At 36.8% G+C, this 57,671-nt stretch carries 51 protein-coding genes and 2 tRNA genes (2 of these 53 only partly in view); 34 read left to right on the plus strand and 19 right to left on the minus strand.

The genetic code is table 11. The annotated features are described in order from the left end of the window. Window positions 1-99 carry the end of a DUF1361 domain-containing protein gene (locus ACQ33O_RS05595; protein ID WP_430996152.1) on the plus strand. 480 nt of this gene lie to the left of the window's left edge, so 99 of the gene's 579 nt are visible here — the last part of the coding sequence; its start codon lies off the left edge, out of view; it ends in the stop codon at window positions 97-99. Here ACQ33O_RS05595 and ACQ33O_RS05600 read toward each other — a convergent pair. Continuing rightward, on the minus strand, window positions 96-3,620 hold the full coding sequence (locus ACQ33O_RS05600) for a hypothetical protein (RefSeq protein ID WP_430994583.1): 3,525 nt from the start codon (window positions 3,618-3,620) through the stop codon (window positions 96-98). The genes ACQ33O_RS05595 and ACQ33O_RS05600 overlap by 4 nt on opposite strands. A gap of 65 nt (window positions 3,621-3,685) precedes the next feature. Here ACQ33O_RS05600 and ACQ33O_RS05605 point away from each other — a divergent pair, with 65 nt between their 5' ends. After that, complete coding sequence (locus tag ACQ33O_RS05605) at window positions 3,686-4,324, plus strand: MBL fold metallo-hydrolase (protein WP_430994584.1); 639 nt, start codon at window positions 3,686-3,688, stop codon at window positions 4,322-4,324. Here ACQ33O_RS05605 and mce read toward each other — a convergent pair. Further along, entirely contained in the window at window positions 4,316-4,714 is a 399-nt protein-coding gene (gene mce, locus ACQ33O_RS05610) for a methylmalonyl-CoA epimerase (RefSeq protein WP_430994585.1), read from the minus strand. The genes ACQ33O_RS05605 and mce overlap by 9 nt on opposite strands. A gap of 145 nt (window positions 4,715-4,859) precedes the next feature. Between mce and ACQ33O_RS05615 the strand changes: the two genes are divergently transcribed. The 3 genes from ACQ33O_RS05615 to ACQ33O_RS05625 all read left to right on the plus strand — a co-directional run bounded on the left by ACQ33O_RS05615 (window position 4,860) and on the right by ACQ33O_RS05625 (window position 7,066). Further along, complete coding sequence (locus ACQ33O_RS05615) at window positions 4,860-6,077, plus strand: IscS subfamily cysteine desulfurase (RefSeq protein ID WP_430994586.1); 1,218 nt, start codon at window positions 4,860-4,862, stop codon at window positions 6,075-6,077. A 131-nt stretch (window positions 6,078-6,208) separates the two neighbouring features. Continuing rightward, entirely contained in the window at window positions 6,209-6,625 is a 417-nt protein-coding gene (iscU, locus tag ACQ33O_RS05620) for a Fe-S cluster assembly scaffold IscU (protein ID WP_430994587.1), read from the plus strand. Between the two features lie 90 nt (window positions 6,626-6,715). Beyond that, window positions 6,716-7,066, plus strand: coding sequence for a HesB/IscA family protein (locus ACQ33O_RS05625; RefSeq protein ID WP_430994588.1), 351 nt, complete (start codon window positions 6,716-6,718; stop codon window positions 7,064-7,066). Window positions 7,067-7,300: 234 nt separating this feature from the next. On the opposite strand, the gene ACQ33O_RS05630 is transcribed toward ACQ33O_RS05625, so the two are convergent. Further along, entirely contained in the window at window positions 7,301-8,437 is a 1,137-nt protein-coding gene (locus ACQ33O_RS05630; RefSeq protein WP_430994589.1) for a hypothetical protein, read from the minus strand. A 119-nt stretch (window positions 8,438-8,556) separates the two neighbouring features. Here ACQ33O_RS05630 and gldF point away from each other — a divergent pair, with 119 nt between their 5' ends. From gldF to ACQ33O_RS05660, 6 genes are all read left to right on the plus strand, one after another. Then, window positions 8,557-9,279 carry a gliding motility-associated ABC transporter permease subunit GldF gene (gene gldF / locus ACQ33O_RS05635; RefSeq protein WP_430994590.1) on the plus strand — a complete coding sequence of 241 codons (723 nt, stop codon included), beginning with the start codon at window positions 8,557-8,559 and terminating at the stop codon, window positions 9,277-9,279. 28 nt (window positions 9,280-9,307) lie between these two features. After that, window positions 9,308-11,020, plus strand: a complete 1,713-nt coding sequence (gldG, locus tag ACQ33O_RS05640) for a gliding motility-associated ABC transporter substrate-binding protein GldG (protein ID WP_430994591.1) — start codon at window positions 9,308-9,310, stop codon at window positions 11,018-11,020. Next, window positions 11,020-11,964 (plus strand): TerC/Alx family metal homeostasis membrane protein, encoded by a 945-nt coding sequence (locus tag ACQ33O_RS05645; RefSeq protein ID WP_430994592.1) that lies wholly within the window; start codon window positions 11,020-11,022, stop codon window positions 11,962-11,964. The genes gldG and ACQ33O_RS05645 overlap by 1 nt, the downstream gene beginning before the upstream one ends. Window positions 11,965-11,970: 6 nt before the next feature. Continuing rightward, complete coding sequence (locus ACQ33O_RS05650; protein ID WP_430994593.1) at window positions 11,971-14,463, plus strand: bifunctional UDP-N-acetylmuramoyl-tripeptide:D-alanyl-D-alanine ligase/alanine racemase; 2,493 nt, start codon at window positions 11,971-11,973, stop codon at window positions 14,461-14,463. 89 nt (window positions 14,464-14,552) lie between these two features. Further along, window positions 14,553-15,260 carry a lipoprotein signal peptidase gene (locus tag ACQ33O_RS05655; RefSeq protein ID WP_430994594.1) on the plus strand — a complete coding sequence of 236 codons (708 nt, stop codon included), beginning with the start codon at window positions 14,553-14,555 and terminating at the stop codon, window positions 15,258-15,260. A gap of 26 nt (window positions 15,261-15,286) precedes the next feature. Beyond that, on the plus strand, window positions 15,287-16,339 hold the full coding sequence (locus tag ACQ33O_RS05660) for a hypothetical protein (RefSeq protein ID WP_430994595.1): 1,053 nt from the start codon (window positions 15,287-15,289) through the stop codon (window positions 16,337-16,339). A gap of 82 nt (window positions 16,340-16,421) precedes the next feature. On the opposite strand, the gene fumC is transcribed toward ACQ33O_RS05660, so the two are convergent. Beyond that, the gene (gene fumC / locus ACQ33O_RS05665; protein WP_430994596.1) at window positions 16,422-17,822 is read right to left on the minus strand and encodes a class II fumarate hydratase; all 1,401 of its coding nucleotides are present in this window, start codon (window positions 17,820-17,822) and stop codon (window positions 16,422-16,424) included. 104 nt (window positions 17,823-17,926) lie between these two features. Here fumC and ACQ33O_RS05670 point away from each other — a divergent pair, with 104 nt between their 5' ends. Together ACQ33O_RS05670 and galA are read left to right on the plus strand one after the other, a co-directional pair. Continuing rightward, window positions 17,927-19,048 carry a glycoside hydrolase family 53 protein gene (locus ACQ33O_RS05670; RefSeq protein ID WP_430994597.1) on the plus strand — a complete coding sequence of 374 codons (1,122 nt, stop codon included), beginning with the start codon at window positions 17,927-17,929 and terminating at the stop codon, window positions 19,046-19,048. 9 nt (window positions 19,049-19,057) lie between these two features. Continuing rightward, window positions 19,058-21,511, plus strand: a complete 2,454-nt coding sequence (galA, locus tag ACQ33O_RS05675; RefSeq protein WP_430994598.1) for a beta-galactosidase GalA — start codon at window positions 19,058-19,060, stop codon at window positions 21,509-21,511. Here galA and ACQ33O_RS05680 read toward each other — a convergent pair. The 4 genes from ACQ33O_RS05680 to ACQ33O_RS05695 form a co-directional block, all read right to left on the minus strand. Continuing rightward, a complete protein-coding gene (locus ACQ33O_RS05680) occupies window positions 21,508-22,290 on the minus strand; it encodes an enoyl-CoA hydratase/isomerase family protein (RefSeq protein ID WP_430994599.1) in 783 nt (260 codons plus the stop codon). The genes galA and ACQ33O_RS05680 overlap by 4 nt on opposite strands. 19 nt (window positions 22,291-22,309) lie before the next feature. Next, a complete protein-coding gene (locus tag ACQ33O_RS05685) occupies window positions 22,310-22,717 on the minus strand; it encodes a cobalamin B12-binding domain-containing protein (RefSeq protein ID WP_430994600.1) in 408 nt (135 codons plus the stop codon). Between the two features lie 9 nt (window positions 22,718-22,726). Then, a complete protein-coding gene (gltX, locus tag ACQ33O_RS05690) occupies window positions 22,727-24,253 on the minus strand; it encodes a glutamate--tRNA ligase (protein ID WP_430994601.1) in 1,527 nt (508 codons plus the stop codon). 178 nt (window positions 24,254-24,431) lie between these two features. Then, window positions 24,432-25,289 carry a hypothetical protein gene (locus ACQ33O_RS05695; RefSeq protein WP_430994602.1) on the minus strand — a complete coding sequence of 286 codons (858 nt, stop codon included), beginning with the start codon at window positions 25,287-25,289 and terminating at the stop codon, window positions 24,432-24,434. Window positions 25,290-25,380: 91 nt separating this feature from the next. On the opposite strand from ACQ33O_RS05695, the gene ACQ33O_RS05700 reads away from it, so the two are divergent. The 7 genes from ACQ33O_RS05700 (at window position 25,381) to ACQ33O_RS05730 (ending at window position 31,583) form a co-directional block, all read left to right on the plus strand. Then, on the plus strand, window positions 25,381-26,004 hold the full coding sequence (locus ACQ33O_RS05700) for a polysaccharide deacetylase family protein (RefSeq protein WP_430994603.1): 624 nt from the start codon (window positions 25,381-25,383) through the stop codon (window positions 26,002-26,004). 269 nt (window positions 26,005-26,273) lie between these two features. Then, complete coding sequence (locus tag ACQ33O_RS05705) at window positions 26,274-27,044, plus strand: TatD family hydrolase (protein WP_430994604.1); 771 nt, start codon at window positions 26,274-26,276, stop codon at window positions 27,042-27,044. A gap of 32 nt (window positions 27,045-27,076) precedes the next feature. Beyond that, window positions 27,077-27,163: transfer RNA gene (locus ACQ33O_RS05710), tRNA-Ser, on the plus strand. A gap of 21 nt (window positions 27,164-27,184) precedes the next feature. Continuing rightward, the gene (pth, locus tag ACQ33O_RS05715) at window positions 27,185-27,784 is read left to right on the plus strand and encodes an aminoacyl-tRNA hydrolase (RefSeq protein ID WP_430994605.1); all 600 of its coding nucleotides are present in this window, start codon (window positions 27,185-27,187) and stop codon (window positions 27,782-27,784) included. Between the two features lie 110 nt (window positions 27,785-27,894). Then, the gene (locus ACQ33O_RS05720) at window positions 27,895-28,506 is read left to right on the plus strand and encodes a fumarylacetoacetate hydrolase family protein (RefSeq protein ID WP_430994606.1); all 612 of its coding nucleotides are present in this window, start codon (window positions 27,895-27,897) and stop codon (window positions 28,504-28,506) included. Window positions 28,507-28,602: 96 nt separating this feature from the next. Further along, window positions 28,603-28,676: transfer RNA gene (locus ACQ33O_RS05725), tRNA-Met, on the plus strand. 114 nt (window positions 28,677-28,790) lie between these two features. Then, the gene (locus tag ACQ33O_RS05730) at window positions 28,791-31,583 is read left to right on the plus strand and encodes a TonB-dependent receptor (protein WP_430994607.1); all 2,793 of its coding nucleotides are present in this window, start codon (window positions 28,791-28,793) and stop codon (window positions 31,581-31,583) included. Between the two features lie 64 nt (window positions 31,584-31,647). Here the strand turns inward: ACQ33O_RS05730 and ACQ33O_RS05735 are convergent, their stop codons facing one another. The 7 genes from ACQ33O_RS05735 to ACQ33O_RS05765 all read right to left on the minus strand — a co-directional run bounded on the left by ACQ33O_RS05735 (window position 31,648) and on the right by ACQ33O_RS05765 (window position 37,344). Further along, entirely contained in the window at window positions 31,648-32,070 is a 423-nt protein-coding gene (locus ACQ33O_RS05735) for a small multi-drug export protein (protein WP_430994608.1), read from the minus strand. A 52-nt stretch (window positions 32,071-32,122) separates the two neighbouring features. Continuing rightward, window positions 32,123-33,316, minus strand: a complete 1,194-nt coding sequence (locus ACQ33O_RS05740; protein WP_430994609.1) for a pyridoxal phosphate-dependent aminotransferase — start codon at window positions 33,314-33,316, stop codon at window positions 32,123-32,125. Window positions 33,317-33,345: 29 nt separating this feature from the next. After that, a complete protein-coding gene (locus ACQ33O_RS05745) occupies window positions 33,346-33,570 on the minus strand; it encodes a VF530 family DNA-binding protein (protein ID WP_430994610.1) in 225 nt (74 codons plus the stop codon). Window positions 33,571-33,572: 2 nt separating this feature from the next. After that, window positions 33,573-34,451 (minus strand): hypothetical protein, encoded by an 879-nt coding sequence (locus ACQ33O_RS05750; RefSeq protein ID WP_430994611.1) that lies wholly within the window; start codon window positions 34,449-34,451, stop codon window positions 33,573-33,575. Window position 34,452: 1 nt separating this feature from the next. Further along, window positions 34,453-35,364 carry a hypothetical protein gene (locus ACQ33O_RS05755; protein WP_430994612.1) on the minus strand — a complete coding sequence of 304 codons (912 nt, stop codon included), beginning with the start codon at window positions 35,362-35,364 and terminating at the stop codon, window positions 34,453-34,455. Window positions 35,365-35,493: 129 nt separating this feature from the next. Continuing rightward, window positions 35,494-36,726 carry an isocitrate dehydrogenase (NADP(+)) gene (locus tag ACQ33O_RS05760; protein WP_430994613.1) on the minus strand — a complete coding sequence of 411 codons (1,233 nt, stop codon included), beginning with the start codon at window positions 36,724-36,726 and terminating at the stop codon, window positions 35,494-35,496. Window positions 36,727-36,888: 162 nt separating this feature from the next. Further along, window positions 36,889-37,344, minus strand: coding sequence for a GNAT family N-acetyltransferase (locus ACQ33O_RS05765; RefSeq protein WP_430994614.1), 456 nt, complete (start codon window positions 37,342-37,344; stop codon window positions 36,889-36,891). 124 nt (window positions 37,345-37,468) lie between these two features. Between ACQ33O_RS05765 and ACQ33O_RS05770 the strand changes: the two genes are divergently transcribed. From ACQ33O_RS05770 to ACQ33O_RS05835, 14 genes are all read left to right on the plus strand, one after another. Beyond that, entirely contained in the window at window positions 37,469-38,263 is a 795-nt protein-coding gene (locus ACQ33O_RS05770) for a thymidylate synthase (protein WP_430994615.1), read from the plus strand. Between the two features lie 10 nt (window positions 38,264-38,273). Continuing rightward, window positions 38,274-38,765: a dihydrofolate reductase gene (locus ACQ33O_RS05775; RefSeq protein ID WP_430994616.1), complete on the plus strand. Its 492-nt coding sequence runs from the start codon at window positions 38,274-38,276 to the stop codon at window positions 38,763-38,765. A gap of 28 nt (window positions 38,766-38,793) precedes the next feature. Then, on the plus strand, window positions 38,794-39,591 hold the full coding sequence (locus tag ACQ33O_RS05780; RefSeq protein ID WP_430994617.1) for an O-methyltransferase: 798 nt from the start codon (window positions 38,794-38,796) through the stop codon (window positions 39,589-39,591). Between the two features lie 34 nt (window positions 39,592-39,625). Next, window positions 39,626-40,741, plus strand: coding sequence for a Re/Si-specific NAD(P)(+) transhydrogenase subunit alpha (locus tag ACQ33O_RS05785; protein WP_430994618.1), 1,116 nt, complete (start codon window positions 39,626-39,628; stop codon window positions 40,739-40,741). A gap of 39 nt (window positions 40,742-40,780) precedes the next feature. Beyond that, window positions 40,781-41,089: an NAD(P) transhydrogenase subunit alpha gene (locus ACQ33O_RS05790; protein WP_430994619.1), complete on the plus strand. Its 309-nt coding sequence runs from the start codon at window positions 40,781-40,783 to the stop codon at window positions 41,087-41,089. Between the two features lie 110 nt (window positions 41,090-41,199). Then, window positions 41,200-42,615 carry an NAD(P)(+) transhydrogenase (Re/Si-specific) subunit beta gene (locus tag ACQ33O_RS05795; RefSeq protein WP_430994620.1) on the plus strand — a complete coding sequence of 472 codons (1,416 nt, stop codon included), beginning with the start codon at window positions 41,200-41,202 and terminating at the stop codon, window positions 42,613-42,615. 223 nt (window positions 42,616-42,838) lie between these two features. Then, entirely contained in the window at window positions 42,839-44,716 is a 1,878-nt protein-coding gene (locus ACQ33O_RS05800) for a PQQ-binding-like beta-propeller repeat protein (RefSeq protein WP_430994621.1), read from the plus strand. A 125-nt stretch (window positions 44,717-44,841) separates the two neighbouring features. After that, window positions 44,842-45,141, plus strand: coding sequence for a Dabb family protein (locus ACQ33O_RS05805; RefSeq protein ID WP_430994622.1), 300 nt, complete (start codon window positions 44,842-44,844; stop codon window positions 45,139-45,141). Window positions 45,142-45,220: 79 nt separating this feature from the next. Next, window positions 45,221-46,351: an efflux RND transporter periplasmic adaptor subunit gene (locus tag ACQ33O_RS05810; RefSeq protein ID WP_430994623.1), complete on the plus strand. Its 1,131-nt coding sequence runs from the start codon at window positions 45,221-45,223 to the stop codon at window positions 46,349-46,351. 103 nt (window positions 46,352-46,454) lie between these two features. After that, entirely contained in the window at window positions 46,455-49,535 is a 3,081-nt protein-coding gene (locus ACQ33O_RS05815; protein ID WP_430994624.1) for an efflux RND transporter permease subunit, read from the plus strand. 9 nt (window positions 49,536-49,544) lie between these two features. Beyond that, on the plus strand, window positions 49,545-50,837 hold the full coding sequence (locus ACQ33O_RS05820) for a TolC family protein (protein WP_430994625.1): 1,293 nt from the start codon (window positions 49,545-49,547) through the stop codon (window positions 50,835-50,837). 24 nt (window positions 50,838-50,861) lie between these two features. After that, complete coding sequence (locus tag ACQ33O_RS05825) at window positions 50,862-52,238, plus strand: methyltransferase RsmF C-terminal domain-like protein (RefSeq protein ID WP_430994626.1); 1,377 nt, start codon at window positions 50,862-50,864, stop codon at window positions 52,236-52,238. 52 nt (window positions 52,239-52,290) lie between these two features. Further along, window positions 52,291-53,259, plus strand: a complete 969-nt coding sequence (locus ACQ33O_RS05830; protein ID WP_430994627.1) for a LysM peptidoglycan-binding domain-containing protein — start codon at window positions 52,291-52,293, stop codon at window positions 53,257-53,259. Window positions 53,260-53,319: 60 nt separating this feature from the next. Next, entirely contained in the window at window positions 53,320-53,904 is a 585-nt protein-coding gene (locus ACQ33O_RS05835; protein WP_430994628.1) for a nitroreductase family protein, read from the plus strand. Window positions 53,905-53,915: 11 nt separating this feature from the next. Here ACQ33O_RS05835 and fmt read toward each other — a convergent pair whose 3' ends face one another. The 4 genes in view from fmt to ACQ33O_RS05855 are tightly spaced (at most 39 nt apart) and all read right to left on the minus strand, a layout consistent with a single transcriptional unit that may run on beyond the window. Next, complete coding sequence (gene fmt / locus ACQ33O_RS05840; RefSeq protein ID WP_430994629.1) at window positions 53,916-54,863, minus strand: methionyl-tRNA formyltransferase; 948 nt, start codon at window positions 54,861-54,863, stop codon at window positions 53,916-53,918. Between the two features lie 39 nt (window positions 54,864-54,902). Then, window positions 54,903-56,177: a hypothetical protein gene (locus ACQ33O_RS05845; RefSeq protein ID WP_430994630.1), complete on the minus strand. Its 1,275-nt coding sequence runs from the start codon at window positions 56,175-56,177 to the stop codon at window positions 54,903-54,905. Between the two features lie 9 nt (window positions 56,178-56,186). Then, window positions 56,187-57,416 carry a hypothetical protein gene (locus ACQ33O_RS05850; RefSeq protein ID WP_430994631.1) on the minus strand — a complete coding sequence of 410 codons (1,230 nt, stop codon included), beginning with the start codon at window positions 57,414-57,416 and terminating at the stop codon, window positions 56,187-56,189. A 3-nt stretch (window positions 57,417-57,419) separates the two neighbouring features. Continuing rightward, window positions 57,420-57,671 carry the 3' end of a hypothetical protein gene (locus tag ACQ33O_RS05855; protein ID WP_430994632.1) on the minus strand. It continues 1,005 nt past the right edge of the window, so 252 of the gene's 1,257 nt are visible here — the last part of the coding sequence; its start codon lies beyond the right edge, outside the window; the stop codon is at window positions 57,420-57,422.

Here is a 57,671-nt window from a genome sequence, read left to right on the forward strand (position 1 = left end):
GAACATTACAGAACATGGGCAGTAACAGTATTGCTTACTTGTTTGTTCAGTTTGTTATATTATGGATCAAGACAACTTAAAGCCACCTCGACTCATTAAAAATCCAATCCTAAACTTAAATATTTAACAGAAGGCCCTCTGAAAAAACCGGCCATTGGCCACCCTATATCGAATTTTACAAAATAACCGAATAAAACACTTCTTGCACCAAATCCATAGCCACCGGCAAATGGTCCAATACCGCCAACTTTTGTTCTTACTTGTACCGGAGGATTACCATAAATATTTACAGGTCTTTTTATTCCGTTGTACCCACCATTCCATGCCGAACCAATATCAAAAAATTGTATTATTTGGAAATTGCGTATAAATGCATTGTTGATCGGATTGTTGAAAAATGTTGTGAATACGGGTAATCTGAACTCACTATTGATAGTAACTGCATTATTACCGTTAGCAACATTTTGTGTAAAACCTCTAAGATTTAATGCCAATGATTGAAATGCGTATGTCTGATCCTGAGCAGGTTTGTTATTAGAGTTGAAAGATGGTTTAAACCACCCGTCGGCACCGCCAAGATAGTAAATAGTTTTTTGGCTACCCCAGCTAAAATCCCCTGCAGCTCTTCCTGCCCAAATGAAGTTTCTGTAAATAGGATAGTAATAACGAACATCAAAACCCCAGTTGAAATTGAATTTGCCCGAAGCAAATTTTTCTTTGCTGATATCGGTATTCCAGTCAATGAATGCCTTGTATCTTAAGCCATGCCAGATATTTTGTGCAGGGTTTAATGTATTGTCATAAACATATTGCAAGTTGGTAGTTTGGAACATACGGTGTTCATCTGGTATCACATTCGGTTTGCCGGAAAAAATGGAATCAACCGTAGAATATACTTTTCTGTCGCTGCGTATGCCAACGGTTAATTGCAGTCTTTTTGTTTCATCAAACGGATAACTAACATTTACCTGATACAGATTTGTAAGTGCTTTGGCAGGGTATAAATATCTGCTTTGTACCTGGTTTATATCGTCGGTAGGTTTATCATCTATTGTGGTTCCAAAAAGAAATTTTTCATTGTTTCTGTAATAGGTTGTCCCCCAGTCAATTCTTCTTTTAAAATTTTGATAACTTAACAACCATTCATGATCTTTAAGATTAGAAGATAACCTTACACCGCCAAGGATTTTTACATCTTCCATTAATTCAGAAACAGCAAATTTTATAAACCCGTTTACAACAGTATTCGGTTGTAGTGTAATAGGTCCTCTTCCGCCTTGGTATGGTTGGTATCTGTTTAATAAAATTGCATTGTTGAATAACTCAGCCCCACCATTATCTACATAAAATTTTACAGGTTTGTATTTGTAATTTTTTGCCTTTTGCAACACATTCTCATCGGCGTTTTCGCTTGTAGTAAATACTTGGCCAAGTGCCACGCTATCCTGCTTTTCATTACTGAATTCAGATTGGAAAATATCATTTTCTACTTTTGCCGAATCAACAATAATGTTACTATCTATTGCAGCAGCTTCCTGAACGATCTTGTCAGCCATTACAATGTTTCTCATATAGGTAGTAGGCGGCACCGTTATATTTCTGCGTTTAAGTGTATTCTCGTCTATTTTAAGTTTATATAATATTTTTTCATCACTTTGTCTGGTTACCTCACTTACCTGATTGTTTTCGCCGGCAATACGAGTTTCGGCAACACTGCTTTGATAATTAGTTAAGGGAAAAGTATAAGCAGAATCTTCAGAGATGGCAACTACTGCAATTGAGTCAACATCCATTTTATTGTTAGCTTTAAGTACACTGTCAACTTCTTTTTCAGAAGGGTTGTGTAAAATATCTTCCCCTATCAAAACCAATGTATCCAAGCCGGAACTTTTTGTATTGAAGAAACCTGCATAACGATTGCCAACACCATTCTCATCACTGATAAAAGTAAAATGATTGATGTTGTATTGCATCGGATATCGGGCATTGCCATATTTTAAATTTGACAATTGAGATATCTGATTTAATTCTGCTTTACCACCAAAATTGGTAACTAAAAAAACATTGTAACGATTATTGCTGGGCAATACGGTATCCCCGCTTTTTGCATCAGGTGAAGGACGATTGCTGCTGAAAATGATCCCGTTCTTATTTGAAAACTGCACAAACGATGCATCCAGATCATCATAAACATCATTAGTGATCTGTTGCACTTTTTCTTTGCCCATATCAAATGTGAAAATATCTGTGTGGCCATTTTTTACGGCACTTATCAAAAGCATTTCACTGTTATAAGGGCTGTAACTAACATCCTGTATGAGATCAAATTTATCGCTAAGTTCAAGTTTGTACCTCTTAATTCTGGCCTCTGTATCAAACTCAAACATTTTTACTTTTCCTTCATCTATATAAATAACTAAAAGCCTTGTTCCCGTTGGGTTCCATGCTAACAACGGATAGCCGGGGTTAACTGCATTTTTGTATGTTCTAACACCATATTTAAGCAAAGTGGTGTTTTCGTCATCTTCGTTCAATATTACTCTTGTTATCCCTTTTTTGTATTGTACAAATGCGTACGCATTGATCTTTTTATTCGGATTTACATTTATCCTGTAATAATCGAGTCTTTTATTGATATCGAAACTCTCAATATAATTCCCTTTTGGATAAGGCTTTCTTCTATTGATATCGTTATCATATTTTTCTTCCTGATATTCCATAAATTCTGCAAGCACCGCTTTGAACTTTTTTTTGCAAACCTGTTCGCAGGCTTTGTTCAGATTTTTATAGATACGTGCCAAGTAAAGCAGATAAGTAACATTTTCTTTTTTATATTTTTCCTGAATAAAGTACCAGAACGAGTGACCGGCTAATAATGGCTTTTCAAAAGCGAAGTCGTAAAAATTTTTGTAGTTGCCACTGAGTATTTCACTTTTTAGTTCATCATCTAATGCCGTGCTCCAGTTGTTTCCGGTAAATGCAATGTAACCATCTGTAAGCCATTGAGGCAGATCAAGTAATGCCTGGTTGCCTGCGATCTCTCCAAAATCATCGCCGAACAAAACATTTTCAGTAAGCACTTTGGCAATACCTTCTTTAATTTGTTTGCGAAGGTCTTCATGGTCTCCATTAAAGTACACTACCATTTTGTTGTTTACCAATTTGGTAAGTCCGCCTGTGTTTTGCCAATCGGAGCCCAAACCAATATTTGATTGTTTGAAATCTTTATAATCATTATAAACAACAATATTTGCCCTTCGTTGCAGGTTGTATTCAGTAAAAGTTTCTAATGCAGGTAATTCTTTCTCCGCTACCTGCGCAACAAATTTTCCAAGCTCCTGTCCGCTTTGGCTATAATAAACATTGAAGTTTTTTGTTTGATAATATTCCCATTTGAATTTTTTGTATTGAATACGGTTCTTTCCAAATTCAACGGCATTAACTTGCGCTTTTGTAATAAGCGGAAACAGGCAATATGAAAGCAGTAGTATAAAAATAATTTTGATACCGGCTTTAGTACCACTATTCACCATCGTTGTGTCACTCACTTGTGCTATTTGTTCATTATTGAGCTTTTTCCACATTCTATGATTATATTTAAAAGAGACATTACTTTGCATAAACTGAATTGTACCTTAAAATTAGTTGTTTTAAAATAAATGCTCAATATCAAATCTTTAATAAAGTGTTACAGATAAAATCCTTTGTTTTTAGCCCTATTCAGGAAAATACCTATGTACTCTATAATGAGTCGAAAGAGTGTATGATCATAGACCCCGGCTGTTATTTTGATGAGGAAAAAGCAACACTGCAATCATTCATTGAACAGATGCACTTGCAGCCTAAAATGTTGCTCAATACGCACTGCCATTTAGACCATGTATTTGGTAACAAATTTGTAGCCGAAACTTACGGGCTAACACTGCAGCTACACGAAATTGAGCAACAAGTGTTGGCATTTGCACCAACTTCCGGCCTGATGTATAATTTGCCTTTCGATAATTATGTCGGCGATTTTATTCTATTAAAAGAAAAAGATACTGTTTTGTTAGGTGAGGATGAATTAAAAGTGATTGAAGCACCCGGTCATTCTCCCGGGCATATTTGTTTCTATTCGGCAAAGCAGCATTTTTTAATCGGAGGTGATGTGTTGTTTCAAAGAGGTATCGGAAGAAGCGATCTGCCTGGAGGAAACCACGAAACATTATTAAAAAGTATCAGAGAAAAACTATTTGTACTACCCGATGAAACGATCGTCCATAGTGGTCATGGTCCTGCTACTACTATTGGCGAAGAGAAAATGTATAATCCATATTTAAATTGATTGGCACAATTCAATTAAAACTCCATTGGTAGTTTTGGGATGAAGAAAGCAAACTAATTTATTGTCGGCTCCTTTTTTGGGAGTTTCATTTAATAAAATAAATCCTTCATCTTTTAATCGTTGCATTTCAGCTTCAATATCTAATACTTCAAAAGCTATATGGTGTATGGCTTCACCCTTTTTCTCTATGTATTTGGCAATAACACCATCATTGGTAATACTTTCCAATAATTCAATTTTTGTGTCACCTGTTTGAAAGAATGCAGTATTTACATGCTCACTTTCAACCGATTCCGTCTTATAGCACTGACTATTTAACAGTTTTTCGAACAATGGAATAGATATTGCCAGTTCTTTAACAGCGATACCAATGTGTTCTACTTTTAGCATAATTGATGTGTTTGGTCAGAATAGGCGTTTGATAGCTGAAAACTTGTTACGAAATAGGTAAATTGACTGATTTGGAGTCGATTTATAAGCTAAAATAGAACAGTTTGTATTAATTTCGTGTTATAAAATTAAATTAGAAGATACTATGTTGAAATTGCCGATTTATCTGGACAATAATGCTACCACTCCAATGGACCCAAGGGTTTTGGAGGCGATGACACCTTACTTTTTACAGCATTTTGGAAATGCGGCAAGTCGTAACCACCCATTTGGCTGGGAAGCGGAAGAAGCAGTTGATTATGCCCGTGAGCAGGTTGCTAAATTAATAGGCGCAGATCCGAAAGAAATTATTTTTACCAGCGGTGCTACCGAAGGTGATAACCTTGGTATCAAAGGTGTGTATGAAATGTATGCAAGTAAAGGTAACCATATCATCACTGCTACTACAGAACACAAAGCGGTTTTAGATACTTGTAAGCACATTGAAAAACTTGGCGGTGAAGTAACTTATTTACAGGTTAAACCCGATGGCTTAATTGATTTGAAAGAATTAGAAGCAGCGATCAAACCAACTACTATTTTAATAGCTATCATGTATGCCAATAACGAAATTGGTACAGTAATGCCGATCAAAGAGATCAGTGCTATTGCTCGTAAGCATGGTGTTTTGGTTTTTACAGATGGTACACAAGCAGTAGGTAAAATACCGGTTGATGTAAATAAAGATGGTATTGACCTAATGGCTTTTACAGCTCATAAAATGTACGGACCAAAAGGTGTTGGTGCGTTGTATGTTCGTAGAAAAAATCCAAGAGTAAAAGTTACTGCTCAAATGGATGGCGGTGGTCATGAAAGAGGAATGAGAAGCGGTACTTTAAATGTTCCGGGGATTGTTGGTTTTGGTAAAGCGTGTGAATTGTGTATGTTGGATATGGAAGAAGATACAAAACGCATCAGTAAGATGAGAGATCATCTTGAAACAGAATTAATGAAATTAGAAGAAGCATACATTAACGGTAGTACAGAACATCGTTTACCGCATGTAACAAACATTTCTTTCAAACATGTTGAAGGAGAAGGGTTGTTGATGGGCTTTAATAAAAATATTGCTTTAAGTTCAGGCTCAGCTTGTACTTCGGCTTCTCTTGAACCATCGTATGTTTTAAAAGCATTAGGTTTGGGAGATGATCTGGCACATAGTTCTTTACGTTTTGGCTTAAGCCGTTTTACAACTCAAGAAGAGATTGATTATACCATTAAAGCCATCAGTGAAACGGTGTTGAAACTGAGAGAAATGAGTCCGCTTTGGGAAATGTATAAAGAAGGAATTGATTTAAGTACGATAGAGTGGGCACACCATTAATGCCCCATCCCCTAAAGGGGAGAAAAGGCAAAAAGTATAATTTTTTTTAAGAGTTCTTATTTTACAAAATATTAAAACCTGCGTCCTCCAGCAGAGTACAAACTCCCCTTTAGGGGATGGGGGCAAAAATCATGGCATATTCAGAAAAAGTAATCGACCACTACCAAAACCCTAAAAACGTTGGTACGCTTGATAAAGCAAGTAAGAACGTTGGTACAGGTTTGGTAGGAGCACCGGAATGTGGTGACGTAATGCGTTTGCAAATTGAAGTAAATGATGCAGGTTTAATTACCGATGCAAAGTTTAAAACTTTTGGTTGCGGATCAGCAATTGCTTCATCTTCTTTAGCTACAGAATGGTTGAAAGGTAAAAGCGTTGACGAGGCGTTGAAAGTTGATAACATGGATTTCGTAGAAGAATTAAATCTTCCTCCGGTAAAAATTCACTGTTCGGTTTTGGCAGAAGATGCTATCAAAGCAGCGATCAACGATTATCGTGTTAAAAACGGTATGGAAGCTATTAAGTTTGAAGAGAGTGTAGTTCATTAATGTGCAAATCTGCAAATTAGCAAATATGCCAATGGAGGTTTGTAGGCACTATTTGCACATTTGCACATTTGCTAAATTGCATATTAGATTATGACGGCAACAGATAACGCAATATTTATAAGCGATAAAGCAAAAGCAAAAGTGGTAGACCTGATGAAAGATGCAGGTTTAGGCGACGACCCTTCGTATTTTTTACGAGTCAGTGTAGTTGGTGGTGGCTGCAGTGGCTTAAGCTATAAAATGGATTTTGACAACGAACAAAAACCAATGGATCAGGCATTTGAGGATAAGGGCATCAAAATTGTAACAGACCTTAAAAGTTTCTTATACCTTGTAAACACAGAGCTTGAATTCAGTGATGGATTAAATGGTAAAGGGTTTTACTTTAATAATCCGAATGCTAGTAGGAGTTGTGGTTGTGGGGAAAGTTTTGCAGTATAAAAATCTAAATGAATAAAAAAGCCCTTCAATATTGAAGGGCTTTTTTGTGAAATATTTTATTGTTTTTCTTTTAAATAGAAAATCCCCCGATAAAGTCGGGGGATCACACAGTAGTTGGTTTTGGTAAACAGTTTTATAGTCTGATAAGGCTTTTGTAAAAGCCCATCATAGGGATTATTTTATTAAATGCTTACAATATGACAGCAACAGTTTTGAAATTGCTGCATAATAAAATTATTTTATTAAAAAAGCTTGTTTATAGAATCTTATACGATCTATCAAAAACAGTCGATATACACCCTTTGGTAAGGAGCCAGGCATGTTGATCTTCAATGTTTTATCAGTTCCATCATGCTCTACTGTTTGTGTAAGCAGGCGTCTGCCATCATTCGACAAAACACTCATCTGATAGCGTCCTTTTGTTACAGCTGCAAAGCGAACAGCTAATTCCGACCCCGAGGGATTGGGGTAAATAAAAATAGTATTGCCTACTTTACCGAAATATATTCTTACAATAGAAGAAACGTTGACCGCAGTATTCTTGTGATATACTTTCATTCTATAATAGTTAGTACCTACTATAGGGTTATTATCTATAAAAGCATAATTGCTGGAAGTAGCAACACTGTTAGCATTTACTGAACCAATAGGAGTAAATACAAGGCCTGTTGAAGATTTTTCGATCTCATACTTTACAATGTCCTGATCATTTTGAATAGACCATTTAAGTTTTACCGATTGGTCTGTACAAATAGCTCCAAAAGCGGAGAGATTAACTGAAAGTGGAGCACTGACGGTAAAATTAGCACGATAATTAACCCCGTTGGCATTGTCTACATGTTGTATTGAACAATTTACTCCGGAATTGTCACCCGACACATCATAATATAACTCTAAAGTATAGTCGCCGGCCTCAAGATCTGTCAGATCCACAGCTTTGCCAACAGTTTGTAGCTTTTGTTCATATACACTGGTACAAGCGCCACCACCACAACTGCTAAATGTTGTTCCGTTACAAGAGCAGGCAACCGCAAGGCTAATTGACTTGAAGGTTGGGGCATCTGGTCTTTGGTCTTCCGGATATACAGCATAATATAGATTACCGTTACAAATAGAGCCTACACCGTTTCTGATTACTCTTACCTCTGCTCCGTTCAATACCAGGTTGCCGCTTTTAAAACCGAAAACACCTAACTGGTTATTGAGATTATATGTGCTTATGGGAGATTGTGTGTTTGATTTTTGTGTATTGTAAAACGAAGCGGTACCATTAACTTCAAGATATACCGCTGAAGCAGAAATTCCAAAATCTGCCATCACGGCCAGGCCGGTAAACATCAAACAGATAAGTAAGAGTAAAATATGCTTCATCAATACTATTAAGAGGTACCTCAAATTGATTGCTCTCCAAATATATAAAAATTACCCATTATTCCCCAGCACAAAGTTTTATAACACCCGATGTAGTAAATTGCACCAATTTTAAAACAATGTGGAGTATTTGTAAAAAGGAATTACAGCAGTTTTTCGGGAATCTTACAGGCTATATTTCCATCATTTTATTTTTGGTGGTGAACGGCCTTTTTTTGTTTGTATTGAAAGACAGCAACTTATTCGATTTTGGCTATGCTACCTTAGATAAATTTTTTGAGCTAGCACCATGGATATTGGTCTTTTTGGTGCCTGCTATTACCATGCGTTCTCTATCGGAAGAATTTAAAACAGGAACTTTCGAGATATTAAAAACCAAGCCTCTTTCCCAATGGCAAATATTGTTGGGCAAATATTTCTCTGTTTTACTAGTGCTCATCTTTATTATCGTTCCAACATTCATTTATGTTTTTACCATCCAAAAATTAAGTGCAACCGGTACAATTGATGGAGGTGGAATTGTTGGAAGTTATATTGGTTTGTTTTTACTGGCTGCTGTATTTGCAGCTATAGGTTTGTGTTGTAGTGGATTCAGTAATAATGCTGTGATTGCATTTTTAATAAGTGTATTTGCATGTTTACTGTTATATTTCGGATTCAATGCTGTAAGTCGGTTGCCGATTTTTCAGGGTAGTGCCGATTATTATATAGAAATGGCCGGAATAGATTTTCACTATAGAAGTGTAAGCCGAGGATTGCTTGATAGCAGAGATGTTGTTTATTTTTTAAGTCTGATATTTTTATTCTTATTGATCACCGTTAAAAGAATAGCCCGACGTTAAGCGAAAAATGCAAATATTAAATAAGATATTGAAGACAAAATTCTGGTTGCCGTTGGTGATCATTTTGTTGATTGGGGTCAATTGGCTGGCATCAGAGTTTCATACAAGAATTGATTTTACCAACGAAAAAAGATTCACACTTTCAAAAAGTACTAAATCACTACTGCAAAGTTTGGATGCTCCGGTAGATATAACTGTGCTGCTTGCCGGAGATATTAAATCTGAATTTAAAAAATTATCGGGCAGTACAAAAGAACTGCTTGAAAATTTTAAAAACTATGCAGGTAATAATATTCAATTTCAATTTGAGATACCTGCTGAAGGAATGAATGATTCATTGAAGGCAATGGTTTTTGATTCGTTGGTTTCAATGGGATTAAGACCAACCAACCAACAGGTACAGGTAAAAGAGGGTGAGGGTTCTACGCAGCGTCAGATATTTCCCGGAGCAATTTTAAGGTATGGACATAAAACAGTAGCCATCGATCTCTTGCAAGGGCAGGTTCAAAAAAATGTTTTTAATTCAGACAATATCTTAGATAAAGAATCATTGAACAGTGCCGAAGCGTTGCTGGAATATAAGTTTGCAAATGCTATTCAAAAATTAACAGAAAAAGAAACTCCGGTTGTTGCCTATGCTTACGGTAACGGTGAGCCGCCGTATGGATTTCTTCCTGTGAACGATGTATTTAGAACATTGGGCACCAATTTTATTGTAGATACTGTAAATATCCGTACTCAGTCGTTTATCTCTCCCGAATATAGTGCAGTGGTAATCGTAAAGCCGATGGAACGCTTTACAGAAGATGATAAATTTAAGTTGGATCAATATGTAATGAATGGCGGCAGGCTACTTTTTTTTATTGATGCATTGTATGCTGAAAGAGATAGCTTACAAAATGGAGAAGTTACAGCTTATTCAAGAGACCTAAATTTAAATGACCTCTTATTCAGGTTTGGAGCAAGAATTAATCCCGACCTGATCGCCGACAAACATTGCGATGCGATAGCGGTTGAAGTTGGTAGTGTAGGAGGACAAAGCCAAAAACAATTGCTACCTTGGCCTTACTCTCCCCTGTTACAGCCAGGGTCAGATCATGCAATAGTAAAAAATCAGGCAGATGTTTTAGCGAATCTTGCTAACTCAATCGATATTGTAGAAGCTGAAGGGATAAATAAAACCGTGTTGCTGGCATCTTCTGTAAATTCTACAACTTTGCCAACACCAACAATTATAGATATCAATAGTTTACAAACAGTTGATGATGTTCGGGAGTATAACAAGAAAAATATTCCTGTTGCAGTTTTACTCGAAGGGAAATTTCAATCAATGTTTGCGAACAGAGCTACACAAGAACAGTTGACTAATTTTACGAATGATAGTCTGCCTTTTTTAAAGGAATCGATTGAGCCGGGTAAAGTAATTGTTGTAAGCGATGCTGATATAGTAATGAACCAAGTTTCAGAATCCATCGGGCCTTTACCGATGGGTACTAACAAATACACTAAGATCAGTTATGCTAACAAAGATTTCTTTTTGAATTGCACAGAATATCTTGCAAATAAAAAAAATATACTAGAAGCAAAGGCAAAAGACTATACTTTGCGTTTGCTTGATGTGAAGAAAACAGAAGAAGAACGTTCTTTATGGCAGGTGGTTAATATTGTTGCACCGGTTTTATTGGTGATGTTATTCGGATTTATTTATCAATGGTGGCGTAAACGCAAATATGTAATTTAATGAGTACAGAACTAATATATCTGGTTTTTGGTGGTGTAATTTTATTGGCACTTGTCCTCGATCTTGGATTGCTGAGTAAAAAGAATGCAACTATCAGTTTAAAAAAAGCATTGACTCAAACTGCATTTTGGGTCTTGTTGTCATTTGCTTTCTGTGCATTTCTTTGGTATGAAAAAGGTAAGGAAGATGCTGTTCAATATATCTCAGCTTATTTGTTAGAATGGTCTTTGTCCATCGATAATATTTTTGTCTTCATCATTATTTTTTCATTCTTTAAAGTGAAAGAAAATAATTATTCAAGAGTATTACTGATGGGGATACTCATGGCAATTATTTTTAGAATATTGTTTATCGCTTTGGGAAGTGAGTTGGTTGCTAGGTTCAGTTGGGTAATGTACATCTTCGGCGTATTTCTTGTGTACACCGGTATTAAAATGTTTAGTAGTAGCGACGAAGAAGAGTTTGATCCTGAAGAGAACTGGGCTTACCGTTTTATGCGGAAATTTATGCGTACAACGGATGAAGAACCTGACGGTCGCTTTATTATTGTAAAAAATAAGAAAGCTTATTTTACAAAACTGGCAATGGTGGTAGTGATGCTTGGATTGATCGATATCGTTTTTGCTGTAGATTCAATTCCTGCAGTATTCTCTATCATTCCTGATCCAAGTAAAAAGCTCCTGATCTATTCATCAAATATTTTTGCTGTTTTAGGTTTACGTAGTTTGTTCTTTTTATTAAGAGGAGCTGCCAGTAAGTTTGACTATCTTCAGCAAGGCATTGCTATTGTATTGACCTTTATCGGATTAAAAATGTTGGTTGTTGAATGGGTACACATTCCGGTATGGGTTTCTTTATTGATGATACTGGTTTGTATCTCGGGTTCTATACTATATTCCATTTACCATAAAAGGAAAGGAGTGCCGAAAGAAATTTCAGAATAATTGCATTTGCATACCATTTCAATCATATCAGATGTTGTAAAGGCAAATCTATTCCAGCAAAAAAATGATGCTGCAATAGAGCATTTGCTTTCAGATAGCCGTAAGTTATTGTTTCCGGCATCAACTTTATTTTTTGCGTTGGATGGCCCAAGAAGAAACGGCACTTCTTTTATAGGTGAGTTGTATAATAAAGGGGTTAAAAACTTTGTGGTAAATGAAAGTTTTTCTGTAACAGATGCAACTCAATATTCCGAAGCGAATTTCTTACAGGTAAAAGACGTATTGCATGCATTGCATTTACTGGCTGCGTTTCATCGTAGTCAGTTTGATATTCCGGTGATTGGTATTACGGGAAGCAATGGAAAGACCATTGTAAAAGAATGGCTTTATCAATTATTGCACGAAGATTTTACCATTGTACGTAGCCCTAAAAGTTATAATTCAAAAATTGGTGTGCCGCTAAGTGTTTGGCAGATCAATGAACAGCATACATTGGGCATTTTTGAAGCAGGTATATCTCAGCCCGATGAAATGCAGCAATTGCAAAAAATGATCGATCCTACAGTTGGCATTTTTACAAATATCGGTCAGGCTCATAACGAAGGTTTTCTGAACATTCGTCAGAAAGTAAATGAAAAACTGAAGCTTTTTGTGCATAGTGAATTACTCATCTACTGTGCTGATAACCCTGATGTGAATGAAGCTGTCGCCACATTTGCAAATAATGTAAGAACAGATAAAGGGCTTCAGCTTTTTTCGTGGAGTAAAAAATCCGCAGCTACATTGCAGGTTACATCTGTAGAACATACAGAAGAGAATACCACTATTCAGGCAAATTATGGGTCAGAAAATATTAGCTGTGTAATTCCTTTTACAGATGAAGCATCAATAGAAAATGCTATAACTTGCTGGTGCTATTTATTGCATCTGCAAGTTAATAATAATGTAATTGCAGAAAGAATGTTGCAATTACGCAACGTAGAAATGAGACTAGAACTAAAGCAGGGCATCAATAATTGTTCGGTTATCAATGATAGTTATAGTGCCGATATCAATTCGTTGACGATTGCATTGGATTTTTTATCTCAACAACAACAACACCCAACACGTACATTAATTCTTAGCGACATTTTACAATCTGGAAAAAACAGCGGAGAGTTGTATGCCGATGTTGCATCTGTTCTGCAACAAAAAGGTATAGGTCGGTTTATAGGTATTGGGCCAGAGATATCAAAACATGCAACTGCTTTCAAAAATATTCCGCAAACTGTTTTCTTTTCATCTACCAACGATTTTAAACAACAGTTTTATTCACTTCATTTTTTTAATGAGACAATATTGTTGAAAGGTGCAAGGGTTTTTGAGTTTGAGCAGATCAGTCATTTGCTTGAACAAAAAGTACATCAGACGGTGTTAGAAATTAACCTGAATGCAGTTACACACAACCTGAAATTTTATCAGCAGCAGTTAAACCCAGGTGTTAAGTTAATGGCCATGGTAAAGGCTTTCAGCTACGGAAGTGGTGGTTTTGAAATAGCCAATTTGCTTCAGTTTCATAAGGTAGATTATTTAGCTGTTGCTTATACAGATGAGGGTGTTGAATTGCGTAAGGCCGGTATTACATTGCCTATTATGGTAATGAATGCGGAGGAAAGCACATTCGATGTAATGGTACAATACAATTTGGAGCCGGAATTATTTTCTTTTAATATTTTAAATGGATTCAAAAAATATCTGGAGCAAAACGGCGTGAGCTATTATCCTGTGCATATTAAAATTGATACAGGTATGCATCGGTTGGGTTTTGAAAAAAATGAGATCGAGTTGTTGGGAGATCAACTACATCAATCAACAACATTTAAAGTGCAATCTGTTTTTTCTCATTTGGCGGCAAGTGATGCAGATGTTCATGATGGGTTTACAAAAATTCAGGCCCAATCTTTTTTAGAAAGCTGTGTTGTTTTGCAAGAGAAGTTAGGTTATATGTTCATCAGGCATATAGCTAATACATCTGCTATTCATCGTCATAAAGACCTGCAGTTAGACATGGTTCGTTTGGGGATTGGTTTATATGGTGTTGATAATAGTGAATCTGTACAGCCCAATTTGAAAAATGTAACCACTTTAAAAACTACCATCTCACAAATAAAAAAAGTAAAAGCTGGTGAAAGTGTAGGATATAGCCGAAAAGGAATTGCTGCCAAAGATTCTGTTATTGCAACAGTTCGTATAGGTTATGCAGATGGTTACCCAAGGGCACTAAGCAATGGAGGGGGTAAAATGTGGGTCAACCAACAACTGGTTCCTGTTATTGGAAATGTTTGTATGGATATGACCATGCTGGATGTAACCGGAGTACAGGTAGATGAGGGTGATGATGTGATAGTATTCGGAGAAGTCCTGCCGGTAAACGACCTGGCGCAATGGTCCGGTACCATCCCGTATGAGATATTGACTGGTATATCGCAAAGGGTAAAAAGGGTTTATTACGAAGAATAGTCCTAAACTTCCTAAACCCAATTTTAACACTAAACTTTCTTATCCTCTAACCTCCCAAACCCTCTAAAACATTATCTTCGCAAATAATTATGAAAGGAAGAAACGTTGCATTTATCATCATATTGATCGTTTTATTTGATCAGGCATTGAAGATCTATATCAAAACAAATTTTTTGTTGGAAGATTCTCGTCCGATTTTTGGCGAGTGGGCATATTTGAATTTCGTTGAAAATCCAGGGGCTGCCTGGGGTGCAAAGATTGCCGGTAGTGCTGGAAAATTATCATTAACGCTTTTTAGGATGATTGCAGTGATCTTCGGTACATGGTATCTTGTCAATATTATAAAAAAGAAATACCATAAAGGATTTATCATTTGTGCAGCAATGATCTATGCAGGTGCATTGGGTAATTTGATCGATTCATCGTTCTACGGAATGATATTTGACAAGGGTATGATACCTGATCCCAGTGATCCCAGCGGACACGAATACCTTGGATATAGCGGATTGGCTGAGTTTTCAAAACATGGTTATGCTTCGTTCTTACACGGCAATGTAGTTGACATGTTTTATTTCCCTATGTTAAAGGGAACCTTTCCTTCATGGTTCCCATTTTGGGGAGATCAAAAATTTGTTTTCTTTAGCCCTGTATTTAATATCGCTGATGCTGCTATTTCAAGCGGTGTAATTACAGTGTTGATATTTCAAAAAAGATTCTTCAAGCATCAGGATGACAATAAACAGCATCCTACTGTTGAAACCGGTGCTTTATCTAACGATGATGTACAGGTGCAATAAATCAATCTAAACCACGATACACTAATATGAGACTACTAAAACTTTTTTCTGCCGTTATATGCCTAGCAGTATTATTCTTTTCCTGTAAAAAAGATTTCGACTTCACAGCCCGTCTTTCTTATGGAAGTCTTCAGGGCGCAGGCGGCGAATGTTTGCCAAAAGAGATTCGTGGTATTTACAATGCCGGTGTAACGCTTACATCAAATAATTTTATCGATGTAAGCATCATGCTAGATAGTGTAGGAACTTACGATATTGCAACCGATACTATCAATGGATATTCTTTCAGGGGTACAGGTACCCTTGGAGTAAAAGGGATCAATCGTGTAAGGTTATATGGATCGGGCAGACCAACTGCACCGGGTGTTAATACTTTTACTATTGAGTATAGTGGTACATATTGTGCAGTACAAATCTCTGTTGCCGGATCAGTTGCAACACCTGCCACATTTACCCTTGAAAATGCTGCAGGTGTTTGTTCGGGAGCTATTGTTAAAGGAGTTTATGCAACTGGAGCAGCTTTGGATGCAACAAATATTGCCACAATAAAAGTGAATGTTACAAAAGCCGGTCCGTATTCAATAACCAGCAATACAGTTAATGGTATTGCATTCAGTAAGTCAGGAACTTTTACTGCAACGGGAGTACAAACAATAGATCTTTCAGGAACGGGGATACCATTAGCTGATGGAGCCAACAATTATACAATTACAGCGGGATCGAGCAGTTGTACATTTAGTGCAACAGCATCAACACTATCGTCGCCTGCTACTTTTACATTGGGCGGTTCGGGTGCTACTTGTTCAGGAGCATCAGTTTCAGGAACCTATAAAGTTGGAACAGCAGTGACAACTTCAAATACATTGTCTGTACAGGTAAGTGTAACAGCAATCGGTACTTATTCAATATCTACAGATGTAGTAAACGGCATATCATTCAGTAAAACAGGTGTGTTTACTTCAACGGGTACAAAAACAGTTACACTAACTGGAACGGGTACTCCAGCTGCTGCAGGATCAAATAATCATACGATTACAGGTGGAGGTACATGTACTTTCAGCGTAACTGCAACGCCTTAATACTCAATTTAAAACTGCTCATAAATTAAAAGGGATTGATATTATATCAATCCCTTTTAATTTATGTTTGTTGTAGAAGGATCTAACTGATCTTCCCAACCATATCTTCAGGCTTCACCCATGCATCAAATTCTTCAGGAGTTACGTAGCCTAATTTAACCGCCATTTCTTTTAAAGTTGTTCCTTCTTTATGTGCTGTTTGTGCAATTTCAGCAGCTTTGTAATAACCAATCTTAGTATTAAGAGAAGTTACAAGCATTAAACTATTGTCAACATGCTTTTTAATATTTGCTTCAATTGGAGCAAGTCCGATAGCGCATTTATCATTGAAAGAAACGCAACCATCGCCGATCAATCTTGCACTGTGTAAGAAATTATAGATCATTACGGGTTTAAAAACATTCAATTCAAAATGCCCCATGCTGCCGCCAACACTGATTGCAACATCATTACCCATTACCTGTGCAGCGATCATGGTCAATGCTTCACATTGTGTAGGGTTTACTTTACCCGGCATGATCGATGATCCCGGTTCATTATCCGGAATAAAAATTTCACCTATGCCTGAACGTGGTCCTGATGAAAGCATACGAATATCATTCGCAATTTTCATCAAACTAACAGCAACTGTTTTTAATGCACCGTGTGCTTCAACAATAGCATCATGAGCAGCCAAAGCTTCAAATTTATTTTCAGCGGTGATAAAAGGCAGGCCTGTTAAAGCCGCAATATGTTTTGCAACATTTTCAGAATAACCTGCAGGGGTATTGATGCCGGTTCCAACTGCAGTACCACCCAAAGCCAACTCACTTAAATGTGCTAATGTATTTTTGATGGCTTTTAATCCATGATTCAATTGAGATACGTAACCACTGAATTCTTGTCCAACAGTTAATGGTGTAGCGTCCATAAAATGCGTACGACCGATTTTCACCACTTTCATATACTCCTTACTTTTTGCCGCAAGTGTATCTCTTAATTTTTCAATTCCGGGAATGGTAGTTTCAATCAAAATTTTATATGCAGCGATATGCATTGCCGTTGGAAATGTATCATTAGATGATTGTGATTTATTTACATCATCATTTGGATGCAGGAATTTTTCTTTATCATCCAATTTTCCGCCATTCAATACATGACCACGATAGGCAACTACTTCATTTACGTTCATATTACTTTGTGTACCGCTACCGGTTTGCCAAACCACCAATGGAAAATAAGCATCTAATTTTCCTTCAAGAATTTCATCGCATGCTTTACCGATGAGGTCACATTTTTCTTTTGGCAGAACGCCTGCATCAAAATTGGTCAATGCTGCTGCTTTTTTCAAATAAGCAAATGCCTTGATGATTTCTTTCGGCATCTTATTAATATCCTGAGCAATTTTGAAGTTGTCGATGCTGCGTTGTGTTTGAGCACCAAAATATGCATCCACAGGCACTTTTACTTCACCCATGGTATCTTTCTCAATACGGTATTCCATAAAAAATTTTAAGTGGTTAAAATGTAATTTTTTGCAAAATTACAGTAAAACAAGTAGTAAATTGGGTAGAATTTGATTGTTTGATCATTTAACAACGATGTCGTATGAAAAATGTAAATTTTTTAGTTTTCATTGCCTTGCTTGTATTTTTTTCAAATTGCAGTAAAAAAACTACCGTTACTGATAAAACCTATAGCTGGTCAAAATTCAGTATGGGTGCCGATCTTTCCTATGCTGCTCAAATGCTCGACAAAGGTGTGGTTTACAGAGATTCTGGAAAAGCAAAAGATATTTTTACCATTTTTAAACAACATGGTTGTAATACCGTACGATTAAAATTATGGCATACACCAAGTGCCTATACATCTACCTGGGGCGGAAACGATCAAGATTACAACGATCTGGCTAAAGTGGAAGTGTTGATCAAAAAAGCTAAGGAGCTTGGAATGGCGGTGAGCCTTGATCTGCATTATTCAGATACCTGGGCCGATCCGCAACGTCAGGAAATTCCTGCAGCCTGGAAAGGACTTTCAATTGATGTGATGAAAGATTCCGTGTATGAATATACGATGCATGTACTGAATACATTAAAAGCAAAAAATCTTGTTCCCGAAATGATTCAGGTCGGAAATGAAAACAACAATGGTATGTTGTGGCCAACAGGAAAGATCGTCGATAATAATTTTATAGGGTTCGCCAAATTTTTAAATGCAGGAATAAAAGCGGTGAGAGATTTTTCTGCAACATCCACCATCAAACCAAAAATAATTGTACATGTAGCACAATTACAACATGCTGAATGGTGGATGGGTGGTATTACAGCAGCAGGTGTTAGTGATTATGATATCATTGGTTTATCACATTATGCAGATTGGTCAACTATGAATACAATGACAGAACTGACTAGTTTGGTAAACAGATTAAAAATATTGTACAAAAAGCAAGTGATGCTGGTTGAGACTGCTTATTGGTTTAATACAAAGGACGCAAGCAATTATACTATTTCACAAACACCTGTTGCAGGTTATCCGTTTACACAAGAGGGGCAATATCAATATTTAAAAGATCTTACACAGGCGGTAATTGCAGGTGGAGGAACAGGAGTACAATACTGGGCACCTGATTATATCGGTACCGGCGGTGAAATGACTGCTCGTTCATTGGTTGATCCAAGTGGAAATGTTTTACCCGGAATTAATTTCATGAATTATATCTATAAGTTTTAATTAGTGCTAATGAAGAAAATATTTTTTGTTGCAAGCTATCTATTGATACATGCTACGGTTTTTACTCAATCTCCGGTTCGTGAAAAAATTTCAATGGATAGGAATTGGAAATTTCATTTCGGTAATGCATCTGATCCGACAAAAGATTTCAATTACAGTATTGATAGAAGCTTAGTGAAAGCTGGAGAGTCCTACGGTGCCATCAATCCGGATTTTAACGACAGCAGTTGGCGTGTATTGGATGTTCCGCATGATTGGGTGGTGGAACAACCTTTCGTTTATAAAAAAAACGACCCGGTATTGGCACATGGCTATAAACCGGTAGGTGGCTTATTTCCCGAAACAAGTATTGGCTGGTATCGTAAAAGTTTTTTTGTGTCTGCAAAAGATTCAGGTAATCGTTTTGTCATTCATTTTGATGGTGTGTATAGAAATTACAATGTTTATTTAAATGGGCATTTCTTAGGTAATAATCAAAGCGGTTATACCGAAAGTAGTTTTGATATTACAGACTATATCAACTACCATAAAAAAAATCAACTGGTTGTTAGGGTCGATGCAACGCAATACGAAGGCTGGTTTTATGAAGGTGCAGGTATCTATCGTCATGTGTGGCTGGAAAAATTTAACAATGTACATATTGCAGAATATGGAACATATGTTACAACAATGAATACTGATACCACGAGTCTTGTTTCAATTGAAACAACAATTTCCAATGAAGGCTTTGCAAAATCAAAGAGTAATATTGTTTACTATGTTGTCGACAAAGAAGGTAAAAAGATCGCCGGTACATTGGTAGAAGGTGTTTCTGCGGCTGCAGGAGATACAAAAAAAATAAAACAACAATTAAAAATAACGAACCCGAATCTTTGGTCTCTTGATAATCCATATTTATACAAATTGATAACTCTTGTAAAACAGGATGATAAAATTATAGACAGCACTACAACGGTCTTTGGTATTCGTACAATTGTTATTGATCCAAACAAAGGTGTTTTGTTAAATGGGAAACACATCAAGATCAAAGGAACCAACAATCATCAGGATCATGCCGGCGTTGGAGTTGCAGTGCCCGATGCCTTGCAGTATTGGAGAATAAAGACTTTGAAAGCAATGGGTTCAAATGCTTATCGTACTTCACATAATCCACCTACACCGGAGTTGCTACAAGCTTGTGATGAGTTAGGCATGTTGGTGTTAGATGAAAATCGATTGATGGGAACCAGTAGGCAATACACAGATGAGTTTGAAAAATTAATTTTGAGAGATAGGAATCATCCTTCTGTTTTTTTATGGAGTATTGGCAATGAAGAAGGGTGGATACAAAAAAATGATGTAGGAAAAAGATTGGCTCAAACAATGGTTCAAAAACAAAAAGAACTAGACCCATCACGTACAAGTACATACGCTGCGGATATGGGTAATGAAAGGCCTGGCATCAATGAAGTGATTCCTGTAAGAGGATTCAATTATCGCATTCCATTTATTGACGATTATCACAGAGATAATCCTGATCAACCGATCGTTGGAACCGAAACGGGAAGTACTGTTTGTACGAGAGGGATTTATGTAGTAGATAGTGTTAAAGGTTATGTGCCAGACCATGATATCACTTATCCATGGTGGGCATCATCTGCAGAGCAATGGTGGAAACCCAATGCAGACAAGGATTGGTTTATGGGAGGCTTTATCTGGACAGGCTTTGATTACCGAGGAGAACCTACGCCGTATGAATGGCCGAATATCAATTCTCATTTTGGAGTTATGGATGTATGTGGCTTTCCTAAAAATAATTATTACTACTACAAGAGTTGGTGGAGTGATGAAGATGTAATACAAATTAGTCCGCATTGGAATTGGACAAAAGAAGGAGAGGTGAAAGATGTTTGGGTAAACAGTAATGCAGAAACAGTTGAATTGTTTTTGAATAAAAAAAGTTTAGGAAAGAAGGTGATGCCCAAAAATGGGCATCTGCAATGGAGTGTACCGTATCATCCTGGAAAATTAGAAGCAGTTGGATATAGAAATGGGAAAAAAATAAAAACATCTGTTGAAACAACTGGAAAACCTGTAAAAATTATTTTATCTCCTGATAAAACAACTCTTACTGCGAATGGAGAAGATGTTTGTATAATGAATATTTCTGTTGTTGATGATAAGGGAAGAGAAGTGCCGGATGCTATGAATCTTTTGAAATTGAATATAAGAGGGGGTGCAAAAATTATTGGTGTTGGTAATGGTGATCCAAGTTGTCATGAGTCTGATAAATGTGTTGATGATAAGTGGCAACGAAGTTTATTCAATGGTAAATGTCAGGTTATCATTCAATCAAAAAATCGAAGGGACGATTGTGAATTTGTTGCTAGTGGCGAAGGATTGATTGAAGCTAAAGTTGAGATGGATATAACATCGGGGGGTAGTAAAAAATATGTAATAGAATGGCAGGGGCTGATTGATTAGCTACCTTTAAAATTTGCTTTCCTTTTTTCTAAAAAAGCAGTGGTACCTTCTTTCATGTCTTCTGTAGCAAAGCAATCACCAAAAGCGGCAACTTCTTTGCCATAGCCATTGTCTAAATGATCTGGTGTAGCAGCAATATTGATGCATTCAATCAATTTACTAATTGCAATCGGCGCTTTTGATTGAATGATCTGCAGAATATCTTTTGTTCTCTCCATTAATGTTTCAGCAGTAGTAACATGGTTAACCAAGCCTAGTTGCAATGCTTCATTGGCATCGATTAAGTGAGCAGTCATATGCAACTCCATACTTTTTCCTTTGCCAACCAGTTGTGTTAAGCGTTGTGTACCGCCATACCCGGGAATCAATCCTAAATTTACTTCAGGCTGCCCGAACTTTGCGTTCTCACTCGCTAAACGAAAATGACAAGCCATTGCTAACTCACAGCCACCACCCAATGCAAAGCCATTTACTGCTGCAACAATCGGCTTCTTACTGTTTTCAATTTTGAAAAAAATATCTTGTCCTCTTTTTGATAAAGCCATTGCTTGCTCTTTTGTATAATTGGCAAACTCAGCAATATCAGCACCTGCAACAAATGCTTTAGGCCCGGCTCCTGTAATGATAGCCGATTTTATTTCAGGGTTAGATTGTATTTCATCAACTGCATTTTCAATATCAGTAAATACCTGAGTATTCAATGCGTTTAATTTATCAGGACGATTAATAGTGATGATAAAAATTCCTTGTGATAGTTCTGTAAGAAGTGTTGAATACATTTTTTGTAATTGATGTCAATTAAAAATTTCTATTCGTTTTTACCCAATCGGAAATATAATCGGCAATATCAGTAGTAGTAGTTCCGGGGGGAAATAATTTACCAACTCCCATTTCATTCAATGCTTTCATGTCATCATCAGGAATAATGCCACCACCGGTAAGTAACACATCATTCATTTCTTTTTCTTTCATCAAAGCAATAAGCTTTGGAAAAACGGTATTGTGGGCTCCACTTAAAATGCTGATACCAATTGCATCCACATCTTCCTGCAAAGCAGCATTCACTACCATTTCAGGAGTTTGACGAAGGCCGGTGTAAATAACTTCCATACCGGCATCACGTAATGCGGTGGCTATAACTTTAGCACCACGGTCGTGTCCGTCTAATCCAACTTTGGCAACCAATACTCGTATGGGTCTCTTCATATCTTAAAGTTAACCAAAAATTTCTGTCGCAGTAGCAATACGTTTGATCGTTTCATCTTTACCGATCATATCTGCAATAGTAAATACAGGAGGACCGAATTTACCACCTACCAGCATTACACGTAATGGTAATTGTAATTCACCGGGTTTGATGTTTTTTTCTGTGGCCAGATCTTTAAATACTGTTTCAATTGTCACAGCATCCCAACTCGGGGCATCATTTAATTTGGTAATAAGCGAATGGAAAAATGCTTTTTTATCGTCATTCCATTTTGCTTTTACAGCTTCAGCATCCCAATGTGTAGGCGTTGCAAAAAAGAAAGAAGACTGTTGTACAAAATCAGTCAATAATGTACATCTGTCTTTAACCAGTAAAATAACTTTCTCTAAATAACCATCATCTGAAACAGCAATTCCATTCGACTTTAACAAACTCCCAACTTCCAACATCAAACCCCCAATCTCCAACTTCTGTATCCATTGATGATTGAACCATTTGGCTTTTTCAAAATCAAATTTTGCACCGGACGTATGTACCCTGTCTAAACTAAATTTATCGATCAGTTCTTCCATTGTAAAAACTTCCTGTTCAGTACCATCATTCCAGCCAAGTACTGCAAGTAGATTAATAAAAGCTTGAGGTAAAAAACCGATCTCTTTAAATCCTTTAGTGATATCGTTTGTTTGTGGATCTTTCCAATCCATTGCATACACAGGAAATCCTAAGCGATCGCCATCTCTCTTACTCAACTTGCCGTTGCCATCTGGTTTTAATATTAATGGAAGATGTGCCCATTCTGGCATAGCATCCAAGCCAAATAAATATTTCCATAATAAAATATGAATGGGTGCACTTGGCAACCATTCTTCTCCACGAAACGCATGCGTTATTTTCATTAAATAGTCATCCACAACAACCGCTAAATGATAAGTAGGCATACCATCTGCTTTCAATAAAACTTTATCATCAACATTGTTGGTGTCAAATTCTATATCGCCACGTATCATATCTGTAAATGAAACAAATTCATTTGGATTTACTTTGATACGAATAACATACGGAGTATTCTTATCTAACAGTGCCTGTGTTTCTTCTGGTAATAAACGAACAGAATTATTCATTTTCATTCTGCTGCGATGATCGTATTGCAAACTACTGCTTCCTTCAACTTTTAACCTTTCCCTCATTGCTTCTATCTCTTCAGGCGTATCAAAAGCATAATATGCTTGTCCGGCTTCAACCAATTGCAACGCATACTTTTTGTAAATATCTTTTCTTTCACTTTGTCTGTAAGGAGCAAAAGGGCCACCATGCAAAACACTTTCATCCGGTTCCAAACCACACCATTTCAAACAATCAAAAATATATTCTTCAGCACCCTGTACAAATCTGGTTTGATCGGTATCTTCTATTCTTACAATAAAATCACCATCATTTTTTTTTGCAAATAAATAATTGAACAATACAGTACGTACGCCGCCTAAATGAAGGCCTCCTGTGGGACTAGGTGCAAATCTTACTCTTACTTTACTCATAGTCAGCAAAGGTAAGACGAAAGGTTGAATAGGTTTAAAAAGTTGGAGGTTGGAGGTTTGAAGTTGGAAGTTTGAGGTTGCCTAAGAAATATGTAAGAGTTTATTCAGAAGAGTAGATGCAATAAAAAACCGTCTCGTTTAAAACGAGACGGTTAGTATATAGAGAGGATAAAAATAATTAGTTGAGCGTGAACTCAGTTGCGGCTAACCCATCTATCGATATCGTAGCTTTATCGTCGCATGTGCCGGCTCCATAATCAATCACTGCGTAGTGTAACGGCCCTTGAAGTTTTATAGATCCCTGACTAATGTGTTCACAAGAATTAGCTTTTATCAATGCTGTAAGAATTGTTACCGTTCTTTCTCTTCCCAACATATTCATTATTTTATGATTACCGGTAATAGAAAATTTATCATCAGCTAAATTGAACGGAGTATCACCACCTTCGATTTGTGTAACATATTTAATTCCGCTGTGTTTCCAATAAATACCTGCGTTGTTAGTGATCTTACCATTAACTACTTCACGGCTCCAGCTTTTTGTGCTGATCGTACTGGTATTTGTCCAGGTATAAGTTCCTTCAACCTTCAACCCGTTAACTTTATAATTATCAAAAGTCATTACAGCAGTACTGCCGGTTTTTCTTACCGAATCTGATAGAACAATGTTGATCTTTCCTGAACGAACAACTCCGTGAGGTCCGGTAGTTCCTGCTCCAAAATCTACAACAATGGTTTTCGGAAATCCTATTAATGGAGTTACGGTTACAGTGCCCCCGCCTAAAATGCCGGGTGTTAGTGGCCTACTTCCTGCTACAGGTCTGTTTCCTGTTACACCGCCACTAAGCGATGCTTCCATAAACACATCGTTATTATCTTCAGCAATATTATCTGTGATGGCTTGTCTGCTGGCCAATTCAGTAGTAGTGGCTACTTCTGTTGCAGGATTTTCGGGAGAGTCGTTTTTTTCACAAGATGAAAAACTGATCGCTGATATTGCACAAGTACCTGCAATCAATAAGTGTTTTGCTTTCATATATTCGTATTTTATGTTGGTTAATGATTTGTTACTATAGGACGGACTACCTTTATAAAAGTTTAATCAATAGAAAAAATTAACTTGCCACATGTTTTATACTCCCAAAACACCACGCTGGTTAAAAAAAATATATGGCTCCTGTGAGTGGGATGTACCGGTAACAAATGTAAAAACAATTTATCTCACTTTCGATGACGGCCCACACCCAACAATAACCCCCTTTGTTTTAAACGAGTTAAACAAGTATGATGCCAAAGCTACATTTTTTTGTATAGGTAATAACGTAGAAACCTATCCTGAAATATACAAACAGGTAATTACGGAGGGGCATAGTGTAGGTAATCATACTTTTGATCATCTTAACGGATGGAGAACTGACACTGTTAAATATTTACAAAATATAGCTGCTGCTGAAAAGTTGATCAATTCAGATCTGTTCAGACCACCCTACGGTAGGATATCGAGATCGCAAATAAAAGCATTGGTTGACAGGGTGCCTTCGTTAAGAATTATTATGTGGAGTGTGTTAAGCGGCGATTTTGATAATACTATATCAACAGAGAAATGTTTAGATAATGTACTGGAGAATGCCGGTGATGGCTCGATAATAGTTTTTCATGATAGTGAAAAAGCATTCAAAAATTTGCAATATGCATTACCGGAAACTTTAAAATATTTTTCGAAAAAGGGCTATCAATTCAAAAATTTATGATACCAACGACATGGCAAAAAAATGGGCCAAGGTAGAAACCCTAGCCCGTTTTTAATCCGTACCCTATGAAAACTGGACTAAAAGTACAATCTTGTTTTTAAAAAAGCAATATTTTTTTTAATGTGTATTTTTTGGTCAAAACCAATCTTTACGGCATTCAGAGGGGCTTTATAAATATAATTAATATTTAATATAAAGAATCTTGTTTACTACATTATTGAAGATAAACAACCTTGCTAATTGTCAAGCCTTCATTAATTTTAGCTTTTATGAATAATCTTATTGATACACATTGCCATTTATATTCTGAAGAATTTCTCACCGATATTGATATGGTGATCAAAACAGCAACAGATGAAGGAGTTAATAAATTTTACTTACCCGGAATTGATAGTACTGCTATAGATTCGATGTTGTTGCTGGAAAAAAGATTTCCCGGAAAATGTATCGCAATGATGGGGTTGCATCCATGTTATGTAAAAGAAAATTATTTAGAGGAATTGCAGATCGTTGCTGATTGGTTGACAAAAAGAAAGTTTGCAGCAGTAGGAGAAATTGGTCTTGATTTTTACTGGGATAAAACATTTACTGATCAGCAGTATGAAGCATTTCATCAGCAAATAAAATTGTCTTTGCAACATGATCTTCCGATTGTCATTCATACCAGAAATGCAATGCAGGAAACCATTGATGTTGTGAAAGAATATGTGCCGAAAAATGTAAGAGGTATTTTTCATTGTTTCAGCGGCAACTTGCAAAATGCAAAGGATATTATCGATATGGGTTTTTATCTTGGTATTGGCGGTGTTGTTACTTACAAAAATGCAGGGTTAGCGGAAGTGCTTCAACAAATCGATATTCAACATTTGGTTTTAGAAACAGATGCTCCATATCTAACACCTGTGCCTTTCAGAGGTAAAAGAAATGAAAGTAGCTATTTAAAATATGTTGTAGAAAAATTGGCTACTATAAAGAATATAGGAGCAGAAGAAGTGGCTGCAGTTACAACCGCCAACGCAGAAAAAATATTCGGTGCTTAAAAAGGGTTACTGTATTTTTGCCGTCCGAAAAAAGAGAGGTGTCCGAGTGGTTGAAGGAGCACGCCTGGAAAGTGTGTATACGGGAAACTGTATCGAGGGTTCGAATCCCTTCCTCTCTGCAAAAAATGATCCTTCAAAACATGAAGGATTTTTTAATTACAATGTCAAAATTTTTGATCATAGGCCTTGGTAATATTGGCGATGAGTATGTAAATACCCGTCACAATATTGGTTTTGATGTAGTCAGTGCATTTGTACAAAAACATGGCGGTAGTTTTAGGGTAGATCGATTGGCTACTGTTGCAGAAGTAAAAGTGAAAGGAAAGCAGTTTGTGTGTATTTGTCCTACAACTTATATGAACCTGAGTGGCAGGGCATTTAAGTATTGGATGGATAAGGAAAAAATTGCATTGGAGAATACCCTTACCATTGTTGATGATCTTGCTTTGCCACTGGATAAAATTCGTCTACGCAGCAGCGGTAGCGATGCCGGACATAACGGGTTGAAGGATATACAAAATATTTTGGGTACAGATGCTTATCCGAAATTACGTTTTGGTATAGGTAACAATTTTCCGAGAGGCAAACAAGCTGATTTTGTGTTGAGCAAATGGGACAAAAATGAGGAGCCTGTAGTAAAGCTGAAAATTGAAAAATCTGTTGAAATTATCGAGAGTTTCGCCTTTATCGGTATAGCCCAAACAATGACAGCAGTAAATAATCTGTCTATAAAGGTTTGATAAATACTAACATAGAACTTTGTACGTTTAATGTGTAATATTTAGGAACTTGTTTTTTTAGGCTATTTCTTTATATTCGTTGTCTAATCTGGGTACTTTAATATAAACAAATGAAAATAATTTGTGTAGGACGTAATTACGCAGCGCATGCCAAAGAGCTGGGAAATGATGTGCCCGATGAACCGGTAATATTCATGAAGCCCAAGAATGCGTTGTTGCAGGGACACACTCCGTTTTATTATCCGGAGTTTACGAATGAGTTGCATTACGAATGTGAGTTGGTGTTACGTGTATGCAAGAATGGAAAATACATTCACGAAAAACAAGCCGGCAACTACTATAACGGAATTACCGTTGGTATAGATTTTACAGCCCGTGATATACAAAACGACCTGATGAGCAAGGGGTTGCCTTGGGAAAAATGCAAAGCTTTTGATAATTCGGCAGCCATTGGTAAATTCATAGATATTGCCCCTACTTTAAATAAAAGAAACATCAATTTTTCTCTGTTGAAAAATAAAGAACTTGTACAGCAGGGAAATTCAGGCGATATGATCTTTGGTTTTGATGCTATTATTGCCAATATTTCCAATTATTTTTCATTGAATATTGGCGACCTTATTTTTACCGGAACCCCCGCCGGTGTTGGCGAATGTGTTGTTGGTGATGATCTTGAAGCATTTATTGAGAAAGAAATGCTGTTTAAACTGGAGATCAAATAGAATTCAGCCACTTTCCTTTTGAGAGTTTGCAGGTTTTTAATATCTTTGCCGCCCATTTATAGGTATTCTGCTATAGATGAGTGTCAATTTATGTATGCCGGGGTAGCTCAGCTGGTTAGAGCACAGGATTCATAACCCTGAGGTCGGCAGTTCAAGTCTGCTCCCCGGTACTAAGCCTCTTAATAAAGAGGCTTTTTTATTGTTCAACTTTTACCCAAATAATCAACCATACTTTTTTTCTGACAAATACTTCTTAAATTTAATGTAACCAAAAACCAACTACCATGAGGTTCATTAAATCAATGCTTTGCATAGCAGTGATGCTATTCTTTACATCCACTGCATTTTCCCAAAAACAAACAATAACCGGTACAGTAACAGATCCTTCCGGAACACCAATTGAAGGGGCTTCTGTAATCGTGAAATCTACCAAAAAGGGTACTATTACAAAATCAGACGGTAGCTTTTCTATTGAGGTATATGAAACTGATATTTTAGAAATAACATCGCTGGGTCATGCGGCCGAATCTGTTAGTGTAAGTGGTAGAACCAATCTTGTCGTTCAATTACAAGCCGTTACTCAGGATCTGAGTCAGATCGTACTGGTAGGTAGCCGTCATTCGGGGAGGGTAAAAACAGAGTCGCCAGTTCCGATAGATGTGATCAGTTTAGGGCAGGTCAATTTAACAACAGCTAAGTCGGATGTTACCTCAATGTTGAATTATGCTGCACCATCTTTCAACTATAATAAACAAAGCGGTAGTGACGGTGCCGATCAAATAGATCTGGCAACTTTAAGAGGTTTAGGGCCGGATCAAACGCTGGTTTTAGTAAACGGTAAACGTCGTCATCAAACAGCGTTTGTTGCAGTGTTTGGTACAAGAGGCCGGGGCAATTCGGGAACCGATCTGAATGCAATTCCTGAAGCTGCTATTGACAGAGTAGAAATTTTACGTGATGGGGCATCTGCACAATATGGCTCCGATGCAATAGCCGGTGTGATCAACTTAATATTAAAAAAGAGTACCGGTAAAATTTCTTTGAATGCAGGCTACTCAGGCTATTACGATAAAAAGTACAATAGCTACTTTGGAAGAGATCTTAAACAATATGTACATGGAAATGCGATAGATGGGCAAGCATTTTCTTTCAGTTTTAATGGGGGCGTTAAAGTAGGTAAAGAGAAAAAAGGGTTTGCCAATTTTTCTTTTAATTTTCTTACGCAGGAAAAAACATTCAGACAAGTAAACGATACAAACCTTACTCATAAAAATGGATTGCCTATCAATGTGGGAAGAAGAGCAAATGGTGATGCATCTGTTACAGGTGCAGGATTATTTGTGAATATGGAAACGCCTGTTGCCGGCACCAAAATAAAGTTCTATGCATTTGGCGGGTATAATTATAAGGAATCAGATGCTTATGCATATACAAGAACTTTTCACGGATTTAATCCATTGTCATCTTCCCGCCCGGGACGTTTTCCTACAGATGCAAATGGTAATTTGATCTTTGTTCCATCGATCATGTATAGTGTTCCAACGCCGGGTGATATCCCTGATACAGTATATAACCCTCATATACAAACGCATATTACTGACGGCTCGTTAGCATTAGGCTTTAAAGGAACAACTAAGAAAGATTGGGACTGGGATATCAGCAATACTTTCGGAGGAAATAATTTCCACTATTATGGTGATAAAACCTTCAATGCATCATTGGGTGTAGCAGGAAAATTTAAAAATCATTTTGATGATGGTGGCTTTTATTTTTTACAAAATACTACCAATATTGATCTTAGTAAAAGGTACAATTCTATTGCGGAGGGACTTAATCTGTCGTTCGGAGTAGAAAATCGATTAGAACAATACAGTATTTACAGCGGAGAAGAAGGTTCATATTTTAATTATGCAGATGAGGCAGATGAAAAAGCATCCGGTGCACAAGGATTTCCCGGATTCCAGCCCGTGGATGAAATCGTTGCAAACAGAAACAGCCAGGCGGTTTATGTAGATGCGGAATTGGATGTATCAAAAGAATGGTTGATAGGCGGAGCAATACGAGCTGAACATTATAGTGACTTCGGTTCTTTAGCTACATTCAAATTAAATACACGTTATAAAATTGCAAGTAATTTTAATTTGAGAGGCTCTGTTAGTACAGGCTTTAGAGCACCTTCATTACAACAGATCAATTTCAGTAACACATTTACCAATGTACAAGGCGGTAAAACTTTCGATGTAAAAATTGCTCCTAACTACAGCCCTATTACAAGAGCTGCCGGCATACCTGAATTGAAGCAGGAAAAATCTGTGAATGCAAGTATTGGGTTTACCTGGAAACCGGTGAAAGATCTAACGGTTACGGTTGATGGATATTGGGTAAAAATAAAAGATAGGGTGGTGTTGTCTGGTTCTTTCGATAATAGCATAACAGAATTACAATCAACTCTGGATTCATTGAATGTTGCAGAGGTGCAATTTTTTGCCAATGCGGTGAATACAACTAATATAGGTGTTGATGTTGTGATTGATTACACCAAGAAATGGGGAGGCCAAAAATTTAAAGCATTGTTGGCAGGTAATATTCAAAATATGAAAGTTGATAAAATAAATGTACCGGCAGCTTTGAATGATTCTTATGATCATCGGCAAGCATTTTTTAGTGATAGAGAGCAACAGTTTGTATTAGCCTCTGCACCTCCTGTAAAACTGGCGCTGACATTAGACTACAATAAAAATAAATGGGGTATAGGATCGCATCTTACTTATTTTGGTAAAATAAAATTATCAGGGTATAGTGGCGAAGTTGATTTAGATGACGGATCAGGAACAGTTCCTGAGCAATTTATTTACAATGGTAAGTTAGTTTCCGATCTTTATTTCTCTTATCAATTATGTAAAGAAGCCGGTTTGTATTTTGGTGCTGATAATTTATTCAATGTACACCCTGATTTAGGGTATGTAAAAGGCGCCAAACTTTTGGCTTATGATGGAGAAACAGGAGGCCCTTGGGATGCAGTACAAATGGGAACAAACGGTTTGAGGTTCTTTGCAAAGTTGGCGGTTAAGTTTTAAGAAAATATAAATCACAAAAAAGGTCGCTTTAACTAAGCGACCTTTTTTATTACATTTAGTTGTACTAAAATAATTTCAGCCCATAAAATCCTATCAATGTAAATAAAACACAACGGCACATTACACCAATGCAGCACCATATAAGTAATTTTTTCAAATTAGCATTTAGGCCTGTACCAACCGCAATGCTCACCGGTGCTCCCACAGACATTGTTCCGAAAAATCCTAGTCCGATAATACCGTATTTATTCCAGATCTTATGCAACACGGGATGTTTATTTGTACTTTCCTTTTGAGGCTTATTTTTATAAATGAATTTTTTGATTCTGTCGCCAAGGAAAGTGGCTACAAATACACCAACTAATCCACCTGTAACACTGGCAAAAAATATTGTCCATGGAGATAGCCCGAATGCAAATCCTGCAGGGATGGCTGCATATATTTCGAATGTTGCTAATCCGGCAACCGTTAATACTTTAAGGAACATATTGGATGTATTAAATGATATTGATCGGGTAAAAGTAGTTGAAATTATTCAGTTACATTCTTCCGGGATATCTGTCCAATGCTTTTTCCAAACAATCCATTGCCTTATTGATTGCATCAACATTCAATACATAGGCCAAGCGGACTTCTTTCAAGCCCAATCCGAGCGTACCATAAAAACCTGTAGCCGGTGCCAGCATTACTGTTTGATCATTGTAAGAAAATTCTTCCAACAACCATTGACAAAATTTATCCGAATCATCGATCGGTAATTTAGCCATTACATAAAATGCGCCACCCGGAGTAGGACAGGTAACTCCCGGAATTGCATTCAATCTTTTTACAATAGTATCTCTGCGTAGTTTATATTCTGCTTTGGTAGTATCAAAATAATTGTCAGGAAGATCAACAGCAGCTTCGCCAAGTATTTGACCAAAACCTGGAGGGCTTAATCTTGCCTGAGCAAATTTCATAATGGTGCTCAACAATGCTTTATTCTTTGTAACCAACGTGCCAATACGAGCACCACATGCACTATATTTTTTACTTACAGTGTCTATCAAAATAATATTATCATCTGCACCCTGTAAATGCATGGCACTAAAATGTTCTCCTTCATAGCAAAACTCACGGTAAGCCTCATCCGAAAATAAATAGAGGTTATGTTTTACTGCCAGCTTTTTCAACAACTCCATTTCTTCTTTACTGTATAAATAACCCGTTGGGTTATTGGGATTACAAATAAGTATGGCCTTTGTTTTAGGTGTAATGTGCTTTTCAAAATCTTCAATAGGCGGTAATGCAAAACCATTGTCTAATTGAGAAGTAATGGGTACAACGTTTACGCCTACCTCAACTGCAAAGCCCTCGTAGTTAGCATACAATGGTTCCGGAATGATCACTTCGTCATATGGATCTAAACAAGCCATAAAGCCAAATTGAATGGCTTCACTGCCACCGGCGGTCACAATGATCTCATCTTCTGTAACAGAAAAACCGGCCTTTTTATAATAGCCAACCAACTTCTGACGATAGCTTAAATTTCCGGCACTATGACTGTATTCTAATATTTTGAACGTACTGTTCCTGACCGCATCTAAAATTGGTTTAGGGGTTTCAATATCCGGCTGTCCGATATTTAAATGGTAAACAGTAGTACCTCTTTTCTTTGCTGCCTCCGCATATGGAACCAGTTTCCTGATAGGGGACGACGGCATCTTTTTTCCACGGTGGCTGATTGATAACATGCCGCAAAGATAAGGCGATAAAATAATTTTTATGGAGAGAAGGTATCAATAAATAAGGTTTCTACTTTTTTACGGGCCCATGGGGTTTTTCGTAAAAATTTAAGGCTCGACTGAATACTTGGATTATCGTTAAAACAATTGATTCGGATGATCGTTCCAAGCTCTTTCCAGCCATAGTGTTCAACCAGTTGGGTTACGATTGTTTCTAAGGTTTTGCCGTGAAGCGGATCTTTAGATATTTGCGGTTGGCTCATATTTAATTTCTTTCTACATCAATATCTCCCAGAAGATATTTGCCATTGATCTTCAGGAAAGCAAAACTTATTTTTTTTCCATCGGGGCATTTGTAAGCATATATATACCAAACGCCTTCACTTTCTTTTTCCAGATGAAAAGAGTCAAAAACTTTATCAGCACAGCCCTCTAAAATCAAGTGTATTTTACCCATTGTAGCTCCGGCCTGTAATGAATCATATTGGTTGGAAGGGTCGCTTGCTGTTTTCCAGTTCTTAGCCGGATCATCATCACGGTGCACCGTTCTCGGTGTAAAAGCAGCAACGTTAAAATCTTTTACATATCCAAAAAGTGTGTTCAACTCTTCCTGAATGGTAGTTTGAATCGAGGGGTCGTTTTTGTCTTGAGCATATTGCAGATCGGTTGCAATACGAAAACTATCTTTCGCAGTGAATGCAGAAAGCGGATTGGGAAAATCGAGCAAATAAGATTTTTTATTGTAAGGGAAATAAATGAGTCCGATCATTCCGAAACGATCGGCATGTTTGAACATGATATTTAAACCATGCATATTAGATTCTTTGAGAATGACCTCAGAAGTAACATTCAGTATTTTAATTTTTGAAAGATCGATCTTTTCTGATTTAGCATTTGCAAGATATTTAGGCCAGTTAGTTTTTAGTTTGCTTGTATAACCGGTAAAATCTTTGGCTAGTTTTGCTTTGTCGGCTTTGCCTGCATAGAAAGCTTTGTTCATTATATCTGCTGTAGCGATATATGAAGATAAAGAGCTGTAATTGTTTTTTACCAATGATTGAATAAAGGCATCAGCCAATTTTTTTTCATCCTGTGCAGAAGCAGAAAGGCAACAAAGTAAAAATATTGATGTAATTAATTTCATATCAGTACATAAAGTTGTTTATAATGTCTAAAACTTTTTTCCCGTCAACGCTTTCCCAACGATATCGAACAGTATATTGTCTGTTTTTTTTATCATCCGGATTCAATGGTACTTGCGCCAAAATATTTATTTGTTCTTTGTCTGTAAAAGTTTTTGCTACAAATTGTTTTGAAGGTTTTATGAATGGCAATTCATTCATTTTTTCATCGTACACCCATGTTTGAAATTTACCATTATTCACTTCCTCTATTGTAATACCAAGCATTTCTGCCGACCTGAGATTATGGTATAAAGATTTGGGATAATAAGTGCTGTCAATATAGGTTTCAATCTTTTTTAATTCTATACCACCACCGGCCATTGCATTGTAACCCGTTGTTGAAGAAGAGGTATAAGTAGTTACTGTGGTTTGTAAACTATCGGTAGTTTTGGCAATGATCACCGGGAATTCAAGGCGAAGGTCGTTGTTCCCTTTTGTGTCAAAAAAAGTGATGTATTGATAGCAGGTGTCGCCAGGTTTTACTTTGTCATTTTCGGTAAATCCAAGAGAGACCTTCAAGCTTTTTAAATAGGCCTCATCAAGCCCGATGCCTTTATTTTCTTCAAACAAATTAGCTGCAAAAGCAATGGTATCTTTTTTAGCATCCAGCATCAATACTTTAATGCCCGGAAAATATTTCCCCCCAACTTGTTTTAATCCACGAGGTTCTACAAGTCTTATTTCGAAATCATAATTTAGGGGTAAACGGTTGCTCATCCAGGTATCTCCATTAAGTTTCACTTCTATTGCTTTACCCCAGATGCCGCCTCTGAAATATTTTATACCGGTGAAGGGTAGGATGCCATTAGTTTGTGCAGTTAGACTTGCCGAAAAAAGAAAAGTAAATATTGAAAGAGAGATATAACGCAGCATAGCCGATAATTTACTTAAAAGTAATACTTAAAATGATTTTTTATGCTACCCGTTTCAGGGTATTTTAAAAATAGATAAAATAAAAAAGGCAACATTTCTGTTGCCTTTTTTATTAAGATGTTCAGAATCTTACAATCCCATTTTCGCTTTCAAGTTAGCGTCAATAGCATCTAAGAATTCTTCAGTGTATAAATAATGTTCGCCGTGGTTTACTTTATTGCCATGGATACAAACTGCAAGATCTTTTGTCATTTTACCGCTTTCAACTGTTTCAATACACACAGCCTCTAATGCGTTACAAAAATCGATGAGTGGTTGATTGCTATCTAATTTGCCACGGAAAGCCAAACCTCTTGTCCATGCAAAGATTGATGCAATTGGATTAGTAGAAGTTGGTTTACCTGCCTGGTGTTCTCTGTAGTGACGGGTAACGGTACCGTGAGCTGCTTCTGCTTCCATCGTTTTTCCATCAGGAGTAACCAATACAGAGGTCATTAAACCTAATGAACCGAAACCCTGTGCAACTGTATCACTTTGCACATCGCCATCATAGTTCTTACAAGCCCAAACAAAATTACCATTCCATTTTAATGCAGAGGCAACCATGTCATCGATCAAACGATGTTCATAAACGATACCTGCGGCAGTAAAGCTTGCTTTGAATTCATTTTGATAAACTTCTTCAAAAATATCTTTGAAACGTCCATCATATTTTTTTAAGATGGTATTTTTTGTAGATAAATACAAAGGCCATTTTTTGCTCAAAGCCATATTGAAACAACTTCTTGCAAAACCATAGATACTCTCATCTGTATTGTACATGCACATTGCAACGCCATCTCCTTTGTAATTGTACACTTCAAAAGTTTGAGCTTCTCCGCCGCCTTCAGGAGTAAAGGTCATGGTTAATTTACCTTTTCCTTTTATAACGGTGTCGGTTGCCCGATATTGATCACCAAATGCATGACGACCAACAATGATCGGTGCAGTCCAGTTAGTAACCAAACGTGGTACATTTTGCATTACAATTGGTTCACGGAAAACAGTACCATCCAAAATATTACGGATAGTTCCGTTTGGTGATTTCCACATTTGTTTCAAATTGAATTCTTTTACACGTGCTTCATCAGGAGTAATAGTGGCACATTTGATACCCACGCCACATGCTTTGATCGCATTCGCAGAATCAATAGTAACCTGATCGTTTGTAGCATCTCTGTGCTCCATTCCAAGATCAAAATATTGAATAGGAACTTCCAAATAAGGAAGTATTAATTTGTCTTTAATAAATTTCCAGATAATTCTGGTCATTTCATCACCATCAAGTTCTACAACGGGGTTGGTTACTTTAATTTTTGCCATGGAAAATATTGATTTGTAATTAAGAATTGGACTGCGAAGGTATTGCATTTAGTGGAAAAATAATTCCTCTTATGCTTAAAGCAAGTCAAATTACTATGCAAACGATACCTTAAGCCAAAAAACCAGTCCAAAACATATATCTATCATTATTTAATATGAATATTATACAATGGGCAACGCACAATTCACCCATTCGCCATCAAAACTCACATCACCCAATTTCTTATAAAAGTTTATGGCAGGTTCGTTCCAATCTAACACCTGCCAGGCAATACCGCTGTATTTTTTCTCTTTTGCAACCTTTATCAATTCATCAAAAAGCAACCTACCAATTCCTTGTCCTCTCATATCTTCAGTAACCAAAAGGTCTTCCAAAAACATTCGCTGCCCCTTCCATGTGCTGAAACGAACATACCATAATGCAAAACCTTTCACCATGCCATCTACATCAGCCACCAATGCCCACCAAACGGGATTTGCTCCAAATCCACTTTCTACAAAATGATCGAATTCAATCGTTACTTCATTTGGCGCTTTTTCATAAATAGCTAATTCATGTACCAACTGCATCATGGCAGCACAATCTTCCTTAACCGCTTGTCTTATAATTATATTCATTTCTCAAAGTTGCAATAAAGCCTTCAATCCTGATAATTTTTCATTTTTATCTTTTCACTTTTCATTTTATTTATCTTAATAACTTTTCACTTTTCACTTTTCACTTTTCACTTATTTTGCAGATATGCAGCAATACTTACATCTTTTAAAACATATTATAGAAACCGGCACAGATAAAAACGACCGTACCGGAACCGGTACCCGTAGTGTATTCGGTTATCAAATGCGTTTCAATTTAGAAGAAGGGTTCCCGTTAGTGACAACAAAAAAATGTCATTTAAAAAGTATCATATACGAATTGCTTTGGTTCTTGCAAGGTGATACCAATATTGGTTATTTAAAAGAAAACAATGTAAAGATCTGGGACGAGTGGGCAGATGAGAATGGAAATCTTGGTCCGGTGTACGGCAAGCAATGGCGTAGTTGGGAAGGCAAAGATGGAAAAGTAGTTGATCAAATTGTTGAATTGATCCGCACAATAAAAACAAATCCGGATAGCAGAAGAATGATTGTTAGTGCATGGAATGTTGCCGATCTTCCTGAAATGAAATTAATGCCTTGTCATTGTTTGTTTCAATTTTATGTAGCCAATGGAAAATTGAGCTGCCAATTATATCAACGCAGTGCAGATGTATTTTTAGGCGTGCCTTTCAATATTGCATCGTATGCATTACTTACAATGATGATTGCACAAGTTTGCAATCTGGGTGTTGGTGAATTTGTCTGGACTGGTGGCGACACACATTTATATAGCAATCACTTCGAACAAGCTGCATTGCAATTAACCCGTATGCCATTTCCATTGCCAACGATGAAGATCAATCCGGAGGTAAAAGATATTTTTGATTTTAAGTTTGAGGATTTTGAGTTATTGAATTATCAATCACATCCTGCCATCAAAGCACCTGTTGCTGTTTAAATATATAAATATGACAATCAGTTTCGTAGTCGCTGCATCAGAAAATAATGCGATTGGTAAAGACAATCAATTGCTATGGCATCTCCCAAACGATATGCGTTTTTTTAAAAATACCACATGGGGTTCTGTAGTTATAATGGGACGAAAATCTTTTGAAAGCATGGGCAAAGCTTTGAAAGGAAGGATCAATATTGTAATAACAAGACAACAAGATTGGAAAGCAGAAGATGTAGTAGTAGCAAGTGATCTGCAAGATGCATTGAAAAAAGCTGAAGCCGCCAATTGTAAAGAAATATTCATTATCGGTGGGGGTGAAATATATAGACAGTCATTAGATATTGCCGATAAAATTTATCTAACTAGAGTACATACTACTATTGAAGGCGATACTTTCTTTCCGGAATTAGATAAATCAAAGTGGGAATTAATATCCAACGAAGATTTTAAAAAAGACGAAAAACATCTGTATGATTATTCTTTCCAAATCTTAGAGCGCAAATAATTTTTAATTTTTAATTTTTAATTTTTAATTGTTCACTCCTTTTCAATTAGCAAAAAAATATCTGCATTACAGGTTAACCGCTTCTAATGGCAAAGGCCATGGGGTGCATTCACCTTTCGTATTCGACTTTATCAAAAATGTTTTAAGAGATAAAAAACAATATGGTTGTTATAGTAGGATAGAACCCGTTAGAAAAGAATTGTTATCCAACAATAAAACAATTGAAGTAGAAGATTTCGGTGCAGGTTCATCTGTGATCAAATCTAACCAAAGAGTAGTAAAGGATATTGCAGCTTCATCGCTAAAACCAAAGAAGTATGCACAACTCCTGTTCAGGATGGTACAATATTATCAACCTAAAACAATTGTAGAATTAGGCACATCCTTAGGGGTAACCACATCTTACTTAGCCTCAGGAAATGTAAATGGCAAAGTTTACACTTGTGAAGGAGCAAAAGAAATAGCAACTATAGCTAAGCAAAATTTCGCTACATTAAATATTAAGAATATTGATGTTATAGAGGGAGATTTTACCAAAACGCTGCCAACGCTTTTTACTCAGCTACAAGATGTTGATTTTGCATTTATAGACGGTAATCATAGAAAGGAACCAACAATTGAATATTTTAAACAGCTGCTAAGTCACTCAACTCCCTCAGTATTAATGGTTTTCGATGATATTCATTGGAGTAAAGAAATGGAGGGAGCCTGGGCTGAAATTCAACAACATCCACAAGTGACACTAACGATCGACCTGTTTTTCATTGGCATCGTTTGCATAAATACCGACTTCAAGGTAAAGCAACACTTTAGCATCATCTATTGATTTTTTATTACCTTCGCCGCAATTTATAAAGCTTATGATAGTAGGTGTATTAAAAGACTCATCTCCCGAAACAAGGGTATCAATCTTGCCCGAACATTTAGCCACTTTTAAAAAATGGAAAGTCGATGTAACTGTGGAATCAGGTGCAGGTGCCTTAGCATTTGCCGCTGACGAAAAATATATAGAAGCAGGTGGATCCATTAAAAGCAGGGCTGAAGTTTTGCAAGGCTCAGACATCGTTTTATCGATTAACGCTTTGTCTGCCGATGATATTTCTAAATTGAAACCGGGTGCAGTACTATTGGGTGCGTATCAACCGCTTTTTAACGGTTCTTTAATGAACGAATGGGCTGGTAAAAACGTAACTACTTTTAGTTTAGATATGATACCACGTACTACCCGTGCACAAAGCATGGACGTACTGAGTAGCCAGGCAAATATTGCCGGTTACAAAGCGGTATTATTGGCTGCAACTTTATATCCGAAGTATTTCCCAATGTTCATGACTGCTGCAGGTAGTATCAAACCGGCCAAAGTGTTGATCTTAGGAGCAGGTGTTGCAGGTTTACAGGCCATCGCAACGGCAAAAAGATTGGGAGCGGTGATAGAAGTATTCGATACCCGTCCGGCAGTAAAAGAAGAAGTAATGAGCTTGGGTGCAAAATTCGTTGAAGTAGAAGGTGCGGCCGATGCAAGTAAAGCAGGTGGTTACGCAGTTGAACAAACAGAAGAATTCATGCAACGTCAGAAAGCAAAAATTGCTGAAAGTGTTGCTAAAGCTGATATAGTAATTTGTACTGCACAAATTCAAGGTAGAAAAGCGCCGATCCTTGTTACTAAAGAAATGATAGAAGCTATGCAGAATGGTTCTGTGATCATAGATCTGGCATCATCTACCGGTGGTAATGCTGAGCTAACGCAGGATGGAAAAACTATTCAGCATAATGGTGTTACCATTGTTGGTAATTCTGCTTTAGCAGGTACCATGAGCAGTGATGCAAGTAAATTATATGGTAAAAATATTTTGAACTTTTTAGCATTGATCATCGATAAAGAAGGACAAGTGAATTTAAACTTTGAAGATGATCTTGTGAAAGGATCTTGTATTACTCACGGAGGTGCAATTGTTCACGAAAGAGTAAAAGCATAATAACCTATTAAACGTCTTAAACTTATTAAACTTTTTCAAATGAATAATATTCTTAGTTGGATTTCAGAAAATCAACAGATCATCTACATCGTAGTACTAATGATCTTTGTTGGTATTGAAGTAATTGGTCGTGTACCTAGCGTATTGCACACACCTTTAATGAGTGGTGCCAATGCAATTCATGGTGTTGTTATCATCGGAGCAATCATCGTAATGGGTGGAGCAGCGAAAGATAATTACCTGGCATTGATCTTAGGATTTTTGGCTGTGATACTCGGCACATTGAATGTTGTAGGTGGTTTTGTTGTAACCGACAGAATGCTGGAGATGTTTAAAAAGAAAAAATAGGCGCCCCCATCCCCTAAAGGGGAGCATAGAAAGGGCTCAATAAAACAGAAGAAATTTAAATCTTAAAAACTCCAAATCCCCCTTTAGGGGATAGGGGCAAAAAATAAAACATGGGACTTAATTTATTAACTATTTGCTACCTCATCGGATCGATCACTTTTATCCTTGGTCTTAAAATGTTGTCTAATCCTGCTACAGCACGTAAAGGGAATTTAGTAGCTGCATTTGGTATGACCATCGCCATCATCGGTACGATCTTTTTGTATAAGAATGAAGCAGGAGAAAAATTAGGCAACTACCTGTGGATCTTCGCTGGTCTTGCAATTGGCGGTATTGTTGGTACATTGGCTGCAAAAAGAGTTAAGATGACGGCAATGCCTGAAATGGTGAGTCTTTTCAATGGTATGGGTGGTGCTTGTGCGGCATTGATATCAATTGTTGAGTTCAATCACTTATCACACGAAATAGCATCTACGGGTATCACAACAGGACATACAGGTAAAATATTGATCATCGTTTTGGGGTTATTGATCGGTAGTGTATCCTTTGCCGGTAGTATGGTTGCCTGGGGTAAATTAAATGGTAAAGTAAAAGATTTCAGTTTCGCCGGACAAGGTATTTTAAATATGTTATTCCTTGTAGTTGCATTAGCAGCGGGTGTTTATTTGATCTTCAATCCAACGCAATCAGTATTAGTATATGCAATTTTAGTGTTAGCATTATTATATGGTGTGTTATTTGTATTGCCAATTGGTGGTGCAGATATGCCGGTGGTAATTTCTTTATTAAACTCATTCACCGGTGTGGCTGCGGCTTTCGGCGGTTTCTTGTATGATAATAAAGTAATGTTAACTGGTGGTATCCTGGTAGGTGCGGCTGGTACATTGTTGACGTTGTTGATGTGTAAAGCCATGAATCGTTCATTGGTAAATGTATTGGTTGGTTCATTCGGTGGTAACAAAGCCGGTGGCGCAGCAGGTTCTAAAGAACAAGGTCATGTCACTGAAATTACGTTAAGTGATAGTGCTGTTGTAATGAGCTATGCAAATAAGGTAATCATCGTTCCGGGTTATGGTTTAGCTGTAGCGCAGGCACAACATATTTGTCATGAGTTAGAAAAAATATTGACCGAAAAAGGAGTTGAAGTTACATACGCTATTCACCCGGTTGCTGGTCGTATGCCGGGCCACATGAATGTATTGTTAGCCGAAGCAGATGTTAGCTACGACAAATTAAAAGAAATGGAAGAAGTGAACGATGAGTTTAAAAATACGGACGTAGTGTTGGTATTAGGTGCAAACGACGTTGTAAATCCTGCTGCTAAAAACGATCCGGCTTCTCCAATATATGGTATGCCTATTTTAGAAGTTGAAAATGCAAAATCGGTTATCGTAAATAAACGTAGTATGAAGCCTGGTTATGCAGGTATTGAAAATGATCTATTCTTCCAACCAAAAACAAAAATGTTATTTGGTGATGCGAAGAAGGTGCTGCAAGACTTGTGTGCAGAGATAAAATCGTTGTAAAGACTTTTATAGAGAGATTATAATAAAACAAACAAATGCCGTCTTTTTTGGGTCGGCATTTGTTTGTTATGACCTTATTATTTTTCATTTGCAAATTATTAGTTACTGCTATTAAAAATTAATTTTTTATTAGAGCGATATTTTCAAGCTTTTTGCAACCCTAGTAACAATAAATAATTTACTTTTATTGAAATATTCATCCATAATAGAAAACTAACTTTTCATGAAAAAAACTTGTGTTTTAATTTTTGCTCTAATACTGAGCATGACTTCTTTTTGTCAAAAAACTACTCCTGAATTTTCAATTCCTGTAGGGAATTTTGTTATGCAGCCTAATTTCCTAAAACAATCTGATGTAGGAATTTTAGTTGTGTCAACACCTACTTCTCTTGTAGGTATTGACCCAAGAAAAAAAGAAAAGGCTTGGGAAACCAAAGAGGTTAAAGATATAAAAGAAGAGGAATTTAAAATAATAGAAGGCACACCATATATAATGGTAGAATTTCAAAAATTCGGTTCAATAGCAAAGAATAAGACAGTGGCTATTTTCAATAGCTTTACAGGTGCAATGGCTTATAATAGTCGTGATGAAGATATTAAAGTACGTAACACTCGTATTGTTCCTGAATTAAAAGGATTATTTATAGAGGGTGTAAAGGAAAGTCAGAATTTTATTGGCTTCCTCGATTTTGAATCTTCAACAGTTACATGGACAAAATCTTTTGGTAAAGTCAAAACTGGTGGAATAGGTTTAGGAGCGTTAAAAAGAGCTATCAAATCTCATTTGGAAAGTATATTCAATGTTGAGCCGGTAACAGATGCATCAGGCAATTTTATTTTCAGTAATAAAGAAACGGTTTATTGTGTGAATGGCAAAACGGGTAACGAAGTATGGACAAAAGAATTTAAAGACGATATTACTGATTTTATTTTAGCACCTGATGGAAAAGGATTATTTGTGGTATATGATGATAGAATGGAGAAGGTTGAATCATCAACTGGCACACCACTTTATGAAGATCCAATTAAATTAGATGGAAAGGTAAATGGTTTCATGCCAATAGCAAATGGTGCAAATGTTGTTATGCATGATGAAGGGTTTAATATTTTAGAACCCAATGGCAAGTTTCGTTGGAAAAAAGATGCGTCTGTCGGTAATATTAGTCAAGTATGGGAAGTGTCCGATGGTTATATTGCATTGGAACAAGATGAAAAAGGTGGAAAAGTATTTAAAGTAACATCTGAAGGGAAAAAGAAATGGGATGAAACGTTGAGCGATCCTATTTATACAGTGCAACCAATAGCAAGTGGGGTAATTTATATTACAAAAGAAAAAGCCAATATTTTAGGTTATGAAAAAGGGAAGGATGTTTGGAAAAAAGATATCAAAATAAAAGGCAATCCTTCTTTTGGTGCTGATGTTGCAAAAAAACTCGTTTATGTTTATAGTAATAAGTCGTTAAGTGCTTTTAATTTTAATGATGGATCTTATAAAGAAATTGTAGAGGAGATAAAGTTAAAAGACTATGATGATGATAAAGAATTAGCAACTATTGAATGTAGAGGAGATAACGTATTCATACAAAGTAATCAAAATGTTGCAATGGTAAAAGGAGACGGTACTGTGTTATACAATAAATTTTTTACCGAAGCTGGTATGTCAAAGGGGATGAGGGGATTAATGAAAGGATTGGGTGCAGTAGCTGAGGTTGCAGGGGCTGCTACAGTTCTAAACGGAGCAATGAAACCAGCAGATTGGAAAGTTACGGGTAGTCATGTTGATGCCGCAACAGGGGTACAAGTGTATGAAGTTACAAGTAAACAAATGGCAGCAGGATCTGCTATAAATCAAGGTGGTAGTGAATTGTATGCATTTGCTCAAGCTAGATATTTTGCAACTCAGTCAACAAAAAACACTGTGTATATTTTAAGCAAATGGGACGAAGGCACAGGCTTGGTAGTCTTAGATAAAGAAACTGGTAATGAATTGAAACGTATTGTGTTTAATGATAAAAAACCAAAGTACATTGTAGATGAAGCGGATTATAAAGTTTATGTTTTGGTTAATGACAAAGAAATTGCTTCATACAGTTTAAAATAGTCTATACAATAAAATGTTCCCCTCTATCTGTAAAGATTGAGGGGAATTTTATTGGTACTAAAAAAACTGCAACTTACTTTTGCACCCAAACTTATTACTTTAAACTTATAAGCCATTCCTCACAAATGCTTACACACCACGTCCTCTTCTGGCTAAAACCCGAAACCACAGAACAACAAAAGGCCGATTTCAAAAAAGGATTGGAATCACTCAAAGGAGTCGAAACAATTCAATCGATATATGTTGGTACACCTGTACCGGAAATAAATCGTCCGGTGGTAGATACAACTTATACATTTTCTCTTGTATTAGTATTCAATGATATTGCAGGTCATGATGTATATCAAACACACCCCGTACACAAAGCATTTCTGGATAATTTCAGAGTTTTCTTCGAAAAGGTAATTATTTATGATGCAGCATAATATTTGTTAGCTGTCTGAAGGCTAGAAACCGTCTTGGCACCCGAACTCTTGAATAATCAGTTATCTTACCTTTCATCTAATGTTTGAACATTTAAATGTCAAACATGGTTACATTTGTGATAGCAATATTTTATCAGCCCTCTATCACAAATCGATGCATAACAAAACACTTCTCATCTTCTTCTGTTTTTTTGCAGCTGCCTGCGGTAGCAAAAAAACAGATGCCGCAAAGCAGGGTGCTGCACCACAGGTCACAGCTGTAGATGTGGTAGTTGCAGGAACGCAACAGCTAAATAATATTGTTGAGGCCAATGGTACTGTTGTGGCCAATGAAAGTTTGGAGGTACATCCTGAAGTAAGTGGCCGACTGACTTATTTAAACATACCCGATGGCGCTTCAGTAGGAGCAGGAACTATTCTTGCAAAGATCAATGATGCTGATCTGCAGGCACAGCTCTCCAAGAGTAATGTTCAGTTATCATTAGCACAAAAAACAGAAGAACGTTTACGCAAGCTATTAGCCGTTAATGGAATTAATCAAGCCGATTATGATGCAGCTTTAAATAATGTAAATAATATTAAAGCCGATATTCAATTGCTAAAAGCTCAAATTGATAAAACTGTTATCAGGGCGCCATTTGCAGCTGCGCTAGGCTTAAGAATGGTCAGTCCCGGGGCATATGTTACACCACAAACAACAATTGCTACTTTGCAACAGGTAAATAAATTAAAAGTTGATTTTACCATTCCCGAAGTATATATCGGCCTTGTTAAAAAAGGAGCAATCGTAAATATCATCACTACAAATAATCCGATTAAAAGCACCGCAGTTATCGTTGCAACAGAATCGGAGATCAATACATCTACAAGAAATTTAAAAGTACGGGCTGTTATTAACGGGAATGATATTTTACCGGGTGCTTTTGTAAAAGTATTGATCGAAGGTGGCGGTATGGCAAATCGAATTGTTGTTCCAACCAATGCAATTATTCCTGATGCTACATCGAAGAAATTAATTGTTGTAAAAGAGGGCAAGGGAAAATTTGTAAATGTAGAGACCGGCTTACGTACCTCAAGTGGTGTAGAAATTCAAAGTGGTATAAGCGTTGGAGATACAGTTGTAGTAACAGGTGTGCTGTTTGTTAAACCCAATGCTCCTGTAAAAGTAAAGAGTGTAAAAAGTTTAGAAGAGTTAACAAAAGAACAATGATAGGAACACGGATGACACGGATTTTGACTGATTTACACTGATAAAAATCCGTGCATATCATTACTGATCCGTGTCATCCGTGTTCCAGTCCAATATATCAAGAATGAATATTTCAGAATTATCTCTCAAGCGTCCCATACTGGCTACAGTGCTGAACATTTTAATTGTTCTCTTCGGCATTGTGGGCTATACTTTTTTGGCAGTGAGAGATTATCCTGCCATCGATCCTCCAACCATTAACGTTAGAACCGCTTATGCCGGTGCCAATGCAGATATTATCGAAAGTCAAATAACCGAACCTTTGGAAAAAGTGATCAATGGTATTCCGGGTATTCGTTCTATCAATTCTTCCAGTTCAGTTGGACAAAGCAATATAACAGTAGAATTTAATGTAGGCGAAAACTTGGAAGCTTCGGCTAATGATGTACGTGATAAAGTTGGTCAAGCTGTTCGTAACCTTCCTCAGGATATAGATGCTCCACCGGTAGTAACCAAAAGCGATGCAAACAGCGACTTCATAATTTTAATAGGTGTACAGAGTCGTAGTAAGAGTTTAATGCAGTTAAGCGATTATGCTGAAAATGTGTTACAAGAAAAATTGCAAACCATTCCTGAAGTAAGCGCCGTAAATATATTAGGTCAGAAAAAACCTTCCATGCGTATCTGGATCAATCCGGATAAAATGAATGCATACAATATTTCTTTTAGCGATATCAGAACATCATTGGACAAAGAAAATGTTGAGATCCCTTCCGGAAAATTATATGGTAATACTACGGAATTAACCATCAAAGCCTTGGGTAAACTGGTTACTGAAGATGATTTTAATAATTTAATATTGAGGGAAGATGCTAATGGCATCATTCTTTTAAAAGATGTAGCAAAAGTAGAAATTGGCCCGGAAAACTATGAGTTCAGTTGGAGGTTGAATGGCTTAAATGCAGTAGGGTTGTCTATTACACCACAACCGGGTGCAAACTATATCAGAATAGCTGATGAATTTTACAAACGTCTTGATGAAATTAAAAGAACACAAAAAGGAGATTTTGAATTAACTACTTTGATCGACAATACGCAGAACGTACGTAAAAGTATACACGAAGTTGCTGAAACCTTGTTGATCTCTTTTAGTCTGGTAGTGCTGGTGATCTTCTTTTTCTTCCGAAATATTTTAATTGCTATCAGGCCCTTAATAGATATTCCAATCTCTTTGGTCGCCACTTTCTTTATCATGTACATCTGTGGTTTTAGTATCAATATATTGACCTTGCTGGCAATTGTGCTGGCAACAGGGTTAGTGGTAGATGATGGTATTGTAGTTACAGAAAATATTTTTAGAAAATTGGAGCAGGGCCTGCCGATACGTAAAGCTGCACTGGAAGGAAGTAAGGAGATCTTCTTTGCTGTCATTTCTACATCCATAACATTGGCAGTTGTATTTCTCCCGGTGATCTTCCTGCAGGGTTTTGTTGGTAGCTTGTTTAGAGAATTTGGGATTGTTGTAGCAGCGGCTGTATTAATTTCCGCATTCGTATCACTAACAATTACGCCAGTACTAAATGTTGTGCTGAATAGAAAAGACAGCGGACATGGAAAGTTCTATGAAAAAACAGAACCTTTCTTTAAAGGCATGGAAAACGGCTACCGAAGGTTATTGAACGGATTTTTAAAAGTGCGTTGGATTGCCTGGATGATCGTTATTATTTGCGGCGGCATGTTGTATTATTTCATGAATGATCTGCAAAGTGAATTGGCTCCGATGGAAGATAAAAGCACCATTCGTTTTCAGTTAACCGGTCCGGAAGGAGCCAGTTACGACTACATGGTAAATGTTGCTGATAAAATGATTGGTTACTTAGGCGATTCTATTCCTGAAAAAGATTTTGTGTTTGCAGCAGTGCCGGGTTTTGGTGGTAATGGTGGTGTGAACACAAGTACAGCCAGAATAAAATTTATTGATCCTGAATTAAGAGAACGAAGCCAGGCTGATATTGCAAAAGATCTTTCAAAAAAATTAGGACGGTTTAATCAGGTAAGAATTGCAGCGGTTCAGGAACAAACAATTTCTGTAGGGCTTGGTTCGAGGGGGGCATTGCCGGTGCAATTTATTTTGCAGAATTTAGACTTTGAAAAATTAAAATCTGTTATTCCTAAGTTTTTAGAAGAAGCAAGAAAAGACAAAACCTTTCAATCGCAAACTGTTGATGTAAATCTGAAATTCAATAAACCGGAACTACAATTAACGATCGATCGATTAAAAGCAAAAGATCTTGGTCTTAGCATCAGTGATGTTGCCGATGTTGTGCAAAGTGCATTCAGCGGCAGACGACTTGCTTATTTTCTCATGAACGGAAAACAATATCAGGTAATTTCTCAGGTAGAATATAAAGACAGACAAGCACCGAAAGATATTTCGAATTTATATGTACGTAATAGTCGTGGCGAAAATATTCCTTTAACGGCTGTAGTAAAAATGCAGGAAAGTTCTAATCCGCCAACATTATACCATTTCAATCGTTTTAAAGCGGCTACCATACAAGCCGCACTGGCAGAGGGTAAAACAATTGGTGACGGTGTAGAAGCTATGCAGGCGATTGCTCAAAAAGTGTTGGACGAATCTTTTCAAACCGCACTCAACGGGCCTTCAAGAGATTATGCAGAAAGCAGCAGTAACACAAACTTTGCGTTTATGTTGGCATTGGTTTTGATCTATCTTGTACTGGCTGCACAATTTGAAAGTTTCAGAGATCCTTTTACAATTATGGTTACAGTGCCGTTAGCCTTGGCGGGGGCATTGTTAAGCTTATGGATATTCGGACAAACGATCAATATTTTTTCGCAGATAGGAATGATCATGTTAATAGGACTTGTAACAAAGAATGGAATTTTAATTGTTGAATTTGCCAATCAAAAAAGAGAGATCGGGCTGAATAAAAAACAGGCAGTATTGGAAGCAGCTCAACAAAGGCTACGTCCAATATTGATGACCAGCCTTGCTACTGCGTTAGGAGCTTTGCCCATTGCTCTAAGTTTAGGTGCTGCAAGTACAAGCCGTGTGCCCTTAGGTATTGTTATTGTAGGTGGAATTCTTTTTTCATTGATACTAACTTTGTTTGTGATACCTGCTGTATATACCTATATCAGTGGTAAGCATGAACCTAAGAAAGTATCGGTAACGGATTAATCAAAATACATGAAGCGTTTATTCATTATACTCTCGATATTTTTTGTTGCAAATGCAAATGCACAACAACTTACTTTGCTGGATGCTGTCAACATTGCACTTAAAAATAATTTTGATATTCAGATAGCAAAAAATATCGTTGAAATTAATACTATCAATAATAATATCGGTGTTGCCGGTGGATTACCTACTGTAACTGCCACAGCAACCGATCAGGAAAGTATCGTAAATATTAATCAGAAACTTAATACGGGAACGGAGATAAGCAGAACAGGGGCGGCCTCCAACGCACTCAATGCAAACATTACGGGAACTATGTTGTTGTTTAATGGATATAGAGTTGTTGCAACAAAGAAAAGACTGGAAGAATTGCAAAAACAAAGTGAACAACAACTGAATACTCAAATACAAAATATCATTGCCGATGTAATGCTCAAATATTATGATGTTGTAAGGCAGCAGAGTTATATGAAAACATTGCAACAAAGCATTGATCTTTCTAACAAGCAATTAGAGTTAGTACAAACAAAAAAAGGAGTAGGGCTTGCTAATAATGCAGATATATTTCAATCGCAAATAGATCTGAATACAAGAATGCAAGATATGCAAACGCAGCAATTGATTGTGGCGCAAACAAAAACCGACCTGCTAAATTTATTAAATGTACGCCCCGATTCTGCGATTAATATAAGTGATACGATCATTATTGACACAACCATTCAGTTGACAGCTATTACTAACAGTATTATTGCAAATCCTCAAATAATTTCTTTAGATCATCAAATAAAGATCAATGAGTTGATCGAAAAAGAAACTGCTGCTTTAAAAAAGCCTTCTTTAAGAGCTAATACAGGTTTGAATTTCGGAAGAAACCAAAGTGCTGCAGGCCAGTTATTGTTGAATCAATCTTATGGTCCATTTGTTGGTTTAAGTCTATCCGTACCGATCTACAACGGCGGAGCTGTTAAACGTCAGCAACAAACAGCAAGCATCAATACAAAAAATGCAAAGCTTCAAAAGGAAAATCTTTTGTTAGATTATCAAACCTCGGTTACTAAAACCTATCAATCTTATACAAACAGCATCGAGCAATTAAAAACACAACAAAATACGTATCAGCTTTCGCAACAATTGGTAGGCCTTTCTTTAGAGCGTTTTCAATTAGCTTCGGCTACTATCATTGAAGTACGTGAAGCGCAAAAAAGTTTTGAAGATGCCGGTTTCAGATTGGTGAGTTTGAGCTACGCTGCAAAGGTTGCAGAAGTTGAATTAAAAAGAGTAAGTAATACACTTAGCTTTTAACTTCGTGTAATAATTTATAATACAATGTTGCTTCCTGTAGCGCTTCTCAATTCTTTACAAAATGTTCTCGGCTTCGATCAGGAGGCTTTTGAAAAAGTGCATCAATCAGGTGAGCAGATAACTTCGATAAGAAGGAACCCGAATAAAATATTCAACAATCAATATTCAATATTCAATGATCAATTAGAGCAAGTGCCGTGGAATCCAAATGGCTACTACCTTCCCGAACGTCCATCCTTTACACTCGATCCATTGTTCCATGCAGGAGCTTATTATGTACAGGAAGCAAGTAGTATGTTTTTAGAAGAGGCATTAAAGCAAACAGTTGATCTATCTCAACCCATCAAAGTATTAGATTTATGTGCAGCACCGGGTGGAAAATCTACTTTACTACAATCTTTGATCTCCGATAAAAGTTTATTGGTAAGTAATGAAGTAATTAAGACAAGAGTAAATATTTTGTCTGAGAATATTACAAAATGGGGAGCAACCAACGTCATTGTAACCAATAACGATCCAAAAGATTTTCAAAGATTGCGAAATTATTTTGATGTGATAGTAGTAGATGCGCCATGCAGTGGTAGTGGCTTATTTAGAAAAGATACTGAAGCAATCAATGAATGGAGTGAACAAAATGTAGAACTCTGTGGTCAACGTCAACAAAGGATCTTGGCGGATATTATACCAAGTCTAAAAGATGGCGGCACCTTGATATATTCCACTTGCTCTTACTCAGAAACTGAAGATGAAGAGATAGCTGATTGGGTAGTGGAAGAGTTGGAGGTTGGAAGTTTGAAGTTGGAAGTTGATGGAAATTGGGGAATCGTTGAAACACAGTCAAAAAAAAACAATGCTTTTGGTTATAGATTTTATCCTAATAAAGTAAAGGGCGAAGGTTTTTTTATTGCAGCTTTTACAAAAAAGAAAACTTTAGATGAAGCTTTTCAGGAAAAATTTAAAAAAGGTAAATCAGAAAGATTGACCGCAAAAGAAATTGAAGTAGTTAAAACATATTTAAAAAATCCAAGTGACTTTTTCTTTATCAAACAAAAGGACGAAGTGATTGCACTACCAAGTCATTTGGAACAAGACCTGGCTACCATTCAATCATCTTTATATATTAAAAAAGCTGGCATAAAATTGGGTACAATTATCCGGGATGAATTAATACCTGATCATGAATTGGCACTTGGCACAATTGTGAAAGAAAAAGTTCCATCAGTTGAGGTTGATAAAGAAACAGCATTACAATATTTGCGCAAACAGGAAATAAAGATCGATTTTGATAAAAGAGGCTGGTCACTTTTAACTTATAATCAATTGCCTTTAGGCTGGGTAAAGGTTTTGCACAATCGGGTGAATAATTATTACCCCGCCAACTGGCGCATTCTTAATAAATAAGGGTGCAACTAACCAACAAATTTTTGCATCTTTGTAGAAGAAATACTTAATTATGAAGAAGATATTTACAATACTTTTTTTTCTGCCACTATTTGGGATGGCGCAAACTTATACAACACATACCGTTGGCCCAAAAGAAAGTCTGACAAGTATTGGACGTATGTACAATATCAATGGCAGGGAGTTGGCCAAATTGAACAATATTGATTATGAAAAAGGACTATCGCTTGGTCAGGTATTAAAAGTGCCGAAAGTAGCTCCTGCTAAAACAACAACTACTCCTGCTGTTGTGAAAGAAAATCCTGTTGTTAAAAACGATCCTGCTCCGGTAAAAGAAGCAGTTAAATCTTCGGCAACAGGTACGCCGATCTATCACACAGTTGCCCCGAAAGAAACCTTGTATGGCATCAGTGTTAAGTATGGTAAAGTGCCGATCGCTGATATTAAAAAATGGAACAATCTTACAACAGATGGTTTGAGTGAAGGAGCAAAAATAATTGTTGGGTATTCCAAATCATCCAATCCAGTTGTTCAAGCGCCTCCGGTTGTTAAGAATGAACCGGTAGTAGCAATAAAGGAAGAACCCGTAAAAATAAAAGAGACTCCGGTAAAAGAAACAAAAATTGAAGAGCCTGTTGTTAGTGCGCCGAAGAAGACTGAGACAGCCCCTATTGTAAGAACTGCAAAGGATTTTAACGGCGGTGCATTCAAAACTGTATATATATCACAAACGAAGAAAGGAAATGTTGTTGATGAAACCGGTGTCGCTGATATATTCAAAAGCAATGCAGGCTGGGAAGATGGTAAGTATTATTGTTTGCATAATTCAGCTGCTCCCGGAACAATTATGAAAATAACAAATGAAGAAAATGGAGTGAGTATTTATGCTAAAGTATTAGATATGGTAATGCCCGATATTAAACAAAACAACGGCTTGTTGCTAAGATTAAGTAATGCAGCTGCAGGAGAATTAGGCGTTAATGCAGGAAAATTTAATTGCTCTGTTTCTTATATAAAATAGAATATTAAAATTATGAACGAAGGCAGTACTTAAATTTACTGCCTTTTTTATTTTACAATTATGAATGACTCTTTTGCAAAGCTTGTTGATGTAATTAAGCATAGAAGAAGCACAAAGCCTGCTCACATGAATGGAAAAGTTATTCCAGATGAGCAGATCGAACAATTGATTGAGCTGGCCGATTGGGCGCCAACGCATGGTAATACTGAGCCTTGGCGTTTTGTGGTGTATGGAGGCGAAGGTGTAAAAATATTTTCTAAAGACCATGCAGAATTGTATAAGTTGGCGACATCTCCGGAAAAATACCTACAGGCTAATTATGACAAAATTCTTCACAATGGAGATACGGTTTCACATATCATCATTGCCATTATGAGAAGAGGTAATTTACCGAAGATACCACCGATAGAAGAGTTGTCGGCTGTATCAACTTCAATTCAGAATATTTTGCTTGGAGCAACTTCTTTAGGAATTGCCACACTTTGGTCAACCGGCGGAATGGTTCATCATCAGGTAATGAAAAATTATTTTAAATTAAGAGAGGAAGATGTAATAGTTGGTCAAATTTTTCTGGGTTATGCAGATGCAGAAACAAAGGGTAGGCGGGTAGTGCCGATAGAAGAAAAGGTTAAATGGGTAAAATAAAATTATTTAGTCTAAGCAAATCGATAGCCTCTTAAAAAATCTTCAATATCCATCCTTTTCTTTCCCTCTAGTTGAATTTCTTTTACCGATATATAACCATCAGAACAAGCGAATTTTAAAAATGTTTTTTTATCTGTTTCAAAAGAACCTGTTAATGCGTCTGACGGCTTAGAGTCTTCCTGACGTTGAGCAGAAAATATCTTTAATTTTTTACCATCCAAAAAAGTAAAAGCCGCCGGATAAGGAGATAAACCACGGATTAAATTATACACTTCATCAACTTTTTTATCCCAGTCAATCTTACAGGTATCAGTAAAAATTTTCGAAGCATGAGGCAAAGGTTGGAGGTTGGAGGTTGGAAGTTGTTGCGGAGTTTCTTGAATCGAATCATTTGCTAATCCTTCAACAGTTTTTACTAATAGTTTTGCCCCAACATCTTTCATTTCATCATGCAGCTCGCCTGCATTCTCATCATCTCTGATAACAATTTTTTCCTGCAATAAAATATCTCCCGTATCTATTTCATGTTTTAATTTGAATGTAGTAACACCAGTTTCTTTTTCTCCGTTTATGATGGCCCAGTTGATCGGTGCCGCACCTCTGTATTTCGGTAATAAAGAACCATGTACATTGATAGTGCCCATTGGTGGCATATTCCATACCACTTCAGGCAACATTCTGAATGCAACTACAATTTGCAGATCAGCATTCAAAGATTTTAGTGTTGCTAAAAATTCAGGGTTCTTTAATTTCTCCGGTTGTAAAATATGTAACCCTTTGTCAACAGCATATTTTTTTACAGCACTTTGTTGTAATTCCATGCCACGGCCTGCAGGTTTATCGGGTGCAGTAATTACACCAACAATATTGCAGCCTGCTTTTACCAATGCATCCAATGATGCAACAGCAAATTCAGGTGTGCCCATAAATATGATTCTCAATTGTTGAAAAGAAGCCATGCGGCGAAGATAACTTATACAAACTATTTATGAGTTTGCTTAGTCTAAAATTTCAAAGGTCATGTAGCCGCTTGATAATACATCAGCAGGGGCACCAATTGTATAGCCGGAACCGCTAACCCAACGAGTGTAAATATCTATAGTGTTAGAGCCTGAGGAGACATCCAATAAGGCTGTATTGTTGATGGTTTTAGCACTTGGGTAATCAACATTATGACGGAAAATTTGTTCGGTAACTCCATTCTTAACTATTATTACTTCAAAAGTAGCTCGTCCACATACTATGCAACCGGACACATAGGTTGTCAAATTTAGATCGACCATTACTTTACCACTATTGGTCATATTAAATGTTTTTGAAAGTCCGGGAATGTAGACATATGAGCCAAGCCCGGCAGAAACATTTGCAAAATCTGTCGTTTCAATTATTTCAGGAATATTGAAAGTTATCGGCTTCCAATTTGCCGCACTACCAGAGCCATTGGATTGCAATATATCATTGTTGTTTCCTGTATTACCTAAAATTGCTAAAGCGCCACTAGGCTTTACGGCAAATATTTCGTTGAAACCATTGCTGTATTGGTCATAACCAAAAGCAACATCTGCATTTATATTATCACTGTAAAGCAGCAATGAGGATGGGTCATCGGTAACTCCAATTCCAAACCCAACCGAGGTTTCTGACGCTGCTGGATATAGGTTTATCATTTTTCGATAAAATGGAGGGAAAAATAATTCTTCCGGACGAAGGAGGGATAAACTGTAATTTGTAGATTTGGTTGCTATACCAACATTACCGGTTCTTATATCAATGTTCAGCGGCGCTAGAATATTGTTCTGATATAATTGCCCCATTCCAACAGTAGTATCATTTAGTAATCCGGTAAAATTTGCTGCACCATCATTGTCGTTTGTCACACTGGTAAAAATGACGCCTGCTGGGTTATTACCACCACGGTTTCTTATTCTGAACCTGCTATTTATATCTAAAGGATACGCCGGATCATTTAAACCAATCCCCATTCTTCCGTTTCCTTTAAAACGAACAGTTTCATTTAATCCGCTGCTTTTACCATATCCAAATACAACATCAGCTCCGGAAAAATCTGTATGCAATTGTAGTACGCCATTTTGTATGCCAAAGCCATATTGAGTTCCATTAACATTGCCGTTATCCCATAGCGATATTTTCTCTCCATTGACAGGAGCGAAGCTTAATGGAAATCTTGGAGAAGAAAAATTGATACCAATGTTCTGTGCAGAAACAATTTGTTTTGCTACGAGTAATATTGTTATGATGAATATTTTTTTCATTACAATTGCTTAATCTATAATTTCAAAAATCATGTAATTGTTACGTTGAACCTGATCAACAGCACCAACTATTATTGATGGGCCACTTACTCTTTTAATCAATAAATCACAGTAGTTTGTGCCTGCAGGAACATCCATCAAAATTTTACCTGAAGTGAATTTTCTCGAACCATTTTCCAGATAATCCTTAAATATCATTTTGGGTGATCCGCTTTTGTCATCGATCCATATTTCATAAGTAGAAATGCCACAGAAAGAACAAACTACTGTTTCAACTTCAACTTCAAAACTTACCATTACTTTACCTGCGGCGGGCATGTTGTATTGTTTTGTAAGTCCGGGAATAAATTCGGGGAAATTATTGCTACTTAAAACTGTAACTCTCTGGGTATTCAATATTTTTTCCGGTAAGTTACTGGTAAGAGTTTTCCATTCCGGTGGTGCCGACGGTCCGTTTGACATTAAATATTGACCTGTAGTTCCGGTATTTCCACTAACAGCCAATGCGCCATTTGGTTTAATTGTAAAGTTTTCAGTAAAAGTTCCGTTTACATCTTTACCTATAGCTATATCAGCATTTGGGTTATCAGAGAAAATCTGCAACCTGTTGCCGGAAACACCAAAGCCTACATCACCTGTTGCACCTGGGTACAAAGAAATCTTTTTACCTAAAACTGAAGGGAACATCAAAGGCGATGTAGGTTCGCAATTAACACCTAAACCTCCGTACAAATATGAATAGTTTAATCCCCAGTTGCCCGATCCACTCATTAAGCCCCAGGTTAAATCACTTCTCATGCCAAGCATTGCAACTGGAAATGGAAATGCACCTGCATTGAAAAGTATGCCTTGCGGTATCGAAAGATTGCCATCATTGCGAAGTTTTATTTGTCCATTTACATCTAATAAAAATTGAGGATCACTTGTTCCGATCCCAACATTGCCATTTCCCTTAAATCTGAAATTTTCTGTGAAACCTGAGCTTTTACCGTATCCAATTAATACATCGCTAAAAGAATAGTCAGTATGAAATTGCAATAAACCACTTTGTATACCTATTCCGTAATTATAACCATTAGCGTTCAAATCATCCCATAACCCTATTTTTTGCCCTAGTGAAGTTGAAAAACTCAGTGGAAAACGAGGTGTGCTTGTACCAATACCCACATTTTGTGCAGAAACATTTACAACAGTAAATAAAAAAAAGGAAGATGATATTTTTATTATGGTTTTGATCATATATTAATCAACTCTTTCGGTTATTAAATATGTTTTCGAAAAACTGCTTGAAGCACTTCCTATTTTCACTGATGGGCCAGTGCTAATACCGGCGACAACTTTAAAAAAATGATTGCCGCTACCTATTACAGGTAACATATAACTACCTTTCAAATGAGTTTTTTGTCCGTTAGCAATATAGTATTCAAATACTTTTTCTGTGTAGCCCCCGTCATCAAGACTAATTTCAACTTCGCTTGGTCCACAAGCACCACA

Origin of the sequence: Ferruginibacter sp. SUN002 (assembly GCF_050611725.1) — a bacterium.
Taxonomy (GTDB): domain Bacteria; phylum Bacteroidota; class Bacteroidia; order Chitinophagales; family Chitinophagaceae; genus Ferruginibacter.

Excerpts from the sequence above, each read along its gene's own strand:
- ACQ33O_RS05835 (WP_430994628.1), top strand. The coding sequence starts at position 53,320 with ATGAATGACTCTTTTGCAAAGCTTGTTGATGTAATTAAGCATAGAAGA.
- ACQ33O_RS05785 (WP_430994618.1), top strand. The coding sequence starts at position 39,626 with ATGATAGTAGGTGTATTAAAAGACTCATCTCCCGAAACAAGGGTATCA.
- ACQ33O_RS05810 (WP_430994623.1), top strand. The coding sequence starts at position 45,221 with ATGTTTGAACATTTAAATGTCAAACATGGTTACATTTGTGATAGCAAT.
- ACQ33O_RS05815 (WP_430994624.1), top strand. The coding sequence starts at position 46,455 with ATGAATATTTCAGAATTATCTCTCAAGCGTCCCATACTGGCTACAGTG.
- ACQ33O_RS05680 (WP_430994599.1), bottom strand. The coding sequence starts at position 22,290 with ATGTATTCAACACTTCTTACAGAACTATCACAAGGAATTTTTATCATC.
- ACQ33O_RS05685 (WP_430994600.1), bottom strand. The coding sequence starts at position 22,717 with ATGAAGAGACCCATACGAGTATTGGTTGCCAAAGTTGGATTAGACGGA.
- fumC (WP_430994596.1), bottom strand. The coding sequence starts at position 17,822 with ATGGAATACCGTATTGAGAAAGATACCATGGGTGAAGTAAAAGTGCCT.
- ACQ33O_RS05630 (WP_430994589.1), bottom strand. The coding sequence starts at position 8,437 with ATGAAGCATATTTTACTCTTACTTATCTGTTTGATGTTTACCGGCCTG.
- ACQ33O_RS05615 (WP_430994586.1), top strand. The coding sequence starts at position 4,860 with ATGTTGAAATTGCCGATTTATCTGGACAATAATGCTACCACTCCAATG.
- ACQ33O_RS05795 (WP_430994620.1), top strand. The coding sequence starts at position 41,200 with ATGGGACTTAATTTATTAACTATTTGCTACCTCATCGGATCGATCACT.
- galA (WP_430994598.1), top strand. The coding sequence starts at position 19,058 with ATGAAGAAAATATTTTTTGTTGCAAGCTATCTATTGATACATGCTACG.
- ACQ33O_RS05760 (WP_430994613.1), bottom strand. The coding sequence starts at position 36,726 with ATGGCAAAAATTAAAGTAACCAACCCCGTTGTAGAACTTGATGGTGAT.
- mce (WP_430994585.1), bottom strand. The coding sequence starts at position 4,714 with ATGCTAAAAGTAGAACACATTGGTATCGCTGTTAAAGAACTGGCAATA.
- ACQ33O_RS05600 (WP_430994583.1), bottom strand. The coding sequence starts at position 3,620 with ATGCAAAGTAATGTCTCTTTTAAATATAATCATAGAATGTGGAAAAAG.
- gldF (WP_430994590.1), top strand. The coding sequence starts at position 8,557 with ATGTGGAGTATTTGTAAAAAGGAATTACAGCAGTTTTTCGGGAATCTT.
- ACQ33O_RS05830 (WP_430994627.1), top strand. The coding sequence starts at position 52,291 with ATGAAGAAGATATTTACAATACTTTTTTTTCTGCCACTATTTGGGATG.
- ACQ33O_RS05800 (WP_430994621.1), top strand. The coding sequence starts at position 42,839 with ATGAAAAAAACTTGTGTTTTAATTTTTGCTCTAATACTGAGCATGACT.
- ACQ33O_RS05755 (WP_430994612.1), bottom strand. The coding sequence starts at position 35,364 with ATGCTGCGTTATATCTCTCTTTCAATATTTACTTTTCTTTTTTCGGCA.
- ACQ33O_RS05660 (WP_430994595.1), top strand. The coding sequence starts at position 15,287 with ATGAGACTACTAAAACTTTTTTCTGCCGTTATATGCCTAGCAGTATTA.
- ACQ33O_RS05700 (WP_430994603.1), top strand. The coding sequence starts at position 25,381 with ATGTTTTATACTCCCAAAACACCACGCTGGTTAAAAAAAATATATGGC.
- ACQ33O_RS05720 (WP_430994606.1), top strand. The coding sequence starts at position 27,895 with ATGAAAATAATTTGTGTAGGACGTAATTACGCAGCGCATGCCAAAGAG.
- ACQ33O_RS05655 (WP_430994594.1), top strand. The coding sequence starts at position 14,553 with ATGAAAGGAAGAAACGTTGCATTTATCATCATATTGATCGTTTTATTT.
- ACQ33O_RS05790 (WP_430994619.1), top strand. The coding sequence starts at position 40,781 with ATGAATAATATTCTTAGTTGGATTTCAGAAAATCAACAGATCATCTAC.
- ACQ33O_RS05735 (WP_430994608.1), bottom strand. The coding sequence starts at position 32,070 with ATGTTCCTTAAAGTATTAACGGTTGCCGGATTAGCAACATTCGAAATA.
- ACQ33O_RS05845 (WP_430994630.1), bottom strand. The coding sequence starts at position 56,177 with ATGAAAAAAATATTCATCATAACAATATTACTCGTAGCAAAACAAATT.
- ACQ33O_RS05730 (WP_430994607.1), top strand. The coding sequence starts at position 28,791 with ATGAGGTTCATTAAATCAATGCTTTGCATAGCAGTGATGCTATTCTTT.
- ACQ33O_RS05705 (WP_430994604.1), top strand. The coding sequence starts at position 26,274 with ATGAATAATCTTATTGATACACATTGCCATTTATATTCTGAAGAATTT.
- ACQ33O_RS05670 (WP_430994597.1), top strand. The coding sequence starts at position 17,927 with ATGAAAAATGTAAATTTTTTAGTTTTCATTGCCTTGCTTGTATTTTTT.
- ACQ33O_RS05825 (WP_430994626.1), top strand. The coding sequence starts at position 50,862 with ATGTTGCTTCCTGTAGCGCTTCTCAATTCTTTACAAAATGTTCTCGGC.
- ACQ33O_RS05645 (WP_430994592.1), top strand. The coding sequence starts at position 11,020 with ATGAGTACAGAACTAATATATCTGGTTTTTGGTGGTGTAATTTTATTG.
- ACQ33O_RS05765 (WP_430994614.1), bottom strand. The coding sequence starts at position 37,344 with ATGAATATAATTATAAGACAAGCGGTTAAGGAAGATTGTGCTGCCATG.
- ACQ33O_RS05850 (WP_430994631.1), bottom strand. The coding sequence starts at position 57,416 with ATGATCAAAACCATAATAAAAATATCATCTTCCTTTTTTTTATTTACT.
- ACQ33O_RS05625 (WP_430994588.1), top strand. The coding sequence starts at position 6,716 with ATGACGGCAACAGATAACGCAATATTTATAAGCGATAAAGCAAAAGCA.
- ACQ33O_RS05740 (WP_430994609.1), bottom strand. The coding sequence starts at position 33,316 with ATGTTATCAATCAGCCACCGTGGAAAAAAGATGCCGTCGTCCCCTATC.
- pth (WP_430994605.1), top strand. The coding sequence starts at position 27,185 with ATGAAGGATTTTTTAATTACAATGTCAAAATTTTTGATCATAGGCCTT.
- ACQ33O_RS05745 (WP_430994610.1), bottom strand. The coding sequence starts at position 33,570 with ATGAGCCAACCGCAAATATCTAAAGATCCGCTTCACGGCAAAACCTTA.
- fmt (WP_430994629.1), bottom strand. The coding sequence starts at position 54,863 with ATGGCTTCTTTTCAACAATTGAGAATCATATTTATGGGCACACCTGAA.
- ACQ33O_RS05775 (WP_430994616.1), top strand. The coding sequence starts at position 38,274 with ATGACAATCAGTTTCGTAGTCGCTGCATCAGAAAATAATGCGATTGGT.
- ACQ33O_RS05805 (WP_430994622.1), top strand. The coding sequence starts at position 44,842 with ATGCTTACACACCACGTCCTCTTCTGGCTAAAACCCGAAACCACAGAA.
- ACQ33O_RS05820 (WP_430994625.1), top strand. The coding sequence starts at position 49,545 with ATGAAGCGTTTATTCATTATACTCTCGATATTTTTTGTTGCAAATGCA.
- ACQ33O_RS05695 (WP_430994602.1), bottom strand. The coding sequence starts at position 25,289 with ATGAAAGCAAAACACTTATTGATTGCAGGTACTTGTGCAATATCAGCG.
- ACQ33O_RS05750 (WP_430994611.1), bottom strand. The coding sequence starts at position 34,451 with ATGAAATTAATTACATCAATATTTTTACTTTGTTGCCTTTCTGCTTCT.
- gltX (WP_430994601.1), bottom strand. The coding sequence starts at position 24,253 with ATGAGTAAAGTAAGAGTAAGATTTGCACCTAGTCCCACAGGAGGCCTT.
- ACQ33O_RS05770 (WP_430994615.1), top strand. The coding sequence starts at position 37,469 with ATGCAGCAATACTTACATCTTTTAAAACATATTATAGAAACCGGCACA.
- iscU (WP_430994587.1), top strand. The coding sequence starts at position 6,209 with ATGGCATATTCAGAAAAAGTAATCGACCACTACCAAAACCCTAAAAAC.